This is a genomic window from Pseudomonas sp. CFBP2511 (assembly GCF_030209255.1).
Taxonomy (GTDB): domain Bacteria; phylum Pseudomonadota; class Gammaproteobacteria; order Pseudomonadales; family Pseudomonadaceae; genus Aquipseudomonas; species Aquipseudomonas avellanae.
In genome coordinates this window covers 1-57,671 of the sequence record NZ_JARVSI010000004.1, presented here as the reverse complement: position 1 = coordinate 57,671, position 57,671 = coordinate 1, and the positions used below count along the sequence as shown (strand labels likewise).

Sequence of the window (57,671 nt, the reverse complement as noted above, 5' to 3'; positions counted from 1 at the left end):
GCAAGGTGTCGTTAAGCTGTTGAATATCGAGGCTCAAGCCTTCGCCATAGGTAAAGGCGAAGTCATGAATCCAGAATTCGCGACCATTGGCGTGGTGCAGGCGATACGGGAACTCGCCCAGTACGCGCAGGCCAAGGTTTTCCAGAATCGGCAGCACGTCGGACAGCGCCAGCGGCGTGTCGGCGTGATACAGCTTGCAATGCAATTGCTGACGATCACCGGCCAGCGGCTGATAGAAGCTCATCACCAGTGGATTGGTTTCGCTCAGGCTCAGCATGTGCTGCATGTCGACCACGGCCGAGTGCGCCGCAAAGCGCTCGCGATAACCCGCCGGGAAGCCTTTCGGGAAGTCGGCCAGCACGTTGGTGCCTTGCGCTTCGCCGAAGCTTTCCACGACCAGACTGGCGTAGTCGTCCTTCCACGAGCGGCAGGCCTGAATGACTTCGTTTTCCAGCTGGGCAACGTCGATGTCCAGGTTGATCTTCGGGTCTACCCGCAGGATCAGCTGCACACGCGCCAGGACCGATTCGGAGAAGAATGTCCAGAACTCGCAGTCACTGGCTTTCAGGCGATCCATCAGCACCTGCTGGATCTTCTGCCGCACTTCGGTGGAATACACGTCACGCGGCACGTAGGCCAGGCAGTAGCAGAAACGGCCGTACGGGTCCTTGCGCAGGAACACGCGAATCTTGTTGCGCTCCTGAATCTGCACGATGGACATGACCGTGGCGAACAACTCGTCCACCGGGGTCTGAAACAGGTCGTCGCGGGGCAGCACTTCGACGACCTGCGCCAGTTCCTTGCCCAGATGCGCCTTGGCATCGAAGCCGGAACGACGCTCGACTTCTGCAACCTTGCGGCGAATGTACGGGATCTGCCGCACGCTCTCGCCATACACCGACGAGGTGTACAGGCCCATGAAGCGGCATTCCTTGATGACCTTGCCGGAGGCGTCGATCTGCCGGATCGACACGTAGTCCGGGTAGGCCGGACGGTGTACGCGGCTCGGGTGCGCGGCCTTGGCGAACGACAGCAGCACCGGCTCTTGCAGGTATTTCACCGCATAGTCTTCGATGTGCAGGTCTTCGTGGCTCAGCCCCGGACGCAGCAGGCGGGTCAGGCCCAGGAACGAAGATTCGTCGTACACCAGTTGACCGCCATTGGCGTCCGTGCGCACCTCGAACTCTTCGTACCCCAGAAAGGTAAAGTGGTTATCCACCAGCCATTGCAGGAAGACCTTGATTTCGGCCTTTTCTTCGGCATCGGTATTGGATTGGTTGGCATCGATGCTCGCGAGCAGATCATGCAGACGCGCTTTCATCGGCGCAAAATCTTCGACCGCAACCCGCACCTCGCCGAGCACCTGCTCCAGCTCGCGAGCCAGCACGTTCAACTCGCTGGCGCTGGCGCAGCGGTCGATCTCCAGGTACATCAGCGATTCCTGCAGCACGTCTTCGCCGGTGGCGCCCTTGGGCAGCAGCTCCAGCAACTCGCCGTTCGCGCCGCGGCGCACGCTCAACACGGTGGTTTGCAAGGTGTGGATGCTGTAACCGCGACGGTTCAGCTCGGTGCGTACGGAGTCGACCAGAAACGGCAGGTCGTGATGCAGCACTTCGACGGCAGTGTGAGTCGACTGCCAGCCGTGGCGCTCGTAATCAGGGTTGTAGACGCGCACCTGCGGGTGAGCGTGTTCGAAACGCTCCAGCAGACGCCACGCGGACAAGGTGCAGCCTGCCAGGTCGGACAGACGCCGCTGGGTGAGTTCGTCGAGGGAAATGATGCCGAAGAATTGCTCGGCAAACAGCGCCACTTGTGGCAGTGCCTGTTCGCTGATGTGCTGAGCCAGTGCCGCTTGCAGTTGATGCTGGAAGTCGGACTTGCTGGCTGCGGTGAAGAACGCCATCTGTGGTACTCCGCTTTGGCTTTTATTGGGGAGGCTTGAAGAAGGTGTTGCGACCGGGGTGCCCTCACGTTCAACTGTGTGGGCACGACCCCGTCGAGTGTAAAGCTAAAGTACTAACGCCCGCTGTGTCAGGGTAGTCACATTTGAATGCCGGGATGAAAAAACCGGTACGCAGGGCAGACACCCTACACCACTCGTCTGCCATGCAGCTTAACGAGAGCTGACCGCGCACTGCTTACGAAGCTGCGACATATTCGGTCATCAGGTCACGCTAAAATCCGCACGATTGTGCCAATACCGACCGACAATTTATGCCCGGTGCTGGCAAAATCCATCCCACGCTTCCCAACCGCACTGGAAACCCTATGCAAATCAAGACCGCCGCCCTGATCGTCAATGCCTGCGACGACGAATACGACAACATGGCGCTGCTGTGCTGCCACGGAGAAGGCGGCGACCTGTTTTCCCTGACCCGTTTCCCGGATGAAAACGAAGTGGAAATCACCGTTGGCGATGACACGTCGCACACCGTCTCCAGCCTTGAAGTCACCCTGGATGGCCAGCGCCTGCTGGTGCAAATCGGCCCGGCAGATGCCGCGCAACTCAAGGGGCATGAGCAATTTGAAATCATCCACGGCACAGACGCGGACGAGCTGGCGGAGGTTAACCGGACGTTGCGCATCATCACGGCCAACGTGGGTGAGTACGTCAGCAGCGTCGATTGAAGGGCAAAACCCGTTAGAGTGATGGCTTCGCCACCTGGGAGCCCATCATGAACCGTATTTTCGACGCCCACTGCCATATCATCGACCCGCACTTCCCGCTGATCGCCAATAACGGCTACCTGCCGGAGCCGTTCGGCGTCAGCGACTATCTGGCAAGCGTCGGGCCGCTGGGCGTTCAAGGTGGCGCGATTGTGTCCGGTTCTTTCCAGGGTTTTGATCAGGGCTACCTGTTGGAGGCCCTGCGTCTGCTGGGGCCGGGGTTCGTTGGCGTGACTCAGTTGCCCGCCAGCGTTACCGATGCCGAACTGGACACCCTGAATGCGGCGGGCGTTCGTGCCCTGCGCTTCAACCTCAAACGTGGCGGCTCGGAGCAACTTGACCAACTGGAAGCCCTGGCGCTGCGCGTGCATGAGCGTGTGGGCTGGCATTCGGAGCTGTACATCGACTCACGAGAGCTGGCTGAAATTGAAACACGCCTGCACAAATTGCCGGCGATCAGCATCGATCATCTGGGATTGAGCGCAGAGGGCCTGCCGGTGTTGCTGCGCCTCGCGGAACGTGGTGTGCGCATCAAGGCCTGCGGCTTTGGCCGTGTGGACTTTCCGGTACGCGAAGCACTCAGGGACATCAATGCCGCCAACCCGAATGTGCTGATGTTCGGCACCGACCTGCCTTCGACCCGAGCACCGCGCCCTTTCCAGGCAGACGATATCGAGTTGCTGATCGACGCCCTGGGTGAGAAAGACGCACAGCGTGCAATGTGGGACAACGCCGCGAGTTTCTATCGCCTGCCGTGAGCGGTGCTCAGGGCCTGCGCCTCAAGCCCTACATAATTGCCGACGGAACGTGTAGGACAATTCTCGGATAAGTGAGGTATCCGTCTCTAAATGCAATAAAAAACCCTCCAGTCGTTAGTGGATAACGACCCGGATGGATTAAAGTAACGCCCCCAGTTCAGCGGTCACCCGACACAGCTGATAACCCTGCCAGGAATCGTCACCGATGGAACATCGTGAAGCGCTGATTGCGCTGCGAACATTTCTTTCAACGCAGATCCTTGGCCAGGAAAAGCTGATCGAACGCCTGCTCATCGCCCTGCTCGCCGACGGCCACATGCTGGTCGAGGGCGCACCGGGTCTGGCCAAGACCAAGGCCATCAAGGAACTGGCAGAAGGCATCGAAGCGCAGTTCCACCGTATTCAGTTCACCCCCGACCTGCTGCCTGCCGACATTACCGGCACGGAAATCTATCGCCCGGAAACCGGCAGCTTCGTGTTCCAGCAAGGGCCAATCTTCCACAACCTGGTGCTGGCTGACGAAATCAACCGGGCTCCGGCCAAGGTCCAGTCGGCGCTGCTTGAGGCCATGGCTGAACGCCAGGTCAGTGTCGGTCGCAGCACCTACGACCTGTCGCCGCTGTTTCTGGTCATGGCGACCCAGAACCCCATCGAGCAGGAAGGCACCTACCCGCTGCCCGAAGCCCAGCTCGACCGTTTTCTGATGCACGTCAAAATCGGCTTCCCGGATGCCGCCGTCGAACGCAAGATCTTGCAGCAGGCGCGTGGCGAAGCCCTCAACGGCGAGACCAAGCCCGAGCGGCGGGTCAGCCAGCAGGCGATCTTCGCTGCACGCAAGGAAATCCTTGGCCTGTACATGGCCGATGCGGTCGAGGAATACCTCGTGCAACTGGTCATGGCCACCCGCACCCCGGCCAAGTTCGACCCTGAGCTGGCCGAATGGATTGCCTACGGCGCCAGCCCGCGTGGCTCCATCTCGCTGGACCGCTGCGCCCGCGCCCATGCCTGGCTGGCCGGACGCGACTTCGTCAGCCCCGAGGACATTCAGGCGGTGCTGTTCGACGTGCTGCGCCACCGCATCATCCTGTCGTTCGAGGCAGAAGCCGCCGGCATCGATCAGGATCGCGTAATTCAGCGCATCCTCGACGTCGTGGCCGTCGCCTGACCCCATGCAACCCTACCTGATCCCCCAGCCGGGCATTCGTGTCAGCCTCAGCGAGCTGATCGAGATGCGTCATCGGGTACGGGAAGTGCAGCTGTTTTCCACGCCGAGCCGACGCAGCCCGTTGATCGGCCTGCACCATTCCAAGCTGCGCGGGCGGGGTGTGGACTTTGATCAGGTGCGCGTCTATCAGGCGGGCGATGACGTGCGCAGCATCGACTGGCGCGTCACCGCCCGTACCCAGGAACCGCACACCAAGCTATTCCATGAAGAGCGCGAGCGGCCGATTTTCATTCTGGTGGAACAAAGCCGCCGGTTGTTTTTCGGCTCCGGCCTGATGTTCAAGTCGGTGCTGGCCGCTCAGGCTGCCGCGCTGATCGGCTGGGCCGCGCTGGAGCACAACGACCGGGTCGGCGGGCTGGTGTTCGGCGATAACGAGCACTATGAAATCAAACCGCGACGCAGCAAGCAGAGCCTGTTGCAACTGCTCAACCGCCTGGTGCGGGTCAACCAGTCGTTGCACACGGAAATCCCCGCCGACCGCGATGCCTTTGGTACTGCATTGCGGCGCGCCCGCGAAGTGCTGCGCCCCGGCAGCCTGGTGATCGTGCTGTGTGATGAGCGCGCGCTGTCCGATGTTGCCGAACAACAGTTGAGCCTGCTCTCACGCCACAGCGACCTGCTGTTGCTGCCGTTGTCCGACCCGCTGGACCGCGCCCTGCCTGCCGCAGGCCTGTTGCGCTTTGCCGAGCGCGGCGCGCAACTGGAACTCGACACCCTCAACCCCGAGTTGCGCCGCGCCTATCGGCAACAGGGCGAAGACCGCTCTGCCCGCTGGGAATTGCTCGCGCAAAAGCTGCGTGTATTGCTCATGCCCCTGAGCACGCAAAGCGAACTGGTCGAGCAACTGCGTGAATACCTCAACGCCCAGCGTCCGGTAAAACGCAAATGAACCCGCTGGATCAACTGCAACCGCTGATCGCCCCCGACGCTGTCGGCTTCTGGCCGCTCGCGCCGGGGTGGTGGGCGCTGCTGTTGCTGATCCCAGCTGCGGGCTGGGGCCTGTGGCGCTTACGCCGACTGCTGCCGGTCAAGGCTGGCAAGGTACGCAGCGAGCAACCACTGGACCCGGTTCGCGTCGCAGCCCTCGCGGAGCTGGCCAGCCTGCCCAAACCCTATGACGGCGCGCCCGCCGGTGCCTGGCTGCAACAGATCAACGGGCTGCTCAAACGCCTGTGTCGCAATCATTACCCGCACAGCCAGAGCCACACCCTCAATGGCCGCAAATGGCTGGCGTTCCTCGACAATCGCTGCCCGGCCGCGGGCCTGACGCGCTGGATGATTCTGGTCGAAGGCGCTTACAAACCCGAGTGCAAGCTGGATGACAAGGCCATCACCGGGCTGACCCAGGCGGTCGATACGTGGATTCGCAAACATGTTTGAATTCGTCTGGCCCTGGGTTTTCGTCCTGCTGCCACTGCCGTGGCTGATGCGCGCCTTGCTGCCGATGGCTGACAGTGGCGAACCGGCACTCAAGGTCAGTTTTCTCGGCGAACTCGAAGGGCTGAGCGGACGCCGTGCCAAGGCCAATCTGCCGGTCTGGCGCCAACGTGCGCCGTTTCTGCTGATCTGGCTGTTGCTGCTGATTGCAACTGCGCGCCCGCAATGGCTGGGCGAACCCTTGCCGGTGGCGGCCAGCGGTCGCGACCTGCTGGTGGCGGTCGATGTGTCCGGGTCGATGGACTACCCCGACATGCAGTGGAAAAGCGATGAAGTCAGCCGACTGGTGCTGGTCCAGCAACTGCTTGGCGACTTTCTGGAAGGCCGCAAGGGTGATCGGGTCGGCCTGATCCTGTTCGGCACGCAGGCATTTGTTCAAGCACCGCTGACCTATGACCGACGCACCGTGCGGGTCTGGCTCGACGAAGCGAAAATAGGCATTGCAGGCAAGAATACCGCCGTTGGCGATGCTATCGGCCTGGCCCTGAAACGCCTGCGCCTGCGCCCGGCCAACAGCCGTGTGCTGGTGCTGGTCACCGATGGCGCCAACAACGCGGGGCAGATCGATCCGATTACTGCCGCACGGCTGGCCGCCGAAGAAGGCGTGAAAATCTACCCCATCGGCATCGGCTCGGACCCCGATAAAGACGCCCTGCAAAGCGCGCTGGGCCTGAGCCCGAGCCTTGACCTGGACGAACCGACGCTCAAGGAAATCGCCAGTATCAGTGGCGGCCAGTATTTCCGCGCGCGCGACGGCGACCAGTTGGAAAAGATCCGTGCCACCCTCGATGCGCTGGAGCCGGTTGCCCAGCAGCCCACCCAGGCGCGCCCGGCACAGACGCTTTATCAATGGCCGCTGGGGAGCGCCCTGCTGCTGAGTGTGCTGCTGGTATTGCGCGAACTGTGGCCCAACAATGCCCTGCAACGCCTGCTTGCACTTGCCCGTTCCATTCAATGGCGCGAGCGCCTCAATCGTCTGCGGAGGTCGCGATGATCGCCGCGCTCTGGCCGCACTGGTTCCGCCCCCAATGGTTGTTGATTCTGCCATTGCTGGCACTGCTGATCTGGCGGCTCTGGCATCGGCAGAAACGTGCCGGGCGCTGGCAAATGCTGCTGCCCACGCACTTTCATGCCGTTTTGCTCAATGGCGGGCGAGGCAGCAACAGCAAATTGCCGTGGCTCGCGCTGGGGCTGGCCTGGTTGCTGGCACTGTTCGCCCTGCTAGGGCCGAGCTGGCAGCGCGTCGAGCAAATCAGCCAGAAGCCGGTCGATCCGCTGGTGGTGATACTCGAGCTGACCCCGCAGATGCTCGCCACCGACACGCCACCGACGCGCCTTGAACAGGCCCGGCGCAAACTGCTGGACCTGTTGCAGAAACGCAGCGACGCGCAAACCGCCATTGTCGTCTACGCAGGCAGCGCGCACACGCTGGTGCCGCTGTCCGACGATCTGGTCACCAGCCATAACCTGCTTGATGCCACCAGGCCGTCAATCATGCCCATGACCGGCCAGCGCGCCGACCTGGCGGTACACAAGGCGCTGACCCTGCTCAAGCAAGGCGCGCTGGGTCAGGGGAGAATTCTGCTGCTCACCTCGTCGCTGAGTGAGCAGGAGCGCCAAGGCATTCGCGAAGCCCTGCGCGGCCAGTCGCCGCCGTTGCTGATCCTCGGCATCGGCACGGCCGAAGGCGCGCCGGTGACCCAGGAAAACGGCAGCCTGTTCAAGGACGATCAGGGCGCGATTCTGGTGCCACGCCTGGACAGCGCCAGCCTCAATGACTTCGCCGATCAGGTCGGCGGCAGCTACCGTCAGGCGCGCGGCGACGAAGAAGACCTGCGCAGCCTCGGGCTGTTGGCCAGCCCTCAGCACGTGCGCAGCGACGGGCAACTGGTGCAACTCGATACCTGGGCCGATCAGGGTCACTGGTTGCTGTTGCCGCTGTTGCTGATCGCCGCGCTGGCGGGCCGACGCGGCTGGTTGTTCTGTCTGCCGCTGGTGTTCGTGTTTCCGCAGAACAGCCAGGCGTTCGAGTTTCAGGACCTGTGGCTGCGCCCCGATCAACAGGGCCAGCGGCTGCTGGAACAGCATCGGCCAGCCGAGGCTGCGCAGCGCTTTGACGATGTGCGCTGGAAAGGCGTAGCGCTGTACGAAGCGCAGGATTACGCCAGCGCCGCCCGGCAGTTTGCCCAAGGCAACAGCGCGACAGACCACTACAATCGTGGCAATGCGCTGGCGCGCAGTGGTGAGCTGGAAGCTGCACTGGATGCCTACGAACAGGCGCTGGACCGCCAGCCGGAGTTTCCTGCCGCGCAAGCCAATCGGGCGCTGGTGCAGGGTGTGCTGGATCAGGCCAAGGTGCAAAAGCCTGCGCAGGACGAGCAAAACAAGGCCGATCAGGGCGAGGAAGGCCAGCAAGCCTCACAGGACCCGAACAGCAGCGCGTCGCCAGCCGATGAAAACCCGTCCCGAACGGACCAGCCCGGCACCAGTGAAAGCCTGCCGCCGGATACCAGCGGCCAGGCGGCCTCAGGCTCGGCGATGGACGACGAACACACCACTCGCCCGCCGACTCCGGGCGCCGACAGCCCGATCACCGGCGAGCGGCGTCAGGAGCTGGAGCAGTGGCTGAGGCAGATTCCGGATGATCCGGGCGAACTGCTGAGGCGCAAATTCCGCTACGAACAGCAACATCAGGAAAAGACCCGATGAGTCGCGTGTACACCTTATTGACCGGCCTGCTGCTCAGCCTGATCGCCTTGTCGTTGCAGGCTGCGCAACTGACGGCCAGCGTTGACCGCACGCGCCTGAATGCGGGTGAAACGGTCGAGCTGACGCTGGAAACCGACGACGTCACGCAGTTCGGCAAACCCGATATGAGCTCACTGGAGGCCAGTTTCGAGGTACGTGATACCCGCCAGCTCAACAGCCTGAAGACACTCGACGGCAGCAGCCAGGCCACCACGCGCTGGATCGTCACGCTGCTGCCACGCGAGACCGGCAGCGTGATCATCCCCTCGTTGCAGCTGGGTGAACTGAAAAGCCAGCCCCTGACCTTGCAGGTCATGCAGAGCGAAACCAAGGAACCAGCCAGCCACCTGGCGTCGATCTTCATCGAAGCGAGTCTTGATCAGGACAGCGTCTATGTTCAGGCTCAGGCCGTGCTGACCCTGCGCGTCTATCATTCGGTGTCGCTTTTCGACGACAGCAGCCTGAGCCCCTTGCAAGTGCCGGATGCGCGGGTCGAAAAACTCGGCGACGCGCGCACCTACGAAAAGCTCATCAATGGCGTGCGCCACGGCGTGATAGAGACACGCTACGCGATTTACCCGCAGCAAAGCGGCGTGCTTACCATCCCGTCGCAGGTTTTCAGTGCCACGCTGGTGCAACCCCCTGCCGAAGCGCAGGGCCAGGAGGCCAATCCGTTCGGCCCGCAACCGGGCAAATCAGTGCGGGTCAAGTCCGCCGAAGTCCCGCTGACCGTCAAACCCAAGCCTGCCAACTACCCGGCCGACATCGCCTGGTTGCCAGCGCGCAGCATCAGCCTCGAAGAAAACTGGAGCCCGGAGCCGGGTACCACTCAGGTCGGCGACTCATTGACCCGAACCATCACCCTCAAGGCAGAGGGGCTGGCCGGTGCGCAATTGCCGCCGCTTGCGCCGACCGAAGTGCCGAGCCTGCGGCGTTATCCTGATCAGCCACAATTGCGCAACCTGCCCAGCGAACGGGGCCTGATCGGCACGCGTGAAGAGCGCGAGGCACTGGTACCCGGTCGTGCAGGAGCAATCGAACTGCCTGCCGTCGAAGTGACCTGGTGGAACACCCGTGAAGACTACCTGGAACACACCAGCCTGCCGGCGCGAACCCTGCAGATCAGCAACAACCCCGGGCTTGCGGTGGACACACCGGTGAGCAATGAGCAAGGCGGTATGACCGTGATCGGCCCGCCGGTCTGGCCTTGGCAATTGAGCACGTTGCTGTTTGTCTGCACCACCCTGCTGGGCCTTGCGCTGTGGTGGCGGGCGCGTGGGCAACCGGCAATCGCCCGGACCGTGCAGGCCGGGCCGAGCCCGCGTACCGTGCTGGATGATCTCAAGCGCGCCTGCCTGGCCAACGACCCACAAGGGACCCGTCAGGCACTCGACGCCTGGGCCCGCCAACAGCCGGAAACCCTTGCCGAAATGGCAGCGCGCTTCGTGCCGCTGTCTGATGCGCTGGACGGCCTGAACGGTGCGCTTTATAGCGAAACCGGCAAGCTGTGGCTGGGCGAAGACCTCTGGCGCGCCGTGCGCAAACTGCCGGCCGCCGAACATATTCAGGACCCGGCAGGCGATGCCGGGTTGCCGCCGCTGTATCCCAAGTGAGGATGCAGCGCAGGCATTACCCTTACACGACAAGGTAAACCAATGCGTCTGTTTCACACCTCCGACTGGCATTTGGGTCAGAACCTGCATGGCCAGGAACGGGACTTCGAACATGCCTGCTTTCTGACCTGGCTGCTGGCCCGTCTGGCCGAACGACAACCTGATGTGCTGCTGATAGCAGGCGACATCTTCGACACCGTCAACCCGCCGGTCAAAGCCCAGGAACGGCTGTACGACTTCATCGTCAACGCCCACGAGCAACAGCCGCTGCTGACCATCGTGATGATTGCTGGCAACCATGACTCCGGGTCGCGCATCGAACTGCCCGCGCCGCTGATGCGCCGTCTGCGCACCCATGCGCTGGGCAGGGTGATGTGGCTGAACGACGGCGTACTGGATGCCGAACGTCTGCTGCTGCCGTTGCCCGATGCCAATGGCGACATCAAGGCCTGGTGCCTGGCGCTGCCCTTCCTGCGCCCCGCTGAAGTCACCGGCCCGACCCTGGGTGATGACTACCTGCGCGGCATTGGCCGGGTGCATGAACTGCTGATCGATGCGGCCAATCTCAAGCGCCAGCCAGGCCAGGCATTGATCGCCATCAGCCACGCACACATGGCGGGCGGCTCGGTCTCGGAAGACTCCGAACGCAGCCTGATCATCGGCAACGCCGAAGCCTTGCCCGCCAGCCTGTTCGGGCCGAGCATCACCTACGTCGCCCTCGGCCATCTGCACAAGCCGCAGCGGGTCAATGGTGAAGAGCGTATTCGCTACAGCGGCTCGCCGATCCCGCTGTCCTTTTCGGAAATCGGCTACCAGCATCAGATTCTCGAGATCAATTGCGACGGCGACACGCTGACCAGCGTCGAGCCCTGCCTGATCCCGCGCGCCGTCAACCTGCAACGTCTCGGGCCTGCGCCATTGGCTGATCTGCTGGTGCAGCTCAAGTCGCTGCCGGACATCGACCTGCTCGCCGACCCGGACCGCCAGCCGTGGCTGGAAGTGCGCGTGCGTCTGGATGAGCCGCAACCGGACCTGCGCAACCAGATCGAAACCGCGCTGCAAGGCAAGGCCGTACGGCTGGTGCGCATCGGTGCCGAATACGCCGGTAAAGGCAGCGCCGATGGCAGCGACGGCGAGGCGGGCCTGATCGAACTGGACCAGCTCACCCCACAGGAATTGTTCAGCCGTGCCTGGCAAGACAACTTTGGTAGCGAGGTGGACGAACAGACCCTGACCGATTTCGCCACGCTGCTGCGTGAAGTTCAGCAGGAGAGCGAACAGCCATGAAGATTCTTGCCATTCGCCTGAAAAACCTGGCCTCGCTGGCCGGGCCGTTTGAAATTGATTTCACCGCCGAGCCGCTGGTCAGCGCCGGCTTGTTCGCGATTACCGGGCCTACCGGCGCGGGCAAAAGCACCTTGCTCGATGCCCTGTGCCTGGCGCTGTTCGGGGCGATTCCGCGGCTGAGCAATATCGGTCAGTCCAAGGTCCCGGACATCGACGGCGACATCACCACCAGTGACCCGCGCACCCTGCTGCGTCGTGGCACCGGAAGCGGTTACGCCGAGGTGGATTTCATCGGTATCGATCAGCGTCGCTATCGGGCCCGCTGGGAAACCAATCGCGCACGGGACAACGCCACCAAGAAGCTACAGGCCAGCCGTCAGACGCTCACCGATCTGGACAGCGAGCAAATCCTCAGCAACCAGAGCAAGCGAGAATTCGAGCAACTGATCGAAAGCCGTCTGGGCTTGAATTTCGAGCAGTTCACCCGCGCCGTGATGCTCGCCCAGAGCGAGTTCAGTGCCTTTCTAAAAGCTGATGACAAGGAACGCAGCGAACTGCTGGAAAAGCTGACCAACACTGCGATCTACAGCCAGTTGGGTCGGCGCGCCTACAGCAAGAGCAAGGAAGCCGAAGAAGCGCTGAAAGCCCTCACCACCCAAGCCAGCAACATCGTCCCGCTGGGCCCGGAGCAACTGGTCGAGCTGGAACAGCGCTTCAGCGACGCACAGCAACACCTCAAAGCCCATCAAGCACAACAGCGGCAGCTGGAACTCAAGCAGCAATGGCTGATCGAGCTGCATCGTCTGCGTGACGAACAGCTCGCCGCGCAGGAAGCGCTGAACAGTGCGCAACAGACCTGGGACCAGCAAAGCGGCGAGCGGCAAACTCTCGGCCAACTGGAGCGTCTGGGCCCGCAACGCCATCGCTTTGCCCGCCGGACCACCTTGAACGCCCAGCTCGACCCGCTGGCCGAGCAGATTCGTCAGCATCAGGCTCAACACACCTCGCTGCAGGGCCAGCAACAACAGCTGGAAACCCACCGCGCTCAGGCGCACACCAGCCTGCTGGACGCGCAGCAGCAACACGGCAGCGCCAAACCGCTGTTGCAACAGGCGTTTGATGCCCAGAACACCCTCAATCACCTGGCCCAGGAACTGACCAAGGCCTGCGACCTGCATCAGCACACCGGGCAGCTTTGCGCTGAAGGTCAGGCCAGCCTGCAAACCCTGCTCGACCAGCAGCAACAGGTTGCGCAGCGCCTTGAACGGATTGCCGAACAACTGCAACGCAGCAGCGAGCTGGCCCCGCTGGCTCAGGCCTGGAACGCCTGGCGCGACCGCCTGAAATCCCTGACGCTGATCGCCAACCGCCTCAAGCACGGGCACAGTGAGCTGCCAGCGCTGCAACAACGCGCTGGCGTCGCCGACCAGCAGTTGGACGAGCAGCGCAGCGCGCTGGAATTGCTCTATCGCGAAGCCGACTGCGAAGTCGAGGCTGTGACCGAGCAGGTGCAGATTCTTGGCAGCCTGTTGCAGGACAACCGTAAACAGCAACGCGCGTTTGAAGAACTGACTCGCCTGTGGGCCAGCCAGCAAGACGTCGACCGTCAGCTTGCTGATCTGACCCGGCAACAGCAAAGTGCTCAGCAGCAACGCGAACAGCTCAACAGTGAAGGCCTGCGGGTTCGTGACGAACTGGCAGTCGCCGAGCAGACCCTGACCGTCACCCGGCAACTGCTGGAGCGTCAACGCCTGGCCCGCAGCGCCAGTGTCGAAGAACTGCGCGTGCAGTTGCAGGACGACCAGCCCTGCCCGGTCTGCGGCAGCGTCGAGCATCCGTGGCATCAGCCCGAAGCGTTGCTTGAAAGCCTCACCCGGCATGACGACGACGAGCAGGCCAGCGCGCAGAAAGCGGTAGACCTGCTGACCGAACAGCGCAATCAGTTGCGTGAACAGGTGGGTGGCGTGATCGCTCGCCAGAAAGAACTGCTGCGCCAGCACGAGCAGCTTCTTGAGCGTCATCAGGCATTGGCGCCCGACATTGAAGCCCATCCCCTCGCCGCTCAATTGCTGGACCGCGACGCCGATAAACGCGACGGCTGGCTGAGCCAGCAACTGAGCCAGTTGAACGAAGTCATCGCCCGTGACGAGCAGCGTCAGCAGGCTTTGCTGACCTTGCAGAAAGACGCAGCCCGTTTGCAGCAGCAGCTCCAGGCCGCAACCGACGCCAGCCAGACCGCTGCGCGCCATGTTGCCGAGCAACTCAAGCAACTGGACGCCGATCAACAGCGCCTGGAAGAAGAACTGACGGCGTTCACACCGCTGGTCTCGCCGCAGGTGCTTGAAGGCCTGCGCAGCGACGCATCGGCTACGGTGATGCAGCTTGAGCAGCAAATCACCCAGCGTCTGGACCAGCTTGAGCAACAGGCTGAAGAACAGCAGGAACAGCGCGAACGCCAGCAGAAGCTCGAAAAGCAGCAAATCGAGCAGCAGGCGCGCCTGCAACGTCAGAGCGAACTGGCGCTTGAAGTCACCCGGCTCGACGCGCAGCAACAGGCCAGCCAGCAGGCACTGACCGGTCTGCTGGGCGAGCATGACACGGCCGAGCAATGGCAGCAGGCGCTGGAGAACGCCATCGAGCAGGCCAGGCAAACCGAAAGCTCGGCCGCCGAGGCCTTGCAGCAGATTCACAGCCAGTTGATCCAGCTGGCTGGCGAACTCAAATCCGGCCAGCAACAGCAGCACGCCATACAGCAAGAGTTGGCCGAACTCGACGTGCAGATCAGTGAATGGCGCAGTCAGCACCCGGAACTGGACGATGCCGCGCTCGACACGCTGCTGACCTACGATGACGCACACGTCGATCAACTGCGCCAGCAATTGCAGGCGACCGAGAAGAACCTGGAGCAGGCGAAAGTCTTGCTGCAGGAACGTGATCAGCGCCTGCAACAGCATCAGGCGCAGCACAGCGACCTGAACGACGACCAGCAACTGACCGCCGACCTGCAAACGGCTCAGGAGCAACTGGCGCAGAGTGAGCAGCAGTGCGCCGACCTGCGCGCCGAACTCAGTGAAGATCAGCGTCGCCGCAATGCCAACAGCGAACTGCAGACGCGTATCGCCGACGCCAACAGCGAATACCTGCGCTGGGCTCGTCTGGCGTCACTGATCGGTTCGGCTGAAGGTGATAAATTCCGCAAGATCGCTCAGGCCTACAACCTCGATCTGCTGGTGCATCACGCCAATGCGCAACTCAAGCAACTGGTGCGCCGCTACCGCCTGAAACGCGGCGGAAGCATGCTCGGCCTGCTGGTGATGGACACCGAAATGGGCGATGAACTGCGCTCGGTGCATTCGCTGTCAGGCGGGGAAACCTTTCTGGTCTCGCTGGCGTTGGCGCTGGGCCTGGCGTCGATGGCCTCCAGCACGCTGCGTATCGAATCGCTGTTCATCGACGAAGGCTTCGGCAGCCTCGACCCTGAGTCGCTGCAACTGGCCATGGACGCACTGGACGGGTTGCAGGCACAGGGCCGCAAAGTCGGCGTTATCTCTCACGTACAGGAAATGCATGAGCGAATTCCGGTGCAGATCAGAGTGCGTCGTCAGGGCAATGGGTTGAGTACGGTCGAGGTGGGTAACTGAGAAACCTGTGACCCAGAGCGTCACGAACGGCATGCTCACGCTGGAGCGTAGGGAACGATAATCTCAATTATGACTATCGTGCGACGCTCCACATCGGCATGCCGCTCTGGACGCTCTGCGTCCGATCTTGAATGCACCACCGCCATAAGCGCTTTCGCGAACAGGCTCACCTGACATTCCGTGCATGGCCTGCCGCGCAGTGGGCAGTAAGTCGCAGGGACCTGTGTGGGCGAACATGCTCGCGAAAGCGTGACGGCTGACGATTTACTGGGGAGTTTTGTGGTCCAGCGCGGCGTAGAAATTGGCGCTTTGTTGCAGATATTTCGTGGTGTAGGTCTGGCTGGCGTAAGCTTTTTTATCAGTGACGTCGACACTGGCGCTGGCCGGAAGCACGACGCTTGCCGAAATAGCCGATGCAGCGATGATGGAGAAAATATTGAAGTTCATATCGGTCACCCCTCGTTGTCTGTCTGTACGTTTGCTTGACGTGTTGGCCGTCTTGGCCGTGACTCAAACTTACGCCCGAGGGTGGTTCAGCAGAAATCTTTTGTAGCACTAACCCATATCATCAAGAATGATAACGGCTCCAGCCCTTATATCTTGCGGGCTGGAGCCGAACTGACCTACTTGTCGGTCAGAAAACGCAAGTAAGACGGTGAATCTGCATCAAATTTCTGCACCGTGTCACCGATCATTCCGCTTTGCGGATCACGGCGCACGGTCACGATCTGATTGCTCTTCTGATTGGCGAACAGCATGAACTTGCCGGTCGGATCAAAAGCGAACTCGTGAGGCTCCTTGCCTTCAAGGGAACGACGCTGAATTTCTTCAAGCTTGCCGCTGGCCTGATCGATCCGGAACACCACGACCTGGTTCGCGTCACCCCGATTGGTCACGTACAGAAACTTGCCATCCGGTGAAGTGTGCAAGGCACCACCACCGTTTTTCTCCTCCACACCTTTGTTCTTCATGTCGACCAGCTGGGTCTGCTTGAAGCCGCCGTCGTGGTAATCAAACACAGCAACCTGCGCCGTCATTTCCAGCACCAGCCAGGCATGCTTGCCATCAGCACTGAACAGGGTATGACGTGGCCCCGAGCCGCCTGGCAACTGCACGGTCGGCACTTTGGCAGGCTGCAGTGGCTTGGCCTGGTTCGCGTCGTAGCGATACACAAACAGCTTGTCGGCGCCCAGATCGGCACTCACCACGTACTTGTTATCCGGGGTCGGCACGGCCAGATGCACATGTGACGACAGTTGCCGCTCACTGTTGACCTTGCTTCCGGGCCCCAGTGGCAAGACCTGAACGGCCTCACTCAACGTGCCGTCCTTGCCTACCGGGACCACTGTCAGCGCGCCGCCAGGGTCAGGGTTCACGGCGTAGTTGGCAACGAACAGATAGCGACCGTCGTAGCTGAGGCTGGAGTGTGTCGGTTCTTCACCACGGCTTTGAACCTGATTGATCGGCGTGATCTGACGGGTTTTCGGGTCGATCGCAAAGCTGCTGACCTTGCCGACCACGTCTTTTTGCCCCGGGCCGTTTTCATTGACCGCGAACAGGTGACGCTGGTCTTTGGACAAGGTCAGCCAGGAGGGGTTGTCGGACTTGATGACCTGTAACGGTTTGGCATCGATCAAGCCGGTCTGGCTGTTGAAGCCGAAGCGGTAGATCCCTTCACTTTTGCCTTGCGTGTAGGAACCCATCAGCAATTCAGTATCGGGCATGGGTTGGGCCTGCAGGGTGAACGCGCTCATGGCACTGGCAATCGCCAGCCAGGGCAGGAGTTTATGGGGCATGGGGGCATCCCTTTTTGTTGAGGTTATTGATGCCTGTTACGGCACTGTCGGGTTTATGACAGCGCCCACCCGAATTTAATCAATCCTCCCCGGAATCATCTTCATCAGAGGGGGTAAAAGCGTCCAGGCAGATGATGCGGTGATCGGCATTGCCATCGTTGACGACCCAGCTTTGCAGGGACTCATCGAAGGTTGCAGCTTCGACCTGGGCTTTGCTGAAACGCCATACCTTGCGCTCGCGACCGTCCATGCATTCGATGTTCAGGTCATCGGCAAGCGAAAAGTCCCAGGCGTGCAGCCCGTCGATTTCCAGCATGGTGGTCGCTTCAAGGGCGGCGAGCAGTGTGGTGGGTGTGGTGGTCATGATATTTATCCGGCCTGCAAAAGCGCGAATGATAGGGCAAAAGGCAGGAGGAGATACACCGGTGATCGCCGTCACACGGTGAATAGCGGACGCAGAGCACTCATCGTTGTACAAGTCCGCTCTTGATTCTGGCCGTAGGCCGTGGGAGCGAACTTGTTCGCGAAAGGGCGGGTGTAGTCGCCGAAAATGTAGCGCCTAAAACACCGTTAAAGCTTGCCAATCCCGCCCGGCTGAAACACCACTTCGCTCGGCGCCAGGCCGTTGATCAGCGGCTGGCCGAACTCGGCCTGGCTGACCTCGAAGCGATCACCGGGCTGGGTGCGTACGCCATCGGCAAACGACAGGGTTGCGGTGCCGAAAAAATGCACATGCACGTCACCCGGCCTTAGGAACTGGGCGTATTTAAAGTGGTGGTACTCAAGGTTTTCCAGGCTGTGGCACATGTTGGCCTCGCCGCTGAGGAATTCTTTCTCCCACAACACTTTGCCATCACGCCAGATGCGGCTGGTGCCGGTCAGGCTTTGTGGCAGCTCGCCTACGCGCAGCTCCGGCCCGAAAGAGCAGGCGCGCAGTTTCGAGTGGGCCAGGTACAGGTAATTGCGGCGTTCCATGATGTGATCGGAGTACTCGTTGCCAAGAGCGAAGCCCAGGCGATACGGCTTGCGATCATGGCCGATCACATAGAGGCCGCTCAGCTCAGGCTCTTCCCCACCATCTTCGGCAAAGGGCGGCAATGAAAACGCATGCCCAGGGCGTACGACGATGCTGCCGTCACCTTTATAGAACCACTCCGGCTGAACACCCGCCTGCCCCGCCGCTGGCTTGCCGCCCTCCACGCCCCATTTGAAAATGCGCATGGTGTCGGTCATCGACGCTTCGTCGCCAGACTGCTGGTGCATCTTGTCACGCGCAGACGCACTGCCCAGATGCGTCAACCCGGTGCCACTGACCAGCAAGTGCGCCGGATCAGGATGGTCGAGCGGCGGCAGAATCCGCAAGTCCTTGAGCAATTGCGGGTAGTCATGCGTCTCGCCAACGCCACGCTGCTCGACCTGACGAGCCAGACCTGAACCCGCCTCGATAGCCGCCAGCGCCAGCTCGCGAACGCTCTCGACACCCTGCACTTCACGCACCTGATCACCGTCAATCAGCCCGACCCGACGCTGACCGTTGCTCAATTCAAATTGCACTAACCGCATAAAATTCTCCCTGCATCACCATTAAAAACGCCAAGGCCTGCTTCTTCTTGCCGCTTGAAGCTTGAAGCTCGCAACTGCTTCACCTGGCACTCGCCGCAAAATCAGAAGCCGGCAACACATGCTTACGTTCCAGCACGTGATAAACGATCCCGGTCAACACCAGGCCGAATACCATCACCCCGGACAGGAAATACAGGCCCGAGGCCAGGCTGCCGGTCATTTCCTTCAGCGCACCGATCACGAACGGACCAATGTAGCCGCCCAGATTGCCGACCGAATTGATCAGCGCAATACCGGCTGCCGCGCTGGCACCGGCAAAGAAGCGACCCGGCAAGGTCCAGAACACCGCCGTGCAGGAAAACAACGCGAAGGCCACGACACACAGCGCAGCCAGTTGCGCGACCGGCAAGGTCAGCCAGGCGCTGCAGAACAGGCCGATGGCGCCCAGCACATAAAGCACTGCCAGATGCCCGTAACGGTCATTGAGGCGGTCAGAACTGCGGGGCACGATCAGCAGGCCGATGATGCCGAAGATGTACGGCACCGAAGACACAAAACCGGTGGTCAAATCGCTGCCGCCAAACTGCTTGATCAGCGTCGGCAACCACAGGCCCAGGCCGTAAATGCTCAATGTCACCGGCAGATAGAACAGCGCCAGAAGCAACACACGCTTGTCTTTCAGCGCATGCAACGGGTTGCCGTGCCGAGTCTGGCCGTAGTGTTCGAGGTCTTTTTTCAGTTCACCGGCCAGCCAGTCTTTCTCGGCCTGGTCCATCCACTTGACCTGTTGCGGACCGTCCGGCAACCAGCGCAACACCGGCCAGGTGAGCAGAATCGCCGGGGTGCCGATGACGATGAACAGCCACTGCCAGCCATGCAGGCCGAGCACGCCGTCCATGCCCAGCAGACCGCCCGAGACGGGCCCGGTGATCATCATGGCGATGGGTTGCGACAGAATGAACAGACCGAGGATCTTGCCGCGATGGCGCACCGGAAACCACTGAGTGATGTAATAAAGCACGCCGGGAAAGAAGCCCGCCTCGGCCGCGCCCAGCAGAAAGCGCATCACATAGAAACTGTGCGGCCCCTGCACAAACGCCATGCCGATGGTGATCGCGCCCCAGGTGATCATGATCCGCGCGAACCAGCGGCGTGCGCCAAAGCGCTCGAGCATCAGATTGCTGGGGATTTCAAACAGGAAGTAGCCGATGAAGAACAGCCCGGCACCCAGACCATAGGCGGCGTCGCCGATCCCGATGTCCGCGCCCATGTGCAGTTTGGCAAAACCCACGGCGGAACGATCTACATAAGCGATGAGGTAAAGCAGAATAAGGAAAGGAATCAGTTTGAACGTGATGCGGCGTATAAGCCGCAGTTCCTGGCTCATGTAGGCGGTCTCCCATTGTTTTTGTTATGGAACCTGCGGGGATCACCTCTGTGCCTGGGTGCTGATGAAGCTGCCTAGGCGCCAGGATGAACCCTCGTCTACGATCGACTATATAGTAATACTATTTGAACTGACAACTCTTCCAATACGGGTTTTTTAGGCTTACCTTAGCCAGCAGCGTCGTCATTAAGTCTTACAATAAGAGAGCCGATCATGTCTGACTCCGATAAAAAACCGACCCTCCGTTCTGCCCAGTGGTTTGGCACCGCCGACAAGAATGGCTTCATGTACCGTAGCTGGATGAAGAATCAGGGTATTGCCGACCATCAGTTTCAGGGCAAGCCGATCATCGGCATCTGCAATACCTGGTCGGAGCTGACCCCTTGCAACGCGCATTTCCGGCAGATTGCCGAGCATGTCAAACGTGGCGTGATCGAAGCAGGTGGCTGGCCGGTCGAGTTTCCGGTGTTCTCCAACGGCGAATCCAACCTGCGCCCCACTGCAATGTTTACCCGCAACCTGGCGAGTATGGACGTCGAGGAAGCGATTCGCGGCAACCCGATTGACGGTGTCGTGTTGCTGACCGGCTGTGACAAGACCACGCCTGCACTGTTGATGGGTGCCGCCAGTTGCGACATCCCGGCCATCGTCGTGACCGGCGGGCCGATGCTCAACGGCAAGCATGAAGGCAAGGACATCGGTGCCGGCACCATCGTCTGGCAGATGCACGAGTCTTACAAAGCCGGGACTATCAGCCTGGATGAATTCCTCTCCGCCGAAGCCGGCATGTCCCGCTCGGCAGGCACCTGCAACACGATGGGCACGGCCTCGACCATGGCCTGCATGGCTGAAGCACTGGGCACCTCGTTGCCGCACAACGCCGCCATTCCTGCGGTGGACTCGCGCCGTTACGTGCTGGCGCACATGTCCGGCATGCGCGCAGTGGACATGGTCCGCGAAGACTTGCGCCTGTCGAAGATTCTCACCAAGGCCGCCTTTGAAAATGCCATCCGGGTCAACGCGGCCATCGGCGGTTCGACCAATGCAGTTATCCACCTCAAGGCCATCGCCGGACGCATTGGCGTCGATCTGGACCTGGACGACTGGACCCGCATGGGCCGCGGCATGCCGACCATCGTCGACCTGCAACCGTCCGGGCGTTTCCTGATGGAAGAGTTCTATTACGCCGGTGGCCTGCCCGCCGTGCTGCGCCGCATGAACGAAGCCAGACTGCTGCCCAACCCGGATGCGTTGACGGTCAACGGCAAGAGCATCGGTGAGAACACCTGCAATTCCCCCATCTATGGTGAAGATCAGGTAATCCGTGCCTTGGACAACCCGATTCGGGCCGACGGTGGCATCTGTGTGCTCCGCGGCAACCTCGCCCCGCTGGGTGCCGTGCTCAAGCCTTCAGCCGCCACACCGGCACTGATGCAGCATCGTGGCCGTGCGGTGGTGTTCGAGAATTTCGAAATGTACAAGTCGCGGATCAACGACCCGGATCTGGACATCGACGCCAGCTCGGTAATGGTCCTCAAGAACTGTGGCCCCAAGGGTTATCCGGGCATGGCCGAGGTCGGCAACATGGGTCTGCCGGCCAAGCTGCTCGCTCAGGGTGTGACTGACATGGTACGTATTTCCGATGCACGCATGAGCGGCACAGCGTACGGCACGGTGGTTCTGCATGTCGCTCCGGAAGCGGCCGCCGGTGGCCCGCTTGCGGTGGTCAAGGAAGGCGACTGGATCGAGCTTGACTGCGCCAGCGGCCGTCTGCATCTGGACATCCCGGAAGCCGAACTGGCCGCACGCCTGGCGCAATGGCAAGCCCCGCCACAATTGTTGCTTGGCGGCTATCGCCAACTGTATATCGATAAAGTGATGCAGGCCGATCAAGGCTGTGATTTCGACTTTCTGGTCGGTTGCCGGGGTTCCGAAGTGCCTCGTCACTCGCACTAGTCACTTGCACTACTTGCATTAAAAGAAGCGGCGGTCCCTGTTCTGGCGACCGCCGCAACCGTTGTGCGATGGTATGATGCCCAGCAATCACCGCCAGGACCGACTTGCGTTCCCATGGACTACCGAAAGCCTTCCGACCGAAAAAGCATGCACGCCCGTATCGTCCAGGAACTGGGCATGCAGATCGTATCCGGCCGTTTCAAACCTGACGAAAAGCTGCCCGCCGAAGCGTTGCTCTGCGAAGAATACGCGGTCAGCCGTCCGGTACTGCGCGAAGCCACCCGAGTGCTGGTGGCCAAGGGGCTGGTTTACTCACGCCCACGCGTCGGCACGGTGGTCAAGGCCCGCCGCGAATGGCACTTGCTGGACCCGGACGTGCTGCATTGGGTGATGCAAAGCTCGCCGCAGAACGAATTCTTCAACTTGCTGACCAGCGTGCGCGCCGTCATCGAGCCGGCTGTTGCTGCGCTGGCTGCGCAACATGCCACGGACGCAGAAATCGAGTCGATCCACGAAGCCTACCTGCGCATGGAAGCCGCACCGACGCCGGAAGACCTGCTGCAACCGGACCTCGACTTCCACAGCCGGATCGCCGACGCCACCCACAACGACCTGTTGGCGCACTTGTGCAACATGCTGTCACTGGCCTTGCGCGAAGCACTCAAATACTCCAACAAACGCCCCAACCTGCACGAGCTGGCCATGCCCCGCCACAAAGCCATCCTTACCGCCATCCAGAACCGCGACGCCCTCGGCGCACGCCATGCCTCGCTGGTGCAACTGGACGATGCGCGCAATGCGCTGAGCGTAGTGTTAGGCGGCGGTTGATCAGTCGGTTCAACTGAATCGATAACGTCTTGGGTCTGTCTGTTCGCCGTATTTATCAATCAAGCAGGGCGAACCCTATCGATTACCGATACCCACCTCTGAATGTTCTATTTCTGTGGGAAATATCCAGCCCATAGGTAAGAGTTTTATCAGCCCAGCGTAAGCTCAGTCCTTAAATACCGTAAATAGCGATCTGCCATTTCCGAAAACATAAAGTAATGATATCTATCCCTGCACATTAATTAAGACACCGCGCCTGTTCATACACGTCGATTAAAAAAATCAGATGTCAGGGATTCGTGCGGCCGGTAGAAAACACGACTCAGGGAGAGTTGCATGAAACTTCCGGCCATCGTCCAGGGCGATACCACAGACCACGGAGGGTCTGTTATCAATGGCGATCAAACAAAGCAAATCAATGGTTTCCCCGTAGCGCACAGGGGCTGTGACGTCATCTGTCCACTGCATGGCGCCAGCAAAATCATCGGCGAAGAAAACAACTTTCATATCGAAGGAAACATCATCGCCCTGGAGGGCGATCTGACCAGTTGCGGGGCTCGGTTGATATCCAGGCAACAGAGTTTCTTTCGGGTTGAGAGGCGGTCGAGTGTTGTGCAGTCTGCGCCTGATACTTCCGTGGATAATGATCAGAGTGTGGCCAGCAAGTGCTTGGTGGATGGGGGTGTGCAATCGGTTAATTCGTTGGTGGGCGAACGGGGGCCAATTGTATGCGATGAACGTTTTCGTCTGTTCAATCAAAAGCGTTCCAGTCTTGGCCATCTGGTCTATGTGGTCATGCAAGACCAACGGTGCACCGCCATTGGCGCGCTTGACCTGCAAGGCTACAGCCGCCGCCATACAAGCCCTGCGGTCATCGCATTACAACTCGCAACCACCGCCCCTTGGCCGATCATGGAGTAACCCCGATGTCCCTGAACGATTTCCAGCGCATCAACGCCTTGGGCCCCGATACCTACTACGCCTTGCCCCAATTTACTCAGACATTTTATGGAAAAAATCTGATCAGATCATAAAATTGGGAGTCCGTAAATGAAACCACTTTCACAACGGCTCAAATTTTGTATAGCCTACATTACTATCGCCGGTAGTCTCTGGACCGCATCGGAATGGTGGGAAAAAGGGTTAGCGGAACGCTCTGGCGAGCCTGACATAAGCCCTGGAGGCTGTTACCGAGTGGAGCTGTTCAAACCACTCTGGGTTCTCCCGATGATGTTTCATTCGATGCCACACCCGGATAGTGAGGTGCCAAGAAGGTGGCTATCCTTGTGGGAGTACCCTGCGTTTTTTCGGCTCTATGATCATCGCACTGGCGAGTTGATTTCAGAGACAGAGGTTTACGATCTGGCGTCAGCGAGTGGGCCACTGGATTGGGGAGACGGATCGAGTGAGGTATCGGCCGGAATGATCTCGATTGGCCCCAATCTCCCTGATTGCATGGGTGATCGCACTACTCGCGTGCCCCCTCAATAACGAGAGCATCATGATGCTGGACGTTTTTAGATAATCGTTCCAACGCTCCGCGTGGGAATGCCGTTCTGGACGCTCTGCGTCTTGTCTCAAGTAAGCGGCGCGGCGCAAATTTGTGACGCGGAGCGTCACGAACTGCATGCCAACGCGGAGCATTGGCACGATAGTCATCTTGAGGCGTAAGTCATCGTTCCAACGCTCCGCGTGGGAATGCCGTTCTGGACGCTCTGCGTCCTGTACCAAGTAAGCGGCGCGACACCAATTTGTGACGCAGAGCGTCACGAACTGCATGCCAACGCAGAGCATTGGCACGATAGTTAAAAGAACGCAGAGTGACAGGCCGCCACGGGCTCAATGCGAAAACAGCGAGTTGCCCACCTTCCCCGCCATCTTCTCCGGTTTGATCAGGAACCGCGCCAGCGCTGGCAGCAGCCACAGTGCGCCGAACATGTTCCACAGCAGCATAAAGGTCAGCATCAGGCCCATGTCGGCCTGGAACTTGATCGCCGAAAAAATCCAGGTGCACACACCAATAGCCAGGCATAGGCCGGTGAACAGCACGGCCTTGCCGGTGGATTTCAGGGTTTGATAATAGGCCTCCTGCAAGGGCAAACCGGCGCGCAGGAAGCTTTCCAGGCGGCTGTAGATGTAGATACCGTAATCGACGCCGATGCCCACGCCCAACGCCACCACCGGCAGGGTCGCGACCTTGACGCCGATGCCCATGAACGCCATCAGTGCGTTACCCAATACCGACGTCAGCACCAACGGCAGGACGATGCACAAAGTCGCCGCCCAGGAGCGGAAGGTGATCATGCACATGGCGGCCACGCAGATGTACACCAGCACCAGAATCACCAGCTCGGACTGTTTAATGACTTCGTTGGTCGCCGCTTCGATCCCGGCGTTGCCGGCAGCCAGCAGAAATTGCATGTCTGGTTTGTCATTGTGCCTGACGAAATCCTGCACCGCGTGCACGGCGCGGTCGAGGGTTTCGGCCTTGTGATCGTTGAGGAAGACCAGCAACGGGGCCAGCGAGCAATCAGTGTTGTAGAGGCCATCAGCGCGGGCGATGGAGTTATTCAGCACGTCTTTGTTGCGCGACAGGCTTTCCCATTTCAGGTTGCCCTCGTTCATGCCTTTGATGACCTGCTTGGAAACGGTCACCAGCGAAATGGCCGACTGCACGCCTTGGGTGTTCTCCATCTTCCAGGCCAGTTCGTTGATCGCCGACAGGGTCGAATACGCCGAGCAGCCCTCTGGCGGCGTCTTGACCATGACCACCAGCACGTCGGAACTGGTGGAGTAGTGCTTGATGATGAACGCGTTGTCGTTGTTGTAGCGCGAGTCAGGGCGCAGCTCCGGTGCACCCTGGTCCAGGTCGCCGATTTTCAGGTTCTGGCTGTACCAAAGGCCGCCACCAAAGGCCAGCACTGCCAGCGCGATCGAGACCGGCGCGACTTTGGCGCTGGCAAAGTTCGACAGCAGGCGCCAGAAAGGATGCTCGGACACCGCGTCCTGCTTGCTGCGACTGACAGCCCTTTTGCTGATGCCCACGTAGGAAATGGCCACCGGCAGCAGGATCAGGTTGGTGAAGACGATCACCGCCACGCCAATGGACGCGCCAATCGCCAGTTCGCGGATCACGCCGATGTCGATAATCAGCAGAGTAATGAACCCGACCGCATCCGCCAGAATCGCGATCATGCCCGGCAGGAACAACTGGCGAAACGTGCGACGCGCAGCGGTCAGGGCGTTTTCGGCTTCACTGGATTGCAAGGCAATCCCGTTGATCTTCTGCACGCCGTGCGAGATACCGATGGCGAAAATCAGAAACGGCACCAGCATGGAATAGGGGTCGATACCGAAACCCACCACATGCATCAGGCCAAGCTGCCAGATCACTGCAATCAGCGTGGTGCTGAGCACTGCAACGGTGCTGCGGATGCAGCGGGTGAACCAGATCAGCAGCACCAGCGTGATCAGAAAAGCGATGCCGAAGAACATGACCACCATGAACAAACCGTCGATCAGGTCGCCGACTTTTTTGGCGAAACCGACAATGTGAATCTTGATGTTCGGGTTCTGCGCCTGGTACTTGTCGCGGATCTTTTCTTCAAGCTGATGAGAGAACTGCTGGTAGTCCAGCGCCAGCAACTTGCCCTGATCGGCCGGGTCCGGGTACGACTCCTGGAGCGGCACGTCGACGATGCTCGACTTGAAGTCGTTGGCGACCAGCCGCCCTACCTGCCCGGACTTGAGCACGTTGTTGCGCAACTGATCAAGACTGGCGTCCGAGCCGTTGTAGCTCTGTGGAATGACTTCGCCCCCAGCAAAGCCCTCCTCGGTAACTTCGGTCCAGCGCACGCTGGGGCTCCAGAGCGATTTAAGACCAGAACGGTCCACGCCGGGAATGTAAAATACTTCGTCACTGATCTGGCGCAGGGTCTCCATATATTCTTTGGAGAAAATGTCGCCATCCACCGCTTCTACGGAAATGCGCACCGTATTGCCCAGGTTCGCCAGATCGTTGCGGTGCTTCATCATGTTCTGAATGAACGGATGAGACAGCGGGATCATCTTTTCGAAACTGGTGGAAGGCCGAACCTGCGTGGCCTGCCAGAACAGAAAAATACTCGCCAGCAGGCAGAGGATAATCACGGCCGGACGATGATTGAAAATCAGGCGCTCAAGAAAGGTTGCCTTGTCATCTGAATGTGCTGGGTGTTGAAGATTGCTCATGCCTGAAGGTCCCCGCCCTGAAAGGTCTTATTGTTGGGTCGTCTCGGCGCCCGTCGGCGAGGTGACGCGTACGCCGCCCTGTCCTACCAGAATCAGATTGCCTTGAAGATTAGCGGTGACTCCCGCCAGCGAAATGCGATCGGGGCGGTTGAAGACCTCGAATGTCTCACCGTCATCAGTGCTGCGCATGACACTGCCGCCGTTGCCGACCAGCACCAATGTGCCATCGGTCAGCAACGTGGCGCTGGCCAGACCGAACTCGACCGGCCCGCGTGCGCCGTTCAGTTCGATGGGTTGCCAGGTGTCACCAAAATCACTGGAGCGAAACAGGTTGCCGCGCAGACCGTAAGCCAGCAACGTGGCAGGCTGCGCGGTGCCGACGACGCCAAACAACGAGCCCTGATAAGGACCTTCGAGCTTTTCCCAGGTTTGCCCCTCGTCGCGAGAACGAAACATGCTGCCCGCTTCACCGACGATAAACAGCCCTGCGTCTTTTATCTGAGCGATACCGTTCAGGTGGTACTGATCTTCGTTGTCCAGCCGGTCGCTGACGTCCTGCCAATGCCGGCCGCCGTCGCCGGTGTTGAGCAACGCGCCATACGCGCCAATGGCGAAACCGTTGTTGAGGTCCTTGAACCAGACATCCAGCAACGGTGCTTCGCGCTTCAAGTCCTCGAACTGTTTGTTCCAGCTTTTGCCGCCATCGCTGCTGGCGAGGATTTGCGCATCGTGGCCGACCGCCCAACCGTGCTGCTCATCGACGAAGAACACCGCCGTCAGTAGCTGGCGGGTCGGCACTCGGGCCTGGCTCCAGGTCTTGCCCTGGTCATCGGAATACAGAATATGCCCGTGATCACCCACTGCGACCAGGCGTGCACCGGCATGGGCGACATCCAGCAACAGGCCGCGTGAGGCTTTGGCTGATTCGACGGCATACGCGGCGGTGTCCGCAGCGGCTGCGGCAACGGGAGCCGAATCGGCAAACGAGCAGCACGTAAAGATCGCCAGGGACATGCCCGTGCATAACCGAGTGCGCCAGTGGAAAGGCTCACGCATGGACTTCTCCCCTTTCTTATTATCAGGTGGCTGTTACCAATCAGCGCGTCTTGAACCGGACGTCCGCAAGCGTCTGGCCCCGCCTTTCTGGAAGCTCGGCCATCCTAGGCAGTTTTGCAAATGCCTGACAATCGGCATGTCGTTATCTTTTGTTAAGCGCGCAGGATGTGATTGATCAATCATCACGATTGCTGATCGACCAAGTCCGCCAGACCGTCATTGCACAGGTCGTCAGCGAAAGCCTGTCCGGCGCAGCGCAGCCGGTTTAAAGGCGTTTGCACCGGGCACAGGCTGGGAGAAGTCGCTGGTGCCGGGCGCCTGATTTTCCAGGTTCTGGACGTGATAACGCCGCGCTTGCAGGTCATGAAACACATCCAGTGCAGACCATGTGGTAGGCAGCTCGTAATAGTTTTTCAGGTAGGCCATGGAGACCCGCCACAACTGACCGCGACCGTCGTACTGATCGACGATTGCGGCCTGCCAGCTGTCTTCGTCCAGATACAGGGTGCGCCGCGAATAGACATGCCGCGCCGTGGGTTTGAGCCTGCCCTCCACCACCCACACCCGGTGCAGTTCATGGCGCGTATACGCCGGGTTGATATGCCCGACCTGCAACAGCTGCCGGTAGGCGATATCGGGACTGGAAATCCGATAATTGTTGTAAGGGATATACACTTCGCGCTTGCCCATCAGCGTCCATTCATAACGGTCCGGTGAGCCGTTGAACATGTCGGTATCATCTGCCGTGCGCAGGCCATCCGAGGCCGGGATCGGCAGGTCGTAAGCCAGGCTCGGTGCACGTCGCACCCGCCCTTGCCCGGCATTGTAGGCCCACGCCTGCCGGGGTTCCTGCACTTGATCCAGCGTTTCATGGACCAGCACCGCCGAGTCGGTCATGCGCGCCGGGCACTGGGTGAACGACAGGTAGTAGAACAGCACATTGTCCAGACTGGCGAAGCTGCCGCGCGGGTCATAGAAACGGAACAGGATTTCCTGCCGCGTGATGACCGGTTTGAAACTACCGTCACGCTGTATCGCGACTTCTGAAGCTTTGCGCACCACGTAATGACCGCGGTAGCGGGCGATATGATTCCATATGGCCTGAATGCCTTTTTCCGGAACAGGAAATGGTATTCCGCCGTAGGCATCGACAAAGCCGTTGCCATCAGCGATCAACCTGGCTTTTTCGGCATTGCGGCGCGTGTTGTCGTATACCCATTGTGGCGCCGACCCGGAGCGCCGGGTCGGGTAAATGGGCATTTGATAAGTGTCGGGATAGGTCTCGAACATCGCCACTTGCCCAGGCGTCAGCCGCGCGCGGTAGTGTTCCAGATTGGCGTGGGTGATGGTAAACAGAGGCTTGTCAGCGGCGTACGGATCGACATGCCGTGTACCGGAGCCTTTATAACCAGGCGGCGGGCGGGTAATTCCGCCACTCCAGGCCGGTATGCTTCCGGCGTCGTTACCGGCCATCTCGCCGCCGAGAGGCGTCAGCCGGCTGCCCAGCAGCGTGACATCGCCGGCCAGGCTGGTGTTGATCGCGATCAGCAGCACCAGCGCGACCCCCATCAGGTGTTTCATGAACATGTTGGTTCTCCTTACATGACCGGCTTGCCTGACCAGCCCCGGACAATGGGCTGACACACAGACCGGTGCTGTTTCCGTTGTAAACGGTATTATTGTTAGTGCGACGAACGTAACGACTGCCCCGCGCCATTATCGTCAAGAGACAAGCAAGGCATTCAGCCAGCGTGTGATCCTGCAAAAATCTGTATGCCTTACGTCAAGTTGTAGGAAACTTCCAGAACTTAAAACACGCACTAAACACGTCGACGGGACAGGCATCCAGGAGTGCCCACAACAATGCAACCCGAATGCCAACACGAGAAAAAACAACAGATCTTATTTTGTATAAAGTACAGATCAGACGAAAAGCGAACGACTTATATTTCAGAACGCAACACCGTGGTTGCGGCCTGTTTAATTGTCAGACATCCATGAAAAAACCTGGCGTGTTTACCGGTTATCGAGCGCAGAAAAAACCGACGGTAACAGCGAAGGTGTTACTTATCTTTCATAAGTAACACCTTTTTCAATAAACAAGGGTTTAATCGATAACTACGTGGGGCAGGAACCGGCTGGTATCCTTGGTGATCAGGCTGTCATCTTCACGAATGCCGATTCCTGATGCCAGGTCGCCAATAACCCACGAGCCGATCAGTGTGTAGCTGTCGCCAAACTTCGGAAGTGGCGAGTACGCCTGAAGAATGTAAGGCGCATCGGTGTAAGGACCATCGACCGCAATGACCTGGTCGCTCGGCGTGCGCATTTCGATGTTGGCGCCTTCGCGGGAAAAGTACGGCTTGCGCACCCACCCTTTGGGCACCGGTTTCGTGACGTCCTGATCAACTCGCGAAGGCAGCAGGTTCGGATGGCCTTGATTGAATTGCCACAACAACGGCAAGATCCCCTTGTTGCTGAGGATCGCCTTCCAGGCAGGCTCGACAAACTGAGTGCCGCTGGCCGTAACGTTCTTGCCGAATGCCTCGTGAAAGATATGTTCCCACGCATGCAGTTTGAACAAGCGCTCGATCCAGCGCCCGTCCAGGTCTACAAAACGCCCTTGGTCATCGGGCCCGATGTCCTCGATGTCGATGTGCCTGGCATCGATACCGACGTGCGCGGCCATGCGCCGCAGGAAATCGGTGGTGCCACGGTCTTCGACAGAGCCGGACATCGCCGCAAAGTAGAACGGGCTTGCCCCCGGAAACTCGGCGAAGGCGCGAACAAGGTCCTCGGCAATCGAGTTGAACTGGCTGGCATGCGCCGGCAATACCCCACGCGCCATCTGCTCTTCGAGCCAGAGCAGTTGAAACGCGCCAGCCTCCATCAGGCTGGTCGGGGTATCGGCATTGATCTCGTACATCTTTGCCGGGCCCGTACCGTCGTAGGCGAAGTCAAAGCGTGCGTAAAGATGTGGGTGCCCTTGCTTCCATGATGTCTGAATTACATCGAAAAACGCTGCTGGAATGGCCAACTGGTGCAGCAGCTCCTCACTGTCCACCACCCGCGCCACCGCATCCATGCACATCTGGTGAAGCGCCTGGGTCGGCGCTTCCAGATCGCGGGTAATCTGCTGTTCGGTGAACAGGTAATAACCGCGCTCATCCCAGTAGCGCTCGCCGTCGATGGTGTGAAAGTTGAAGCCTTCACGTTCGGCGGTGGCACGCCAGTCAGGGCGTTCTTCGATGCTGATCTTTTTCATGGCGCGCTCCGTCAGCCTCCGAAACTGCTGCTGCCGCTGCTGCTCTTGCCGCCCCAGCCGCTGCGTGCCGAAGCCTGACTGCCGAAACCGCCACGCGAAATGGTCGATGACACCGACGACGAGCCAGAACCTGAACTGCCCAGGTTGCGCCCCAGCGTGCTTTTGCCATAGCTGCGGTCCGGGCTGGACTGCGCCTGACTCGAACGGCCGAAGGTCTTGCCGCGATCAATCTGGCTGGGCAAGGATGAGCTGTAATAACCGCCACGGTCATCACGTGTCTGGTAGATAGGCTGCGAGTAATAACGGCTGCCACCACCGAAACCGTTACTGAGCAAATTGCCGATCAGCAAACCGGCCATCAGCCCGGTAGTGCCGCTCATGCCTGCGGGCGCGGACTGGGCGACTTCCTGATTGGCCCGGTCCAGCGCCTCTTTGGGCACATGCCCGGAAAAACCCAGTTCGAAGCCGCCGAGCTTCGGCACGTACTTGCCGTCCGAAGTGACCTGGCAATAATCCGGTATGAAGTCAGCGTCACAAGACGCCTTGTCATCGTAGGTCGGCGCGATGCGACGATGGTCGGACAGCGCCTGCATGTAGGCATCCGAACAGACATTGACCGGCACCTTGGCATCGACGCATTCCTGCACCGAACTGAAGTTGGCCTTTGCGTTGAAAGTGTCCTTGTCTTCCGACGGGCCACAGGCGGCGAGAGCCAGGGGAAGCGTGCTGGCGAGCACCAGCTTTACTGAACTACGTCTCATCGTGAGTCTCCTTGTCCAAGGCTGCCGTCAGACCGAAGGGGTCATGCAGGCGGCGTTGAGAAGACCGACGCTGATTGCGACGCTGGCCGAATAGATAGCGGCGGCCATTTCGCCTTTGGCGATGCGCGTCGACAGGCCCTTGAGCACCAGGCTGGTGACGCCGAACGCCAACAACTGCACCACGGCGGCAATCACCACCCAGACGATGACGTCCAGAATGCTGATGCTGTAGGTGATGATGTTACTGGCCGGCAACGCGAAACCGATCAGTGAACCGCCCAGCGCAAGCGCGGCGGCACTGTTGTTTTCGCGGATCAGCGCGAACTCCTTGTGCGGCGTAATCCTGCTGTAGATGAACTGGAACAGGGCGAACAGAATCGCCGCCACCAGAATGTACATAACGAAGCCGAATACAGCGGTGGCATTGAGCGACATACGCAGCGCGTCGATCATGAGAATTTCCTTGTCAGAGAACGTTGATATCAGTGGATTGCAGCGTTATGCCAACCGCCGTGGTGAGCGTGATGCTGCCCTCTTCGTCTTCCTCCACGGAAAACAGCAGAAACTCACGGCGGTTTATCAGTCCCGTTTCGCGGGCGTACAGCATGCTCAGGTGTTTCACGCGATAGGCAGCATCAGGGCTGACGATATCTTCGTCCAGGGGCGTCAGTTCGGTCTGGCCCGGTGAAGTGCCCCATTGCCGCTCGAATTCCTCGCCATCGTGCTCGTAGGTGGGCAGGCCGATCTTCGACGACGGGCCGGTCAGGCGCAGCAGCTCATCCTTGTTGGTGATCGGCTCGGCGCTGTAATAACCGAACAGGATGATGTCCTGAACGTCTTCCGGGTTGGGGCCGTTGCTGACCACTTGCAGAAAGTAATCCTCGTTATCGAGGTAGAAACGATGCAGGGCCATTGCCTGGCCCAGATCGACACGCCCTACGGCCCAGACCTTTTCATCACCAGGCACGACCACTTCCGAATGCCCGTCGAGCAACAGCTTCAATGAGCTGTCCAGGCATAACATCCGCCCGGAGGCCAGCCCCAGCGGGTTGGCCGACGCGTCACCCTCACGACCCGACGCCTTGGGTGCTTCCAGACCCATGGCACGTTTGAACCAGCTCATAGTGCGTTTCCTTGAAGTCGACTGGAGGCAATGTAGAAAATTTCCCCGCCCAGGATAGACATATCGTTGGCCGGATTGATCTCGAACTGCTGCATGGTTGAGGAGCGATAACCAATCAGCGTGGCATTGAATTCCTGGCGCATGCGTATGTACAGCTCGCCGCAGGAGCAGGCGAAGTCGGCAGGCAACACATGACGGTACTGCGTGGCACCCACGCCAACACACAGCAGCTCGGTGATCACCGAACTCGAGCCTGGGTCCTGCGCGGAGCGAACCAGCATTTCAATGGCCATGTTCGAGGTGCATTCCAGCTCGGGTGCGTAGGTTCTGGCCAGCGCGGCCCGTTCGGAATTATTGAAGTGCGCGACCACATGACCGGTCGGCCCGAGGCTTTTGAGCGTCAGTACGATGGCGAGTGTCAGGCTGTCGGATTGGGTGTGGACCAGAATTCTCTGCGCGCCCACAACCCCCGCGCGGCTCAGCACCGCCGGCGAATCCAGAGAATCGCCCTTGATGAACGACGCCCTGCCCGGCAGCGGGTTTTCCGTGATGATCGAGTCGCAGATAACAAGCCCGGCCCGGCTGGTAGAGGTGTCTTGACCGAGCAGCTCGACGATGCGCTCGCTGGCTTCTCCGTCCCAGCCAACCAACACTGTATGACCTGTCAGCGCCGAGCAATCGCCTTGTCCTTTCATGTTCCTTCTCCAGATATCACCGACCGACGTCGACGCCTTGCCGATGACCGTGGTCAGCAAGGCAATGCCACCCAGCATGATCCAGGTGGTGGTGACCAGCTTGCCCCACCCTGACTTGGGCGACAGATCGCCATAGCCGACGGTGGTCGCAGTGGTGAGGTAGAAATAAGTGAAGTCAGCCCCCTGCAACAGGTGCTCTTCACCGGCCAGCGTCAGCAACAGCCAGGAAACGCCATAGTGCACCAGTAACAGCATGCCGATGCCAGCCCAGCCGAAACGCTCGAAAAACGACGAGGTGTGACGCCGAAGTAACAGGAGCAGAGTCATCCTTTCAAATCCTTGAGCCAGGTTCCACTTCCCTACGGGTCAACAGGGTCTTCCCGGTCAACCGTCATCGATAACAGCCGCAGTGCATCAGGCCTTTTCTGCCAGCAATGCCCTGGAATGCATCAGCCACGCCACACAAACCCCGGCAAACGCCCCGGCGATATGTGATTCAAACGAAACACCGGCCACCGGCACGAAGCCGAAAACCAGCCCGCTGTAACCGGCCAGCACAATCAGCGCCAACAGCACGCTGGCGAGGCTGCGCTGATACCACGCACGCGCCAGCAGATAAGCCCACAAACCGAAAATCAGACCGCTTGCGCCAACATGGATATTGTTGCGACCAAAACTCCAGACCAGCAGCCCGCCCAGCAGGCAAACCAGCCCGGCGACCCAGGCATAACGCCTGACACCCTCGGTAGCCACCAGCCAGCTCAGCACAATGAACGGCAACAGGTTGCTGAGCAAGTGTTGAATCGAGCCATGCAGAAAGGGAGCAAAAACAATTCCGCGCAACCCGTCAAGGCTGCGCGGAATGATACCGAAATGAACCAGACTATTGCCCGTGATCGAGTTGATTGCCTGCACCGCAATCAACACGGCCGACAGGGCGAGGATGACCTTGAGTCGTTTGGAAAACGCCATTCTCCACCCTCGCCTGCCTGGCTGCGTCGATTACTGCGCCGGCGTCTGGTTTTTGGCTTTCAGGCGTGCCAGCACATCTTGCGCGCCGCCGCTTTTGGCACCAATACCGGCGTCCTGCAAACGACGCTCAAGGTCACTGCCGCTGGACTGGCTGGCCAGTTCTTCGGCCGCTTCCAGCTTGGCATCCTGTTCGTCCTGGCGCTGCTTGAGGCGCGCCAGCGAACCCACTGCAGTCTCGACCGAACCACTCGCGCCACCGGTTGCAGTGGCCGTCGCAACGCGGGCGCGCTGGACAGTTTCACGGGCCTTGGCCATCTCGACCTGTTGCTTGAGGCTCTTGATTCGCGACTCGGCCTTGATCACCTGCTCCTGCAACAGGCTGACCTGCTTGCCGAACTGATCGGCCAGCTCCTGCTCCTGGTCACGCAGGGCTTCGATCTCGGCAATCTTGCTGGCACATTCAACGGCCAGCGCTTCTTCGCCCTTGTTCAGGGCCTGCATGGCGCGGCCTTCCCAGTTGGCAATGCTGGTGGCGTGTTCTTCAAGACGCTGCGCCGAGAGCTTGTGCTTGGCCTTGATGGTGATCAGCCCGTCGCGGGCCTTGACCAGCGCGTTGTCGGCGTCACGGATTTCCTGATCCAGAATGCGAATGGCATTGGCATCGGCAATCGACTCGCCCACTTCGGAAGCGCCACCACGAACGGCGGTCACCAGTTTTTTCCAGATACTTGTAGTCATGAATGTTCTCCGCCTGACAGCGCTGTTCAGTAGATGAAATGATCTTCAAAAGCGTCGGCCGCACGGATCACGTTGTCCGCGAGGGTGAGAATTTCCTGCACAACCACCGTGAGCGACGAAGCAGCGCTCAGCGCGCCAAACAGGCAGTAAACTTCCTGGCCGTCGCCCAGTTTTTCGATACCGACCGATGACAGCGGAAACAGATCGCGACTGCGCAGCACGACATCGTTGAACGCCTGCACATTCTTGATCTTGTTCACTTCGATCAAGGTCGCGTCGGCCAGAATCTGTTCGCCTTCCACTGCGATATAGATCGGCAGGTCGCCGTGGCCGGTCATGGTCAGCCTGATGCCCGAGGCATCACCTTCGGTGACGTCCAGTTCGATCTGGCCCTGAGTCACCAGATCCAGTTCACAAAGAGCCTTCTGCAAAGAGCTGATGGTCCAGTGGGTATTCTCGGTCATGAAATCCTCCAATTTGATCCTCTCGCCCAAAAAGGGCTGTCTTAAGGCTTTTTCAATGCCACGCAGGGCATCGACATTCTCGGGCCGGATCCAGAACTCCCGCTTGACCAGCCCCGCATCCTTGAGTCGCAGACGCATTTCACGCATGTAATCGGTGGAGCTTTTGGAAACCCTGGCCGGGACTGTTGCGTTGTCGCCTTGGGTTTTACGAGGCATTGGCGCTTCCCCTTGCTGCTGGCCGTGGATCAGGTGAGCAACGTATCAGATGTCTCCGAGGATGGATATACCTCACATGTGAGATTTTTTCAGGACAACCTGTGCGTATGAGCCCTTGTGGGAGTGGACTTGTCCACGAAGACGGATCATCAGGCACCGAATAAATCGGGGCGAAAGACACAAAAAAGGCGCTACCCACATCAGCAGATAGCGCCTTTCCCGAGCGTGCCATTTACGCACTCAGCACCGCATCAACCCTCATTCAGCCAGGCTTTTGCTCACCACTTCATACACATCCGCCGACAGTTTGCCGGAGGCGAGGATGCGCTCCAGCTCTGCTTTCATCAGCGCCTGACGGGCGCTGTCGTATTTGCGCCAGCGGGTCAGAGGGGCCAGTTGGCGGGAGGCGATTTGTGGGTTCAGGGCGTTCAGTTCAATGACCAGGTCCGCCAGGAAGCGGTAGCCAGAGCCGTCCGCAGCGTGGAAGTTGATCAGGTTCTGCCCGGCAAACGCGCCGATAAGGGCGCGGACCTTGTTCGGGTTCTTGATGCTGAAGGCAGGATGTTTCATCAATTCCTGTACGCGTTGCAGGCCACCCGGCTGGGTGCTGGCCGCCTGGACGCTGAACCATTGATCCATGACCAGCGCGTTGTTCTTGAAGTTCTCAGCGAACACGGCCAGCGCTTTGTCGCGCTCTTCAGTGAACGGCGAATTGACCAGCACGGCCAGTGCCGTCAGGCGCTCGGTCATGTTGTCGCTGGTATCGAACTGGTCGATGGTCGCCGCCAGCACTTCAGGTTTGCCGCTGAGCATCAGGTACGACAGCGCGATGTTCTGAAGCGCGCGACGGGCGAAATGCGCAGATTCGGCAACGTATGGCATGGCCTTGGAAAGCTCGCGGTTGGCCTTGTAGCGCGCCAGCAGGCTGTCAAACAGGCCATCGGCCAGTTGTTGGCGAGCAAATTCGCGAGCAGCGTGAATGGCATCGACATCAGCCACTTCGCTGATCTCGGCCAGGTAAGCCTCGCCCGGCAGCGAAAGCATTTCCGCGACCATGGCCTGATCCAGTTGCTCATCCGCCAGTACGGTGCCCAGTGCGGTAATCAGGCGCTGATCCATGACCAGTGGCTGACCTTGCTGGTGCTGAGCGATCAGTTCCTGCAACACCTGAACCGACAGTTGCTGGCCCGCATCCCAGCGGTTGAAGCCGTCGCTGTCGTGCTGCATCAGGAACATCAACTGGTCGCGGTCGTACGGGAAGCTCAGCCTGACCGGTGCCGAGAAGCCACGCAGCAAGGACGGCAGTGGCTTTTCAGCGACATCGACAAAGGTGAACGTCTGCTCGGCCTCAGTCACCGAAAGCACCCGCGTGCTGCCGGTTGCGGCGGTTTCGTTGGCCAGGCGCAGGGCGATCTCGCCACCTTTGCTGTCCAGCAGGCCCAGCTCGACCGGAATCACGAAAGGCTGTTTCTTATCACCAGGCTGGCCCGGTGTGCTCGGGCAGCTCTGGCGGAAGGTCAGGCTGTAGGTGTTCGCAGCAGCGTCATACGACTCGCTGACCGCCAGACGCGGCGTGCCCGCCTGGCTGTACCAGCGCTTGAACTGGGTCAGGTCAACGCCATTGGCGTCTTCCATGGCCTTGATGAAGTCGTCGCAGGTCACTGCCTGGCCGTCGTGGCGCTCGAAGTACAGGTCGCTGCCCTTGCGAAAGCCTTGAGCCCCCAGCAGGGTGTGAAGCATGCCGACCACTTCCGAACCTTTTTCGTACACGGTCAGGGTGTAGAAGTTGGAGATTTCGATGAAGCTGTCCGGGCGCACGGCATGGGCCATCGGGCCGGCATCTTCGGCAAACTGGTGGGTGCGCAGGTAAGCAACGTCCTGAATACGCTTGACCGTGGCCGAGTTCATGTCGGCCGAGAAACCGGCGTCGCGATACACCGTGAAGCCTTCCTTGAGTGACAGCTGGAACCAGTCACGGCAGGTCACGCGGTTGCCCGACCAGTTGTGGAAATATTCATGGGCGACGATGGCTTCGACACGCTGGTGCGCGGCGTCGGTGGCGGTTTCGGCACGGGCCAGCACGGCGCTGGAATTGAAAATGTTGAGGCCCTTGTTCTCCATCGCGCCCATGTTGAAATCGTTGACCGCCACGATCATGAAGATATCCAGGTCATACTCGCGACCGTAGGCCTCTTCATCCCAACGCATGGATTTTTTCAGGCTGGTCATGGCGTGCTGGCATTTATCGACGTTTTCTGGCTCGACATAGATGCGCAGGGTCACTTCCCGCTGGCTCATGGTGGTAAAGGTGTCTTCGATGCACCACAGATCACCGGCCACCAGCGCGAACAGGTAGGCTGGCTTCATGAACGGGTCTTCCCAGGTCGCCCAGTGCCGTCCGCCCTCTTCTTCACCGCTGGCAATCGGGTTGCCGTTGGACAGCAGGATCGGAAAGTTCTGCTTGTCGGCGCTCAGCGTGGTGGTGAATGTGCTCATCACGTCAGGGCGGTCGAGGTAGTAGGTAATCTTGCGAAAGCCCTCGGCCTCACACTGGGTGCAGAACATGCCGCTGGACTTGTACAGGCCTTCCAGCGCGGTATTGGTTTCAGGATGGATGCGCACGGTGCTGTCGACCGTGAAGCTTTCGGCCTGTGGATGCAGCGTCAGGTGATCGTCTGTCAGTTGATAATCAGCAGCGCCCAGCTCGATGTCGCTCAGTTTCACCGAAACCAGTTCCAGATGCTGGCCGTCCAGCACCAGCGGCGGCAGGCCTGCGCCACGCTCCGGGTTGCGGCGCATGACCAGTTGGGCGTGGACCAGCGAGTGGTCGTCGAACAGCTCGAAGGTCAGGTTCGTCTCATCAATGAGGTACTCGGGAGCCTGGTAGTCCTTCAGGTAAATCATTTTCGGTTGTTCGGTGCGCATACTGGAATCCTTCTACTGATGCACGGCCAGTTGATAGGCCGTGTATTTGCGAATGTTGATCACGCCAGTGTCGAAAATCAGGTATTGGCCCTTGATCCCCAGCAGCGTGCCCTCGGCAATCGGGTTCTTGTCCAGGTTGAAGCTGACAATCTTGGTCGGATACGCCTCGACCGGGTAACGAAACTCGACAGGCTCAGCGTCATGTAGCAATTGGATGGCTTGCAGACCGAATCGTTCTTGCAATCCAAGCAGCCCGGCGCCGCAGCTGTCGAACAGTTCCTGGCGAATGGCCTTGAGATCGACAGGCTGAGCGTCGCCTTTGAGCAGCGCACGCCAGTTGGTGCGATCGGCTACCTGGCTGCGCAGCAGGTCTTCGACGAAGCCCGACTGTTGCCGGGTGGCCACGCGCAGGATCGGCAGCGCCTGGCTTGCGCCCTGATCCAGCCAGCGGGTCGGCAGTTGAGTGGACCGGGTGATGCCCACCTTCACGCCTGACGAGTTGGCCAGATAAACAATGTGATCAGTCATGCAAAATTGCTCGCCCCACGACGGATCACGGCACGTGCCCTGATCGTGGTGGCATTTTTCCGGGCTCATGATGCATATGTCGCACTGCGCCAGCTTGAGCATGCACGGATAGCAATAACCCTGGCTGTAACTGGATTTGGTCTTGCGCCCGCAATGACTGCAGTGAATGGCGCCGAGAAACTCCAGCCGCAGCGTCTTGCCGATCAGCGGGTTGACCGCGATCTCGGTGTCGCCCAGGCGAAAAGCGTATTGCACAAACGACGCGTCATCCTGACGCGCCGACATTTTGTTGACAGCTCCGCGACCAATTTCGATCAATGAATGGCATCCGATTTGAACAGGATATTAGGCACAGGCGCCGATTTTGAAGCGCATTCCTGCGGCCCCATGTAGCCCGTGCGCTGGTCTTCCGGCAGGTTCTGCGCTTCCCAGGCGATCAACGCCTGCAACGACAGTTCACGCTGTTCCTGAGTCAGCTTGCGGCCATCGGACCATTTGCCGATTTCCACGGCCAGCTTCAGGCTCTCGTAGACATCCGGGGTGATGTTTTCAATCATTTCTATAAAAGACGACATAGGGCACTCCAGAAAGTAGCCAGTGATTCTAGGCCTTGCGGCGTGCAATCGCACCACCGAAAAGGCCGGTGATACAGCCGATGATCAGCCCGCCGACATGCGCACCGTTGGCGATCTCGCCGAAGCCGAGCATGCTCACCAGACCGGACAGGCACAGCGCCAGCCAGACCAGCATCATGATCAACACGCCACGTGGCAGTCGGTAAACCGGGTTGGGTGCCAGCATTTGATAGATCCAGCAATGACCCAGCAACCCGTACAGCACCCCAGACAGGCCGCCGAACAGGCTTGGACCGCTGAACAGGTATTGAACGTAGTTGGAAACCGCAGAAAACAGCAGCGTCAGCAACAACAGGGACACGCTGCCCTGACGAATTTCGATGCGCCGGCCCAGCTCCCAGAACCACATGCCGTTCATGGCCAGATGCAGAATGCCGAAGTGGATCAGCATCGGCGAGACGATGCGCCACCATTGCCCGGAAGCCAGCGTTTCAGGCAACGGCAGAAACGTCGCGTATTCGCCATTGATACGAAAATCCTGAAAAGTCAGCCAGCGGATGGCGTCCAGGTTGTCGCCCAACAGCGTCAGGCCCGCCACCAGCAAAGTGACCATCAGCACCAGCGCTGTCACCGGGCTGTTGCGCAATTGCTCGATCAGGCCCGGAGCCTTGTACGTGGGCGCCTGGGAAGCGTCGGCCAGTTGAACGTGTTCGTCCCCCTCGGGAAAGCGCGTATACAAGTCCCGCACGTCATCGGCCAGCCGCTCGGCGTCCGGAACCCAGAGCACCTGCTCACCAGCCTCTTCGCTGACCCGGTGAGGGATCTGCAAGCGCTGCAACAAACGAACAAAACCGCTCAGATCGGTAGTCAGCGGCAAACGCAAGACGGCAACGGGACTCATGGTGAAACCTCGGGACGCTGAACATCGACCCAGACGAATTTGTCCGGATCGACGTGTGTTTCCTGATCCAGCCGATAGGCGACCAGCTTGCCGTAGAGCACCGCGCTGTAATCCAGGCATGCCAGGTTCGGCCGGATGGGTGCGGGGATACCGCTGCGCCAGTAATGACCGACAAACAGCAGCGGTTCGTTGCTGCCGTAGCGCAGCAATGCGTTTTTTTCGGACGTGGACAATGGCGTCTTGGCCACGCCTTCGGGCAGAGCGTCGGGCTGGAAGACCACGTCGCCGTAGGTCTGCGGGTTATCTTCCCAGAACTTGGTGCGGAAGAACTCACGCGTCAGCCCGTCGCCACCGGTCAGGGTCAGGCCATGCGGCAGGCGCATGTCGGTGCCTCGCAACAGGCGGTTGAACACGTTGCTGGCGAAACTGCCGGGCACTGCCGACGCTTGCACAAAATGCCTGTCGATGCAGCCGGTCCCGTGCAGGCCGCGCAACGGGTCGATCAGGGTCGCGTCCCAGCAGGCGTGCACCACTCGGAAACGTCCGGCATCAATATACAGGGGCAGCTCGTAGAACCAGTTGACGAACTCGTTCCATTCATCCGGATACGCTTCGAATTGCGCCAGCGTTTCGCCGATCAAACGGGCATGGCGCGGGGTGTGCTCGCGCACAAACAGGTGACCGCTCTCGGGCAGCGCCGGTGTCATCCAGCCCAGCGCATTGAACTCATGGTTGCCCATGATGCAGTACGCTTGCCCGGCCTGAACCATGTCGCGCACGATATGCAGCGATTCGCGAATACGCGGCCCTCGGTCGATGATGTCGCCGAGGAAAATCGCGATGCGCTCAGGGTGGCGCCACACGCCAGCCTGCAGACGGTAGCCCAGCAGTTCCAGCAAGTGCTCCAGGGTATGGGCGCACCCGTGCACGTCACCGATCAGATCATAGCCACGCGCCGGATCGAGCATTAATCGCCCCCGCCGCCGAGCCTGCTGCCCCAGCCGAGCTTGGTGCGGCAGACTTCGTAATAGTTGTGATCCAACGGGTGAATCAGGCGCAGCTTCTGCGGCTTCTTGCTGACCGTAATGGTGTCACCCGGTGCGCAGGTGAAGTGGTTCTGCCCGTCGCAGGACACTTGCGGATAAATGGTCATGTCCTTGGACACGACGATTTTCAGCTCGCTGTTGCCGTCAACCACGATGGGCCGCCCGGACAGCGTGTGCGGGTACATCGGCACGATCACGATGGCGTCCAGCTTGGGGTGCATGATCGGCCCGCCCGCCGACAGCGCGTAGGCGGTCGAACCGGTCGGTGTCGCGACGATCAGGCCGTCGGCCTTCTGGCTACAGACAAACTGGCCGTCTATGTAGATTTCGAACTCGATCATGCGCGTGGACTTGCCGGGGTGCAGTACCACGTCGTTGAGCGCATCGCCCTGGCCGATGGCTTCACCGTGGCGGCGCACTTCGGCCTGCAGCAGGAAGCGGTTTTCGACCAGATAATGCCCATCGAGCACTTCGGCGCACTTGACCTCCAGCTCGTCGGGGCGGATGTCGGTCAGAAAGCCCAGGCTGCCGCGATTGATGCCCAGCACCGGCACATTGTGCCGGGCCAGGGCACGCGCAGCGCCCAACAGGCTGCCATCGCCACCGACCACGATGACCATGTCGCAGACCTCGCCAAGCATCTTGCGCGACGAAGTCTGCAGGCCATGACCGGGCAGGACTTCGGCAATGGTCTCTTCGAGGATGACATGCAGATGCCGGTCCAGCAGGAATCTCTTGAGTCGGCGTACGGTATCGAGCACCTGAACACTGCCGAGGCGACCGATGATGCCGATATTTCGAAATTGCTCCATGAGGCTCCTGCTGCGGTTCGAGACGACTTAAAGCAGCGATTATGGGCGAAACGGCAAGGCAGCGGCAAACCGGCACGCAAAGATCCATCGAAAAGACGTTGATTCGCTCAAATCTCTCGGAATCGCCTTACATACCCGGCAGAGAATATTCTCTAGTTTCGTCCGTTTTCAATGCACCAAGGCTTTGTACGAAAAGTCGGCGAGCGAAGGTCAGGCAAGGCAAAAACAGGCGAGGACGCGGAGTGTTCTCGCCCGTCACTCCCGATACGACCACAGAGCCGGTCTGCAATCACCCGGATCAGATGGCAGAACTGACCCGTTACATCGCTGACGAGATGAACCGAAACCTTCTACATCCCACCGTCCAGAAGTTGAAGAAACTGCTCAACTACGACGCTGCGCAAGAAACCCGACAATGGATGATGTCCCTGCCGATCAATGGGGAGACGCGCTGAGATTGCACACATGCTTTGACGAGTCTATGAAAAAGAGCAAGATATGAATCGAAAAATCATATTCAATACACTGATTCGCTCCCCAAGGTTAACCGCCATTTTTTTCATCCTGGCGCTACGGGATTTTGCGACCCCTGAAGTAAGGGTTTATTATTCAGATAAAGCGGCCAGAGGGGTTCGTTATACATGGATCACCGATCACCGTATAAGCAGAGGGGGTATATCGCCTGGCGGGGCAATCTCGGATGCCGGCCACATATTTCAAAAAAAGATTTCTTCATGCATTTCCAATGGTGGGACAACGCAGGAATCAGCGGCTGCGTGAACATTGATCCAAAATGGCCAACTACCACGATCCACATTGATGCCAACGGCCGTATCGACTTGAATGCCAAAGGGGCAACCGATGTGAATCGGTTCTCACCCTGTCCCGGTGAAGAGGATGATTTTCTCGGAGTGCCCAAGCCTGCCGTTTTGTAATTCATGTTCACAGCCTGCCAGGACGACCGATGATTATTTCAAATCTACCCAACGGGGCTTCGGCCCTGTTTCGCCGCGTCTGAACAAAAACACTACGGCGCCAACGCCCGAACCTCTTCGCCCTCACCCATCGGGCCTTGCGCTGGCAAGTCAGTCATCGGCGCCCCCCTCCAGAACGCCCGGTCCTTACCCTCCCGCTTGGCCTGATACATATTGATGTCAGCCGTCTTGAGCACTTGCGAACTGGTCGAGTTCGCATCGATGTCGGCAAGCCCTGCACTGCAGGTCAGAGAACTGACCGCCGGCGATCTTCTGATGGTGTCCAGCAGGCGCAGTACATAGTCACAGGCCACAGGCTCACTGGAAACAGGAAGAATGACGCCAAACTCCTCTCCCCCCATGCGACCGAACGCAAGACTTCCCGGCGTTTGTTGCAGGCATGACGCCATGAGACGCAAAACTTCATCGCCTGCGTCATGCCCGAACTGATCGTTGATGGTTTTGAAATTATCGATGTCGAGCATCAGAAAATAACCGCCACTGTTATTCGCCAGCTGTTCATCGAGTGCCAACATCAATGCCCGGCGATTCAATATATCGGTCAGGTCATCGGTCAGCGACAGTTCGCGAAACCGGCTTTCCAGCGTCAATACCTTGCGCAGGGTTCGGGTGTAGGTGTGATTCAGTACGACACCCAGAGCAATCGACGAAACAAAGAACAGCATCATGAATACATAGGCGGCACTGTCCGTGTCGATACCCTGCGCGGGAGAAAGAATGATCCAGGAGAGCACCGACACAAACAGATAGTCGCGGGTATATACCACCAACAATGTCGAGCACAGGATGATCATGAGCGCGATCGGCAATGCCCAGTTGATACCCAGTTCGCTGTTCAACTGACTGGCCCGCGAAAAGCTCAGGGCCACGATGATTACCGAAGCCATGCCCACACCACGCCAGACGCTGAAATGCGTGGCGCGATATTGCCACCAGCAGGTCAGCACCAGCCCCGTGGTCAAGGCGATCTCGCGAGCGCCGCAATTAACATTCGGCGTGACGATCAGGACAGCCAGCCAACAGACAATCGCAATACATTGCACAAGCGCAATGGCGGGCGAGAGCAGATGCTTTATCCGTGTCTGCATTTCACCATTCATAGACAACTCCAGGCATCCAGTTTCCCGAGAGGAACATCTGCCGCAAAAATACCGCTTAACCCACGCGGCAAAAGAGTCGACCGAATTTTCATAATCACCCGGCTTGATCACACTTGAAACAGACGGAATGAATAAACATGATTTACAAATATCGCTGATATTTCAAGCAGGAAAAATACAGCACCTATTTGACAGACCGTACGCACGGCCTTATCAAAAGACTTTTCAACCGACGCTTGCCCTGCCCCATGATTAATCTGCGCTGTAATTAATCGGTCTCTTGATTAAAGAATCACGAATGATACCGACAAACGGTTACAGGCCTGCGTATGAAAGCTTCGCCGCCTGTGCGCAAACAGACTGCCTGCGAGCACTGACTCACGCTATCCTCGGTGCATGACTCTATTTCCCAGCCTGATCGACCTGCCCCGCCAATTGCGCCACCCCGAGGTGCGCGACCTTGCCTGGGTGATCCTCGCGCCACCCATGCTTGAAACCGCGCCCTGGGCGCAGCGCCATCCGCTGGCCGGCAGCGAGTGGGTAAATGCCCCGGAACAACTCGCAGACTTCCTCTGGCGCCTCGACCGTGACAGCGGCCCGCTGGAAGACTGGCTGGCGCTGGCGGCAACCCGGCGACTGGGCCGCTATTACGAACGGCTCTGGCAGTTCGCAGTACAACACGCGCCGGGGGTGGAGATCATTGCCGCCAACCTGCCGATCCGGCTCGGCGGCCAGACGCTTGGCGAACTGGACATGCTGCTGCGTGATCGTGACGGCGTGCATCACATCGAGCTGGCAATCAAGCTTTACCTGGGGCCGCAGGACGGTGACGGCCGCGATCCGGCCTGCTGGCTAGGGCCTGGCTGCAATGACCGGCTGGACCGAAAGCTTGCGCACCTGAGTCAGCACCAGTTGCCGATGTCCGCTCGCCCGGAAAGCCGTGAGGCACTGGCGGCGCTGGGCGTCGAGGCTTTCAGCGCGAAATTGTGGCTGGGTGGCTACCTGCTGTATCCGTGGCCCGGTTCGTGCTCCTCTCCTGAAGGCGTTCATCCCCGGCACCTCAAAGGGCGCTGGCTGCACCAGCGTGACTGGAAAGCGTTTCTGGCACAAAGCACAGCGGGCCGCTGGCAACCGCTGCCGCGCCACGCCTGGCTGGCTCCAGCGCGTTACGCCGAGGCCTGGAGCGGCGGGCAGTTGCAAGACTGGCTGAGCGACCTCAATCCGCTGGCCCCGGCGCAATTGCTGGTGCGCCTGAGCGAGAACAACGAGGGCCACTGGGAAGAAGCCGAGCGTCTGTTTCTGGTGTCGGACATGTGGCCGAACCTGGCCGATACCAGCCATGCTTTCAGCTCAATCGCAGCGCCAGCGCCGCCAGCGTGATCAACAAGACCGGCAAGGTCAGTACGATGCCGACCTTGAAGTAATAACCCCAACTGATGGTGATGCCCTTGCGCTCAAGCACGTGCAGCCAGAGCAGCGTAGCCAGACTGCCGATCGGGGTGATTTTCGGCCCCAGGTCGCTGCCGATCACGTTGGCGTAGATCATCGCTTCCTGAATCGCCCCGCTGGCGTGGCTTGCGTCGATGGACAGCAGCCCGATCAGTACCGTCGGCATGTTGTTCATGATCGATGACAGGAACGCCGTCATCAGCCCGGTGCCCATCGCCGCGCCCCAGATGCCGTAGCCGGCAAACCAGTCCAGCAGATCAGCCAGATAATTCGTCAGCCCGGCGTTACGCAGGCCATATACCACCAGGTACATGCCCAGGGAAAAGATCACGATGTGCCACGGCGCTTCTTTCATCACCTTGCGCGTCTTGATCGTGTGCCCTTTGGCGGCGATGGCCAGCAACAGCAACGCACACACGGAAGAAATCGCGCTGATCGGAATGCCCAGTGGCTCAAGGGCAAAACAGCCGACCAGCAAAATCAGCAATACCGCCCAGCCGGCCAGAAACGTCGCCCGGTCATGAATGGCCGTCTCGGGTTTGTCCAGATGCTCGGGTTCGAATTCACGGGGGATATCGCGGCGGAAATACCACATCAACACGGCCAGGGTGGCGGCAACACTGGCCAGATTCACCGGCACCATGACGGCGGCGTAGCGGTTGAAACCAATCTTGAAGTAGTCCGCCGAAACGATGTTGACCAGGTTCGACACCACCAGCGGCAGGCTCGCCGTGTCGGCGATGAAGCCGGCTGCCATTACGAAGGCCAGGGTAGAAGCAGCGGAAAAGCGCAACGCCAGCATCATGGCGATGACGATAGGCGTGAGGATCAGCACGGCACCGTCGTTGGCGAACAACGCCGACACGAGCGCGCCGAACAGCACGAACAAGGCAAACAGACGACGACCTTTACCCTTGCCCCAGCGCGCGACGTGCAGCGCCGCCCAAGCGAAGAAACCGGCCTCATCCAGCAACAGCGTAATGATGATCAGCGAAATGAAAGTCGCCGTGGCATTCCAGATGATGCCCCACACCACGGCAATGTCGCCCAGGTGCACCACGCCGGTCAGCAACGCCAGCCCTGCCCCGAGCACAGCACTCCAGCCGACGCCAAGCCCCTGGGGCTGCCAGATGACCAGCGTGATGGTAAACAGGAAGATCAGCGTGGCTATGAGCATTACTTGGTCCGGGGTAGAAGAATCGCGAGAATGCCGAGCAGCGGCAGGTATGAACACAGTGTGTAGACGAACAGAATGCCATGACTGTCAGCCAGGTAGCCGAGCAAGGCAGCACCGATGCCGCCGAAGCCGAACATCAGGCCGAAGAAGATCCCGGCGATCATGCCAACGTTGCCAGGCACCAGTTCCTGGGCATACACCACGATGGCAGAGAACGCCGAGGCCAGCACAAAACCGATGATCACGCTGAGCACACTGGTCCAGAACAGGTCCGCATACGGCAGCGCCAGGGTGAACGGCGCGGCGCCGAGGATCGAAAACCAGATCACCGCCTTACGGCCGATGCGGTCGCCAATCGGGCCACCGAAGAATGTCCCGGCTGCCACTGCGCCCAAAAACAGAAACAAGTGCAACTGCGAGCTGGCGACCGACAGGTCGAACTTCTCGATCAGGTAGAACGTGAAGTAGCTGGTCAGGCTGGTCATGTAGAAGAACTTGGAGAACACCAGAAACGCCAGCACCGCCAGCGAGGCGATCACGCGTTTTCTCGACAGGCCATGAGTCGCCACCTGGCCGGCCTTGAGCTTGAACAGGTTGAGGTGCGCGCGATACCAGCGGCTGATCGCGTACAGCAAGCCCAGGGAAAACAGCGCGAACAGGCCGATCCAGGCCACATTACCCTGACCGAACGGGATGATGATCGCCGCTGCCAGCAATGGCCCGAACGCGGAGCCGGTATTGCCGCCCACTTGAAAAGTCGATTGCGCAAGCCCGAAGCGCCCGCCGGACGCCAGTCGTGCGATGCGCGAGGCCTCCGGGTGAAACGTCGATGAGCCAATACCGATCAGGGCTGCCGCCAGCAGAATCAATGGAAAGCTGCCTACCACCGACATCATCACGATACCGATCAGCGTGCAGATCGACCCGACGGGCAGTACCAGTGGATTGGGGTGGCGGTCGGTGTAATAACCGACCCACGGTTGCAGCAACGATGCGGTGATCTGAAACGTCAGGGTAATCAGGCCAATCTGGGTGAAGCTCAGGTCGTAGCTGGCCTTGAGCATCGGGTAGATCGACGGAAGGATGGCCTGGATCAGGTCATTGATCAGGTGTGCGAGGGCAACTGCCCCGATGATGCGCATGACCAGCGGGCTGGTTTGGGGGGTGGTCGAGGCCGTCGCCGTTGCGGGCTGAGCGCTGGTCGCCATGATATTCATCCATAAAAAGGTTTTCAGGTCTCCCGGACGGATGATTACAAAATGTGTCACACGCGCCTGGGCGCGCCAATGTGCCATTTTTCGGGGCGACTGTGCCACGTTTTGTTGCGTTTTTGCTGATGGATCGAGAGGTGATCTGGCGGATACCTCTGGGTTCTTTACGTCGCACTTTGCGTCGTCGGTGCCACCGCGATAAAAAAGCACTTTCTTTCAACTATCGTGCGACGCTCCGCGTCGCATGCCGTTCTGGACGCTCTGCGTCCTTTTTGTAGCGCTCCGCGTCACACTGCGGCTCTGCAAGGTCAGTGATGTTTGTTTACGGCTCAAGGTACCTTTTCGCCTCTCGGCGCCCTACTTTGAGGGACCAAAGTAAGCAATCACCGCTCCGTTTCCGGCCCGCCTTCGTCGGGTTCCTTTGCCCTGACACTGACGTCGCACTCTGCGTCGTCAGTGCCACCGTGATGAAAAAGCTTTCGTTTATGTGCAGTGGCTACGGGCAAGGTATGGCGTTGTGCTGCAGCACATATTTGACGCAAAGCGTGACCCCGAGACCCTCACGCCATCGAACCCGCCACTGCCCCTTTGCCCGCAACCGGCACGTCATGCAGCGAGATCTTCGAGGTCTCGGGCAATGCCAGGCCGCCTGCCATTGCTAGCACGGCTACGGCAATCAGGTAGAACGCTGGCGACAGGTTGCTGCCGGTGACGCTGATCAGCCAGGTTGCCATCAGCGGTGCGGTGCCGCCGAACAGGGTGTAGGCCATGTTGTAGGTGATCGCCGAGGCGGTGTAGCGGGTGCGGGTCGGGAAGGTTTCCGACAGCAGCGCAGCCGTGACCACGCCGCACAGCACGGCACCCACGGCCAGCAGCATGACGCCGATGATCGAGGCGATGAACGAGCCGGAGCTGGCCATTAAAAATGACGGGAACACCACAACCATCAGCAGGATGCAGGCCGTTGCCATTGTGATCCGCCGTCCTACCCGGTCTGAATAGGCACCGGCCAGCGGACAGAGCGCGGCGGCGAATGCCAGTGCGATCAACGACACCAGCAGCGCGGTCGCCCTGCTCAGGCCTCCGGCCACTTGCAGGTACGTCGCAAAATAGGTGGTGAACATGTAGAACGACAGCGCCGTCAATGATACGAACACCCCCAGGCAGCACATGGCGGCTGCGTGATGGCGCAAAGTGTCCTTGAGTGGCGAGTGCGCTACTGCGTGCCCTTCAGCCACCGCCTGAAACGCCGGGGTCTCGTCGAGTTTCCAGCGCAGGTACAAGCCGACCAGCCCCAGCGGGGCGGCGATCAGAAACGGCAGGCGCCAGCCCCAACTGCCCATCGCCTCGGTCGACAGGGACGACTCCAGCGCATAAGCCACCACGGCAGCGGCGGCGAAGGCCGAAAACGTCGAGACCGGGACGAAGCTGCCGTACCAGGCCCGCTGAGTACGCGGCGCATGCTCCATAAGGTAAGCGCAGGCCCCGGCATATTCCCCACCGGCCGAGAAACCCTGCGCACAACGAATGATGGTCAGCAGAATCGGCGCCATCACGCCAATCGCTGCATACGTCGGCAGCAAACCGATCAGCGTGGTGGCGCCGGCCATCAGCAGAATGGTCATGGCCAGGGTCTTCTTGCGCCCGATGCGATCACCCAGCATGCCAAAAAACACCCCGCCCAGCGGTCGAAATGCGAAGGCGACGGCAAACACGGCGAAGGTTTTCAACAGCGCTGCGCTGCTGTCACCGCTGGGGAAAAATTGCAGGGCGATGGTGGTGGCCAGAAAGCCATACACGGCGAAATCGAACCACTCGACGAAATTGCCGATGGCCGCAGCGACAATGACTTTTTTCAGCGTGGCAGGATCGACGTGCTCTGCGGCGGTGGTTGTCATGCTGACCTCGGCGTCTTGATCTGGAGGGGATCGATTATCAAGACAGCGACCTGCAGGCTTCACTCCAGAAGTGTCCTCCACGTAGTCAGGGCCGACGTCTTGCCATCGAACCGCGCAGAATTCATGCCAGAGGCTCTGCCATGAGGCCTACAGCCCCATCGCGCGTCGCCCTTGCAGGCCGCCGGTATGAACGAAGACCAGCCGGGTGCCAGGCTCGAAACGGCCGGCCAGCACCTCATCATGCAGGGCCAGCAGCGCCTTGCCAGTGTACAGCGGCTCAAGAAGTACGCCGCCCTGCACTTCGCTGCTGGCGATGAAATCGAGCAAGGCAGGGTCGGTTCTGGCGAAACCGCCACGGCTGGCGTCGAGCAGAACACAGGCAGCGGGCAGTTCCGATGCGGCTTTTTCCTGCGACCCGACGGCCTCGCCCAGCACAGCCATAATGTTTTCAGCGATCCCATGATCATCCGGCACCGCCATCGCGCCATACACCGGATGCGCGCCCGCCTCGGCCAGCAGCAGACCGGCCACAGTGGTGCCCGTTCCGGCAGCAAGCCACCAGCCGTGGTAGTCATCCCAATCCATCTGGCCGAGCTGGCTATCGACCATCTCTCGCAACCGTGCGCAGCCCAGAGCACCGGCAAGCCTGCCGCCCCCTTCGGCAATTGGATACAGCTCGGGATAGCGCGCCCGCCAGGGCTGCCAGAAATCTGTAGCATGTCGCGCTCGATAACCGGCGTAACCCAGCCAGTGCAGTTGCATGCCAAAGGCTTGCAGGTCCAGCACCGTCGGCGTCTGCTGAGCATGACCGCGCAGCAGGCCAACCGTCGGGAAGCCGAAGCGTTTGCCCGCTGCGGCCAGGGCATGCAAGTGGTTGGAATGTGCGCCGCCGAGGCTGATCACACCTTGCGCACCGACTGTGACGGCCTGTTTGAGGTGATCGCTGAGCTTGAACCATTTGTTGCCGCTGATCAGCGTATCGATCCGGTCCAGGCGCAGCATCGCAACCTCGACCCCGGCGTGTTGCAGCCAGGGCAGGCTCAAACGTTGCAGCGCAGCAGTGGGTTGCCAGCCAAGAGCGTCAGAAATCATCCGCGCAGTTTACAGGCAAGCAGAATCAGAGCGCAGCGGCCAGTCGCGAGCCTTGATCGATGGCACGCTTGGCATCCAGTTCGGCAGCAATATCCGCCCCGCCGATCAGGTGCACGCTTTGTCCGGCCGTGACCAGATCGTCATACAGTTCGCGCAACGGGTCCTGCCCGGCACAAATCACAATGTTGTCCACCGCCAGCAGCGTTTCTTCACCGTCTTCGCCAATGCGAATGTGCAACCCGGCGTCATCGATTTTCAGGTACTGCACGCCGTTGAGCATCTGCACCTGCTTGTTTTTCAGCCCTGTGCGGTGAATCCAGCCGGTGGTCTTGCCCAGACCATCGCCGACCTTGGAGTGCTTGCGTTGCAACAGAAACACCTGGCGCGCCGGGGCATGCACATCAGGCTTGATCCCGGCCACACCACCACGCGCCTCAAGCGTCGTGTCGATGCCCCACTCTTTCCAGAATGCGTCACGGTCAAGGCTGGTGGCCACGCCCTGATGCACGAGAAACTCCGACACATCAAAACCGATACCGCCCGCACCGATCACCGCCACACTGCGCCCGACCGGTTTGCGTTGCAGAATCACGTCCAGATAGCTCAGTACCTTGGGGTTGTCGATGCCGGGGATCGCGGGGGTGCGCGGCGCGATGCCGGTGGCCAGAATCACTTCGTCGAAGCCTGCGCCGAGCAGATCCTGAGCCTTCACCCGGGTGCCGAGGCGCAACTGCACGCCGGTTTCCTGCACCTTGTTGCGGAAATAACGCAGGGTTTCGGAAAACTCTTCCTTGCCCGGCACACGCTTGGCGATATTGAACTGGCCGCCGATTTCACTGGCCGAATCAAACAGCGTCACCTCATGCCCGCGCTGTGCGGCCACCGTTGCCGCAGCCAGACCGGCGGGACCTGCGCCCACCACGGCAATCTTCTTGATTTGCAGAACAGGCAGGTAATTGAGCTCGGTCTCGTGGCAGGCGCGCGGGTTGACCAGGCAACTGGTCAGTTTGCCGCCGAAGGTGTGATCCAGACAGGCCTGATTGCAGCCAATGCAAGTGTTGATCCGCTCGGCATGGCCTGCAGCAGCCTTGTTGACGAACTCAGGGTCGGCCAGAAACGGCCGCGCCATCGAGACCATGTCGGCGTCGCCTTCGCTGAGAATGCGCTCGGCAACCTCCGCAGTGTTGATGCGGTTGGTGGTAATCAGCGGAACGTTTACCGAGCCACGCAGCTTGGCGGTGACCTTGCTGAATGCCGCGCGCGGCACCTTGGTGGCGATCGTCGGAATTCGCGCTTCATGCCAGCCGATGCCGGTGTTGATCAGCGTCGCACCCGCCTGCTCGACCGCCTTGGCCAACTGGACGATTTCTTGCCAGGAACTGCCGCCCGCCACCAGGTCCAGCATCGACAGGCGAAAGATGATGATGAAATCCGCACCGACCGCTTCACGCACCCGGGTCACGATCTCGACCGCCAGACGCATGCGGTTTTCATAGCTGCCACCCCAGCGATCAGTGCGGTGGTTGGTGTGGGCGGCGAGGAACTGATTGATGAAATAACCTTCCGACCCCATGATTTCGACGCCGTCATACCCGGCACTTCGGGCCAGGGTCGAACAGTTGACGAAATCGGCGATCTGCTTTTCGATGCCCTCTTCATCCAGTTCGCGAGGCGTGAACGGGTTGATCGGGGCCTGAATGGCGCTCGGCGCAACCTGCTTGCGGCTGTAGGCGTAGCGACCGGCATGCAGTATCTGCAGACAGATCTTGCCGCCGGCCTCGTGAACCGCCTGAGTGACGATGCGATGCTGCTCTGCTTCTTGGGCATTGGTGAGTTTGGCCGCGCCGTCGTAAACACCGCCCTCCTCGTTGGGCGCAATGCCACCGGTCACCATCAAACCAACGCCGCCACGTGCCCGCTCGGCAAAATAGGCCGCCATGCGCTCGAAGCCACCCGGCCGCTCTTCAAGCCCGGTGTGCATCGAGCCCATCAGGGTGCGGTTGCGCAAGGTCGTGAAACCCAGGTCCAGCGGGGCCAGCAGGTGCGGATAGTGAGCAGCGGTCATGGCAAAGCTCCATCGAGTCAATCACGGGAAACAAGGACCTCTGTGTGTCCTTTGCTTTATTGCGCCACAGTAAACAGCCACCTTGTCACACTCAATGACCCAAAGTGACAAGTTATTGATCCAAACGCGCAGCGGCACTTGGCAAGCGCCCAGCGTAGTCCTACCCTAGTCGACAATTTCCCGATGGCAGCCTTTCAGCCTCTTTATGCGCAAATTCTTCGCCACCTGCCTGATCCTGCTGAGCGTCGTCAGCCTCGTCAGCTATGCAATCTGGACCGAACAACGTCCGGCGGGTCACTACCTGTCCGACCTGCGCATTCGTCTGGCTATCAATGAAGGCGAACCCAGCGAGCGCGGAAACCTGCTGGGCATCGAGCCGGTGCTGTTCCCTACCGATTATCAAAACCTTGACAGACTGCACCGCAAGTTGGCGGCCTACCTGCAACAGGCGCGTGATTACGGGCTGATCAACCCCAAAACGGTGGTGGTGCTGCCGGAACACATCGGCACCTGGCTGTTCGCCAGTGGCGAGAAGGATCAGCTTTATCAGGCCGCGACCGTAGACGAAGCAATGGAGTGGCTGTCCTGGAGCAATCCGTTGCAATTCGTTGCGGCGATGCTCGGCGCCGAAGGCCGCAACCGCATGGATGACACGCACCTGCGCATCAAGGCCCTTACCATGGCGCGGGACTATCAAGCACTGTTCGGTGGTCTGGCGAAAGAGTTCGGGGTGACTCTGGTGGCCGGCTCCATCGTGCTGCCAGACCCCAGCGTCGAAGGCGGCCAACTGAAAGCTGGCAATGGCGCGCTGTACAATTGCAGCCTGACCTTCGGCAGCGATGGCCGGCCGATCGGGCAGCCTCAACGCCAGTTGTACCCGGACCGTTTTCAGAAACGCTACGTACACCCGGCGAGCGACGCGCCGTTGAATGTGATCGATACGCCGGCCGGACGCCTGGCGGTGCTGATCGGCAGCGACAGTTGGTACCCGGACAACTACGCACGCCTGAGTCAGAGCGGCGCCGAATTGATCGCCGTACCCGCGCTGGTCATCGGCAAGACCGGCTGGTCCGAGCCCTGGCAAAAGCCTCGGCATTCAAGCATCGACATGGCAACCGAGCACTCCAGCGAAGGCGACGCCTGGCACCGTCTGACCCTCACCAGTCGTGCCCCGCAAAGCACTGCGCAGGCAGGGGTCAGCGTCTTCACGCGCGGCCAGTTCTGGAACCACAGCGTGGCCGGGCAAAGCTTTGCCAGCCACGGCGGTCAGACCCTCGCCGAACCGCCGCAGGGCGATGGCACGGCTGAGGTCGCCCGCCTGATCAACCTCTGGCTTTGAGCATGCCGACATTGACCCTGCGCCTCGGTGATCTGTCGGTGGGTTTCATCCAGAGCCTGACTGATGCAGTCATAAGTTTCGACAAAAACCCTGGCCCGCTGCTGGAGCAATACGCGCTAGACCCGACGCGCTTGAGTCAGGCGGGTGCGCGCCTGTCGATCCCGCGCTACATGCGCCTTGGGCACGCTGCCATCCAGCTCACCGGCCAGCCCGGACTGGGCCTGCGCATGGGCCAGCTCAGCCGTTTCGCCCAGGCAGGCCTTGCGGGCGTGACGGCCGCTCAGGCACCGACCGTGCGCGAGGCGGCGCGCACGTTGATACGCTTCGAGCCGCTGTATGGCTCCAACTATCGCGGGCAGTCGAGCTTTCACGAAGATGCCGAAGGCGCGTGGATGCGCTTTTACTCCATCAGCCCGTACAACGCTTACAACCGCTTTGTCGTCGACTCGATTCTGAGCGGCTGGATCGCGCAACTGGCGACCCTGGCGGGCACCGAGCTGCGTGCACAGCGCATCGAAATCGAATTCGACGCACCTGCCTATGCAGCGCAATACGCAAGCCTCAGCGACAGCCCGGTGATGTTTGCGGCGGCCACCAATCAGCTACGCCTCGATCAGACCAGTCTGGCCTTACGCAACCCGGACCATTGTCCGAGTACCTGGCGGCATTTGCTGCAATTGTGCGAAAGGGAGCTGGAGCAACAGACCCGCACCCGCAGCCTTCGTGAACGCATCATTCAATTGCTCGGGCCGCTATTGAACGGCGGGCGGGAACCGGATCTGGAGGAAGTGGCGGCGCGACTCAAGCTGCCAACCTGGACACTGCGCCGCAAGCTGGCCGAGGAAGGCACACGCTTTCGCGCGGTGCTCAATGACACACGACGCGATCTGGCAATGACGTATATACGGGACACAGAACTGGCGTTCGGGGAGATCGCCTACCTGCTGGGGTTTGCCTCTGCCGAGGCCTTTCAACGCGCCTTTAAACGCTGGAACGGACAGACTCCGGGAGAGTTCCGCCGCAGCCAGCGCCAAAGCGCCTGAAGCCTGTCATAACTCGGTAGCGTCGTCGGCAGGCTCTACCGGGTCCAGTTCCGATGCACGGTATTCGAGTAGTTCTTCCTGGTATTCGTCCATTTCTTTGCCCTCTTGGCGGGTTGAGTATGCTGAATAATTAAAGCTGAAATAACTGACCGCAAGATCAACATTAAAGTGCCAATGTGAAATAAAAATGTTGATCCCTATCAAACAGACGAAAAAGATCGTGGCCGATTAAGCGCTGATCTCGACCTGCCTGACCGACACGCCTATTGACTTGCGTGCCTGTGTCGACCTAACCTCAGGCCCATGAACCTCATCAAGCAAAACCTCGGCCAGATTATTACCGTCATTCCAGTCATGGCGGGTTAGCCGACGTTTGCAAAAAACCCGCCCTGGAGGCGGGTTTTTTCTGTCTCCTGGGCAACATTACTCAACCAGGAGTCAGACATGATCATTTCCCTTCGCGCTATCGCCCTTCTCGCCTCCTTGAACCCGATCATCGGCGTGCCGCACTTCGCAGCGTTGTGCGTCAGCACGTCGCCTGAAGGAACGACGCGATGACCGATCTGCTCAATCACTACGCCCGCAAAATCCTCACCTCGCGCGTCTACGACGTAGCGGTCGAAACCCCGCTGCATGGCGCCCGCCAGCTGTCCGAGCGGCTGGGCAATCAGGTGCTGCTCAAGCGCGAAGATTTGCAGCCGGTGTTCTCCTTCAAGATTCGCGGCGCGTACAACAAGCTCGCCCAATTGACCGCAGAAGAGGCCGCACGTGGCGTGGTCACGGCCTCGGCGGGCAATCACGCCCAGGGCCTGGCGCTGGCGGCGAAAGAGCTGGGCATTCTGGCCACCATCGTCATGCCGCGCACCACCCCGGAAATCAAGGTCGAAGGGGTGCGTTCCCGCGGTGCCACGGTGGTGTTGCACGGCGATTCCTTCCCTGAAGCGCTGGCCTATTCGCTGAAACTGGTCGAGCAACAAGGCTTCGTCTACATCCATCCGTATGACGACCCCGACACCATTGCCGGGCAAGGCACTGTGGCGATGGAAATCCTCCGTCAGCAGCCGGGGAAGCTGGACGCGATCTTTGTAC

Annotated in this window: 49 protein-coding genes (1 of these 49 running past the window's edge); 20 read left to right on the top strand and 29 right to left on the bottom strand. The window is 59.9% G+C overall.

Annotated elements, in window-relative coordinates:
* Window positions 1–1,903, bottom strand: the start of a protein-coding gene (locus QRN38_RS03145; RefSeq protein WP_024668233.1) for an NAD-glutamate dehydrogenase. The gene continues 2,954 nt to the left of window position 1, outside the view; 1,903 of the gene's 4,857 nt are visible here — the first part of the coding sequence; its start codon is at window positions 1,901–1,903; its stop codon lies beyond the left edge, outside the window.
* Between the two features lie 365 nt (window positions 1,904–2,268).
* Between QRN38_RS03145 and QRN38_RS03140 the strand changes: the two genes are divergently transcribed.
* The 10 genes from QRN38_RS03140 to QRN38_RS03095 all read left to right on the top strand — a co-directional run bounded on the left by QRN38_RS03140 (window position 2,269) and on the right by QRN38_RS03095 (window position 15,376).
* A complete protein-coding gene (locus QRN38_RS03140) occupies window positions 2,269–2,628 on the top strand; it encodes a hypothetical protein (protein ID WP_044392753.1) in 360 nt (119 codons plus the stop codon).
* A 47-nt stretch (window positions 2,629–2,675) separates the two neighbouring features.
* Window positions 2,676–3,425: an amidohydrolase family protein gene (locus QRN38_RS03135; protein WP_057417757.1), complete on the top strand. Its 750-nt coding sequence runs from the start codon at window positions 2,676–2,678 to the stop codon at window positions 3,423–3,425.
* A gap of 205 nt (window positions 3,426–3,630) precedes the next feature.
* On the top strand, window positions 3,631–4,590 hold the full coding sequence (locus QRN38_RS03130; RefSeq protein WP_002554476.1) for an AAA family ATPase: 960 nt from the start codon (window positions 3,631–3,633) through the stop codon (window positions 4,588–4,590).
* A gap of 4 nt (window positions 4,591–4,594) precedes the next feature.
* Entirely contained in the window at window positions 4,595–5,539 is a 945-nt protein-coding gene (locus tag QRN38_RS03125) for a DUF58 domain-containing protein (protein WP_003376303.1), read from the top strand.
* A complete protein-coding gene (locus QRN38_RS03120) occupies window positions 5,536–6,030 on the top strand; it encodes a DUF4381 domain-containing protein (protein WP_005740107.1) in 495 nt (164 codons plus the stop codon). The genes QRN38_RS03125 and QRN38_RS03120 overlap by 4 nt, the downstream gene beginning before the upstream one ends.
* The gene (locus QRN38_RS03115) at window positions 6,023–7,081 is read left to right on the top strand and encodes a vWA domain-containing protein (protein ID WP_024668237.1); all 1,059 of its coding nucleotides are present in this window, start codon (window positions 6,023–6,025) and stop codon (window positions 7,079–7,081) included. Before QRN38_RS03120 ends, QRN38_RS03115 begins: the two co-directional genes overlap by 8 nt.
* Window positions 7,078–8,796: a VWA domain-containing protein gene (locus QRN38_RS03110; protein WP_057417758.1), complete on the top strand. Its 1,719-nt coding sequence runs from the start codon at window positions 7,078–7,080 to the stop codon at window positions 8,794–8,796. The genes QRN38_RS03115 and QRN38_RS03110 overlap by 4 nt, the downstream gene beginning before the upstream one ends.
* The gene (locus tag QRN38_RS03105) at window positions 8,793–10,448 is read left to right on the top strand and encodes a BatD family protein (protein WP_057417759.1); all 1,656 of its coding nucleotides are present in this window, start codon (window positions 8,793–8,795) and stop codon (window positions 10,446–10,448) included. The genes QRN38_RS03110 and QRN38_RS03105 overlap by 4 nt, the downstream gene beginning before the upstream one ends.
* Window positions 10,449–10,490: 42 nt before the next feature.
* Entirely contained in the window at window positions 10,491–11,735 is a 1,245-nt protein-coding gene (locus QRN38_RS03100; RefSeq protein WP_011104710.1) for an exonuclease SbcCD subunit D C-terminal domain-containing protein, read from the top strand.
* Complete coding sequence (locus QRN38_RS03095) at window positions 11,732–15,376, top strand: AAA family ATPase (protein WP_057417760.1); 3,645 nt, start codon at window positions 11,732–11,734, stop codon at window positions 15,374–15,376. The genes QRN38_RS03100 and QRN38_RS03095 overlap by 4 nt, the downstream gene beginning before the upstream one ends.
* Window positions 15,377–15,640: 264 nt before the next feature.
* Here the strand turns inward: QRN38_RS03095 and QRN38_RS03090 are convergent, their stop codons facing one another.
* The 5 genes from QRN38_RS03090 to QRN38_RS03070 form a co-directional block, all read right to left on the bottom strand.
* On the bottom strand, window positions 15,641–15,823 hold the full coding sequence (locus tag QRN38_RS03090) for a hypothetical protein (RefSeq protein WP_005769138.1): 183 nt from the start codon (window positions 15,821–15,823) through the stop codon (window positions 15,641–15,643).
* A gap of 176 nt (window positions 15,824–15,999) precedes the next feature.
* Entirely contained in the window at window positions 16,000–17,172 is a 1,173-nt protein-coding gene (locus QRN38_RS03085) for a lactonase family protein (RefSeq protein ID WP_057417761.1), read from the bottom strand.
* Between the two features lie 79 nt (window positions 17,173–17,251).
* Window positions 17,252–17,536 (bottom strand): DUF5629 family protein, encoded by a 285-nt coding sequence (locus tag QRN38_RS03080; RefSeq protein WP_005769132.1) that lies wholly within the window; start codon window positions 17,534–17,536, stop codon window positions 17,252–17,254.
* Between the two features lie 206 nt (window positions 17,537–17,742).
* Complete coding sequence (gene araD1, locus QRN38_RS03075) at window positions 17,743–18,735, bottom strand: AraD1 family protein (RefSeq protein ID WP_057417762.1); 993 nt, start codon at window positions 18,733–18,735, stop codon at window positions 17,743–17,745.
* A gap of 79 nt (window positions 18,736–18,814) precedes the next feature.
* Complete coding sequence (locus QRN38_RS03070) at window positions 18,815–20,122, bottom strand: MFS transporter (RefSeq protein WP_005769128.1); 1,308 nt, start codon at window positions 20,120–20,122, stop codon at window positions 18,815–18,817.
* Window positions 20,123–20,335: 213 nt separating this feature from the next.
* Here QRN38_RS03070 and QRN38_RS03065 point away from each other — a divergent pair, with 213 nt between their 5' ends.
* The 4 genes from QRN38_RS03065 to QRN38_RS03050 all read left to right on the top strand — a co-directional run bounded on the left by QRN38_RS03065 (window position 20,336) and on the right by QRN38_RS03050 (window position 24,397).
* Entirely contained in the window at window positions 20,336–22,078 is a 1,743-nt protein-coding gene (locus QRN38_RS03065) for an IlvD/Edd family dehydratase (protein ID WP_005769126.1), read from the top strand.
* Window positions 22,079–22,192: 114 nt separating this feature from the next.
* Window positions 22,193–22,906, top strand: a complete 714-nt coding sequence (locus QRN38_RS03060) for a FadR/GntR family transcriptional regulator (RefSeq protein ID WP_002554489.1) — start codon at window positions 22,193–22,195, stop codon at window positions 22,904–22,906.
* A gap of 336 nt (window positions 22,907–23,242) precedes the next feature.
* On the top strand, window positions 23,243–23,827 hold the full coding sequence (locus QRN38_RS03055; RefSeq protein ID WP_057429853.1) for a PAAR domain-containing protein: 585 nt from the start codon (window positions 23,243–23,245) through the stop codon (window positions 23,825–23,827).
* A gap of 129 nt (window positions 23,828–23,956) precedes the next feature.
* Entirely contained in the window at window positions 23,957–24,397 is a 441-nt protein-coding gene (locus tag QRN38_RS03050) for a hypothetical protein (protein WP_007245175.1), read from the top strand.
* A 348-nt stretch (window positions 24,398–24,745) separates the two neighbouring features.
* Here QRN38_RS03050 and QRN38_RS03045 read toward each other — a convergent pair whose 3' ends face one another.
* The 17 genes from QRN38_RS03045 to QRN38_RS02965 form a co-directional block, all read right to left on the bottom strand.
* Window positions 24,746–27,136, bottom strand: coding sequence for an efflux RND transporter permease subunit (locus tag QRN38_RS03045; RefSeq protein WP_057417764.1), 2,391 nt, complete (start codon window positions 27,134–27,136; stop codon window positions 24,746–24,748).
* 27 nt (window positions 27,137–27,163) lie between these two features.
* Entirely contained in the window at window positions 27,164–28,192 is a 1,029-nt protein-coding gene (locus QRN38_RS03040; protein WP_074846350.1) for a WD40/YVTN/BNR-like repeat-containing protein, read from the bottom strand.
* 231 nt (window positions 28,193–28,423) lie between these two features.
* Window positions 28,424–29,779, bottom strand: coding sequence for a DUF1329 domain-containing protein (locus QRN38_RS03035; protein WP_005769116.1), 1,356 nt, complete (start codon window positions 29,777–29,779; stop codon window positions 28,424–28,426).
* 520 nt (window positions 29,780–30,299) lie between these two features.
* Window positions 30,300–31,457, bottom strand: coding sequence for a glutathionylspermidine synthase family protein (locus QRN38_RS03030; protein ID WP_057417765.1), 1,158 nt, complete (start codon window positions 31,455–31,457; stop codon window positions 30,300–30,302).
* Between the two features lie 11 nt (window positions 31,458–31,468).
* A complete protein-coding gene (locus QRN38_RS03025; RefSeq protein WP_005769111.1) occupies window positions 31,469–32,218 on the bottom strand; it encodes a DUF1190 domain-containing protein in 750 nt (249 codons plus the stop codon).
* A gap of 27 nt (window positions 32,219–32,245) precedes the next feature.
* Entirely contained in the window at window positions 32,246–32,671 is a 426-nt protein-coding gene (locus QRN38_RS03020; protein ID WP_003382929.1) for a DUF350 domain-containing protein, read from the bottom strand.
* Between the two features lie 13 nt (window positions 32,672–32,684).
* Window positions 32,685–33,341 carry a DUF2491 family protein gene (locus tag QRN38_RS03015; protein ID WP_005769109.1) on the bottom strand — a complete coding sequence of 219 codons (657 nt, stop codon included), beginning with the start codon at window positions 33,339–33,341 and terminating at the stop codon, window positions 32,685–32,687.
* Window positions 33,338–34,363: an ion channel gene (locus tag QRN38_RS03010; RefSeq protein ID WP_005769107.1), complete on the bottom strand. Its 1,026-nt coding sequence runs from the start codon at window positions 34,361–34,363 to the stop codon at window positions 33,338–33,340. Before QRN38_RS03010 ends, QRN38_RS03015 begins: the two co-directional genes overlap by 4 nt.
* An 87-nt stretch (window positions 34,364–34,450) precedes the next feature.
* Window positions 34,451–35,008 (bottom strand): rhomboid family intramembrane serine protease, encoded by a 558-nt coding sequence (locus tag QRN38_RS03005; protein WP_057417766.1) that lies wholly within the window; start codon window positions 35,006–35,008, stop codon window positions 34,451–34,453.
* A 30-nt stretch (window positions 35,009–35,038) separates the two neighbouring features.
* A complete protein-coding gene (locus QRN38_RS03000) occupies window positions 35,039–35,746 on the bottom strand; it encodes a PspA/IM30 family protein (RefSeq protein WP_011104724.1) in 708 nt (235 codons plus the stop codon).
* A gap of 26 nt (window positions 35,747–35,772) precedes the next feature.
* Window positions 35,773–36,426, bottom strand: coding sequence for a YjfI family protein (locus QRN38_RS02995; protein ID WP_005769102.1), 654 nt, complete (start codon window positions 36,424–36,426; stop codon window positions 35,773–35,775).
* Window positions 36,427–36,684: 258 nt separating this feature from the next.
* Window positions 36,685–39,351, bottom strand: a complete 2,667-nt coding sequence (gene pepN, locus QRN38_RS02990) for an aminopeptidase N (RefSeq protein WP_057417767.1) — start codon at window positions 39,349–39,351, stop codon at window positions 36,685–36,687.
* Between the two features lie 12 nt (window positions 39,352–39,363).
* The gene (locus QRN38_RS02985; RefSeq protein WP_010208878.1) at window positions 39,364–40,197 is read right to left on the bottom strand and encodes a DUF2797 domain-containing protein; all 834 of its coding nucleotides are present in this window, start codon (window positions 40,195–40,197) and stop codon (window positions 39,364–39,366) included.
* On the bottom strand, window positions 40,194–40,454 hold the full coding sequence (locus QRN38_RS02980) for a YeaC family protein (protein ID WP_003382943.1): 261 nt from the start codon (window positions 40,452–40,454) through the stop codon (window positions 40,194–40,196). The genes QRN38_RS02985 and QRN38_RS02980 overlap by 4 nt, the downstream gene beginning before the upstream one ends.
* A 28-nt stretch (window positions 40,455–40,482) precedes the next feature.
* The gene (locus tag QRN38_RS02975; protein ID WP_046463338.1) at window positions 40,483–41,355 is read right to left on the bottom strand and encodes a rhomboid family intramembrane serine protease; all 873 of its coding nucleotides are present in this window, start codon (window positions 41,353–41,355) and stop codon (window positions 40,483–40,485) included.
* The gene (locus tag QRN38_RS02970; RefSeq protein ID WP_011104727.1) at window positions 41,352–42,323 is read right to left on the bottom strand and encodes a metallophosphoesterase; all 972 of its coding nucleotides are present in this window, start codon (window positions 42,321–42,323) and stop codon (window positions 41,352–41,354) included. The genes QRN38_RS02975 and QRN38_RS02970 overlap by 4 nt, the downstream gene beginning before the upstream one ends.
* Window positions 42,323–43,213, bottom strand: a complete 891-nt coding sequence (locus QRN38_RS02965; protein ID WP_003382947.1) for an NAD(+) kinase — start codon at window positions 43,211–43,213, stop codon at window positions 42,323–42,325. Before QRN38_RS02965 ends, QRN38_RS02970 begins: the two co-directional genes overlap by 1 nt.
* A 242-nt stretch (window positions 43,214–43,455) precedes the next feature.
* Between QRN38_RS02965 and QRN38_RS02960 the strand changes: the two genes are divergently transcribed.
* Together QRN38_RS02960 and QRN38_RS02955 are read left to right on the top strand one after the other, a co-directional pair.
* The gene (locus tag QRN38_RS02960; RefSeq protein ID WP_024667834.1) at window positions 43,456–43,668 is read left to right on the top strand and encodes a hypothetical protein; all 213 of its coding nucleotides are present in this window, start codon (window positions 43,456–43,458) and stop codon (window positions 43,666–43,668) included.
* Between the two features lie 279 nt (window positions 43,669–43,947).
* The gene (locus QRN38_RS02955) at window positions 43,948–44,148 is read left to right on the top strand and encodes a hypothetical protein (protein WP_010208875.1); all 201 of its coding nucleotides are present in this window, start codon (window positions 43,948–43,950) and stop codon (window positions 44,146–44,148) included.
* Window positions 44,149–44,240: 92 nt separating this feature from the next.
* On the opposite strand, the gene QRN38_RS02950 is transcribed toward QRN38_RS02955, so the two are convergent.
* Window positions 44,241–45,308 (bottom strand): GGDEF domain-containing protein, encoded by a 1,068-nt coding sequence (locus QRN38_RS02950; RefSeq protein WP_057417768.1) that lies wholly within the window; start codon window positions 45,306–45,308, stop codon window positions 44,241–44,243.
* 396 nt (window positions 45,309–45,704) lie between these two features.
* On the opposite strand from QRN38_RS02950, the gene QRN38_RS02945 reads away from it, so the two are divergent.
* Window positions 45,705–46,688, top strand: coding sequence for a DUF1853 family protein (locus QRN38_RS02945; protein ID WP_057417769.1), 984 nt, complete (start codon window positions 45,705–45,707; stop codon window positions 46,686–46,688).
* On the opposite strand, the gene QRN38_RS02940 is transcribed toward QRN38_RS02945, so the two are convergent.
* The 5 genes from QRN38_RS02940 to QRN38_RS02920 all read right to left on the bottom strand — a co-directional run bounded on the left by QRN38_RS02940 (window position 46,654) and on the right by QRN38_RS02920 (window position 54,200).
* Complete coding sequence (locus tag QRN38_RS02940) at window positions 46,654–47,934, bottom strand: arsenic transporter (RefSeq protein ID WP_007245157.1); 1,281 nt, start codon at window positions 47,932–47,934, stop codon at window positions 46,654–46,656. The genes QRN38_RS02945 and QRN38_RS02940 overlap by 35 nt on opposite strands.
* On the bottom strand, window positions 47,934–49,142 hold the full coding sequence (locus QRN38_RS02935; protein WP_005769084.1) for an MFS transporter: 1,209 nt from the start codon (window positions 49,140–49,142) through the stop codon (window positions 47,934–47,936). Before QRN38_RS02935 ends, QRN38_RS02940 begins: the two co-directional genes overlap by 1 nt.
* 563 nt (window positions 49,143–49,705) lie before the next feature.
* Window positions 49,706–51,043, bottom strand: coding sequence for an MFS transporter (locus QRN38_RS02930; RefSeq protein ID WP_007245156.1), 1,338 nt, complete (start codon window positions 51,041–51,043; stop codon window positions 49,706–49,708).
* 147 nt (window positions 51,044–51,190) lie between these two features.
* Window positions 51,191–52,135, bottom strand: coding sequence for a 1-aminocyclopropane-1-carboxylate deaminase/D-cysteine desulfhydrase (locus tag QRN38_RS02925; RefSeq protein WP_057417770.1), 945 nt, complete (start codon window positions 52,133–52,135; stop codon window positions 51,191–51,193).
* Between the two features lie 25 nt (window positions 52,136–52,160).
* On the bottom strand, window positions 52,161–54,200 hold the full coding sequence (locus QRN38_RS02920) for an NADPH-dependent 2,4-dienoyl-CoA reductase (protein ID WP_057417771.1): 2,040 nt from the start codon (window positions 54,198–54,200) through the stop codon (window positions 52,161–52,163).
* A gap of 205 nt (window positions 54,201–54,405) precedes the next feature.
* Here QRN38_RS02920 and QRN38_RS02915 point away from each other — a divergent pair, with 205 nt between their 5' ends.
* The 3 genes from QRN38_RS02915 to QRN38_RS02905 all read left to right on the top strand — a co-directional run.
* Window positions 54,406–55,539 (top strand): nitrilase-related carbon-nitrogen hydrolase, encoded by a 1,134-nt coding sequence (locus QRN38_RS02915; RefSeq protein WP_044394039.1) that lies wholly within the window; start codon window positions 54,406–54,408, stop codon window positions 55,537–55,539.
* 2 nt (window positions 55,540–55,541) lie between these two features.
* Window positions 55,542–56,582, top strand: coding sequence for an AraC family transcriptional regulator (locus tag QRN38_RS02910; RefSeq protein ID WP_007245152.1), 1,041 nt, complete (start codon window positions 55,542–55,544; stop codon window positions 56,580–56,582).
* A 554-nt stretch (window positions 56,583–57,136) separates the two neighbouring features.
* The coding region (locus QRN38_RS02905; protein WP_502945126.1) for a pyridoxal-phosphate dependent enzyme at window positions 57,137–57,671 on the top strand (535 nt) is incomplete at its 3' end.

Bases quoted from the DNA above. Each gene is read 5' to 3' on its own strand.
- QRN38_RS03140 (WP_044392753.1), top strand. From the start codon at position 2,269: ATGCAAATCAAGACCGCCGCCCTGATCGTCAATGCCTGCGACGACGAA.
- QRN38_RS03135 (WP_057417757.1), top strand. From the start codon at position 2,676: ATGAACCGTATTTTCGACGCCCACTGCCATATCATCGACCCGCACTTC.
- QRN38_RS03130 (WP_002554476.1), top strand. From the start codon at position 3,631: ATGGAACATCGTGAAGCGCTGATTGCGCTGCGAACATTTCTTTCAACG.
- QRN38_RS03125 (WP_003376303.1), top strand. From the start codon at position 4,595: ATGCAACCCTACCTGATCCCCCAGCCGGGCATTCGTGTCAGCCTCAGC.
- QRN38_RS03120 (WP_005740107.1), top strand. From the start codon at position 5,536: ATGAACCCGCTGGATCAACTGCAACCGCTGATCGCCCCCGACGCTGTC.
- QRN38_RS03115 (WP_024668237.1), top strand. From the start codon at position 6,023: ATGTTTGAATTCGTCTGGCCCTGGGTTTTCGTCCTGCTGCCACTGCCG.
- QRN38_RS03110 (WP_057417758.1), top strand. From the start codon at position 7,078: ATGATCGCCGCGCTCTGGCCGCACTGGTTCCGCCCCCAATGGTTGTTG.
- QRN38_RS03105 (WP_057417759.1), top strand. From the start codon at position 8,793: ATGAGTCGCGTGTACACCTTATTGACCGGCCTGCTGCTCAGCCTGATC.
- QRN38_RS03100 (WP_011104710.1), top strand. From the start codon at position 10,491: ATGCGTCTGTTTCACACCTCCGACTGGCATTTGGGTCAGAACCTGCAT.
- QRN38_RS03095 (WP_057417760.1), top strand. From the start codon at position 11,732: ATGAAGATTCTTGCCATTCGCCTGAAAAACCTGGCCTCGCTGGCCGGG.
- QRN38_RS03090 (WP_005769138.1), bottom strand. From the start codon at position 15,823: ATGAACTTCAATATTTTCTCCATCATCGCTGCATCGGCTATTTCGGCA.
- QRN38_RS03085 (WP_057417761.1), bottom strand. From the start codon at position 17,172: ATGCCCCATAAACTCCTGCCCTGGCTGGCGATTGCCAGTGCCATGAGC.
- QRN38_RS03080 (WP_005769132.1), bottom strand. From the start codon at position 17,536: ATGACCACCACACCCACCACACTGCTCGCCGCCCTTGAAGCGACCACC.
- araD1 (WP_057417762.1), bottom strand. From the start codon at position 18,735: ATGCGGTTAGTGCAATTTGAATTGAGCAACGGTCAGCGTCGGGTCGGG.
- QRN38_RS03070 (WP_005769128.1), bottom strand. From the start codon at position 20,122: ATGAGCCAGGAACTGCGGCTTATACGCCGCATCACGTTCAAACTGATT.
- QRN38_RS03065 (WP_005769126.1), top strand. From the start codon at position 20,336: ATGTCTGACTCCGATAAAAAACCGACCCTCCGTTCTGCCCAGTGGTTT.
- QRN38_RS03060 (WP_002554489.1), top strand. From the start codon at position 22,193: ATGGACTACCGAAAGCCTTCCGACCGAAAAAGCATGCACGCCCGTATC.
- QRN38_RS03055 (WP_057429853.1), top strand. From the start codon at position 23,243: ATGAAACTTCCGGCCATCGTCCAGGGCGATACCACAGACCACGGAGGG.
- QRN38_RS03050 (WP_007245175.1), top strand. From the start codon at position 23,957: ATGAAACCACTTTCACAACGGCTCAAATTTTGTATAGCCTACATTACT.
- QRN38_RS03045 (WP_057417764.1), bottom strand. From the start codon at position 27,136: ATGAGCAATCTTCAACACCCAGCACATTCAGATGACAAGGCAACCTTT.
- QRN38_RS03040 (WP_074846350.1), bottom strand. From the start codon at position 28,192: ATGCGTGAGCCTTTCCACTGGCGCACTCGGTTATGCACGGGCATGTCC.
- QRN38_RS03035 (WP_005769116.1), bottom strand. From the start codon at position 29,779: ATGTTCATGAAACACCTGATGGGGGTCGCGCTGGTGCTGCTGATCGCG.
- QRN38_RS03030 (WP_057417765.1), bottom strand. From the start codon at position 31,457: ATGAAAAAGATCAGCATCGAAGAACGCCCTGACTGGCGTGCCACCGCC.
- QRN38_RS03025 (WP_005769111.1), bottom strand. From the start codon at position 32,218: ATGAGACGTAGTTCAGTAAAGCTGGTGCTCGCCAGCACGCTTCCCCTG.
- QRN38_RS03020 (WP_003382929.1), bottom strand. From the start codon at position 32,671: ATGATCGACGCGCTGCGTATGTCGCTCAATGCCACCGCTGTATTCGGC.
- QRN38_RS03015 (WP_005769109.1), bottom strand. From the start codon at position 33,341: ATGAGCTGGTTCAAACGTGCCATGGGTCTGGAAGCACCCAAGGCGTCG.
- QRN38_RS03010 (WP_005769107.1), bottom strand. From the start codon at position 34,363: ATGACTCTGCTCCTGTTACTTCGGCGTCACACCTCGTCGTTTTTCGAG.
- QRN38_RS03005 (WP_057417766.1), bottom strand. From the start codon at position 35,008: ATGGCGTTTTCCAAACGACTCAAGGTCATCCTCGCCCTGTCGGCCGTG.
- QRN38_RS03000 (WP_011104724.1), bottom strand. From the start codon at position 35,746: ATGACTACAAGTATCTGGAAAAAACTGGTGACCGCCGTTCGTGGTGGC.
- QRN38_RS02995 (WP_005769102.1), bottom strand. From the start codon at position 36,426: ATGCCTCGTAAAACCCAAGGCGACAACGCAACAGTCCCGGCCAGGGTT.
- pepN (WP_057417767.1), bottom strand. From the start codon at position 39,351: ATGCGCACCGAACAACCGAAAATGATTTACCTGAAGGACTACCAGGCT.
- QRN38_RS02980 (WP_003382943.1), bottom strand. From the start codon at position 40,454: ATGTCGTCTTTTATAGAAATGATTGAAAACATCACCCCGGATGTCTAC.
- QRN38_RS02975 (WP_046463338.1), bottom strand. From the start codon at position 41,355: ATGAGTCCCGTTGCCGTCTTGCGTTTGCCGCTGACTACCGATCTGAGC.
- QRN38_RS02970 (WP_011104727.1), bottom strand. From the start codon at position 42,323: ATGCTCGATCCGGCGCGTGGCTATGATCTGATCGGTGACGTGCACGGG.
- QRN38_RS02965 (WP_003382947.1), bottom strand. From the start codon at position 43,213: ATGGAGCAATTTCGAAATATCGGCATCATCGGTCGCCTCGGCAGTGTT.
- QRN38_RS02955 (WP_010208875.1), top strand. From the start codon at position 43,948: ATGCATTTCCAATGGTGGGACAACGCAGGAATCAGCGGCTGCGTGAAC.
- QRN38_RS02950 (WP_057417768.1), bottom strand. From the start codon at position 45,308: ATGAATGGTGAAATGCAGACACGGATAAAGCATCTGCTCTCGCCCGCC.
- QRN38_RS02945 (WP_057417769.1), top strand. From the start codon at position 45,705: ATGACTCTATTTCCCAGCCTGATCGACCTGCCCCGCCAATTGCGCCAC.
- QRN38_RS02940 (WP_007245157.1), bottom strand. From the start codon at position 47,934: ATGCTCATAGCCACGCTGATCTTCCTGTTTACCATCACGCTGGTCATC.
- QRN38_RS02935 (WP_005769084.1), bottom strand. From the start codon at position 49,142: ATGGCGACCAGCGCTCAGCCCGCAACGGCGACGGCCTCGACCACCCCC.
- QRN38_RS02930 (WP_007245156.1), bottom strand. From the start codon at position 51,043: ATGACAACCACCGCCGCAGAGCACGTCGATCCTGCCACGCTGAAAAAA.
- QRN38_RS02925 (WP_057417770.1), bottom strand. From the start codon at position 52,135: ATGATTTCTGACGCTCTTGGCTGGCAACCCACTGCTGCGCTGCAACGT.
- QRN38_RS02920 (WP_057417771.1), bottom strand. From the start codon at position 54,200: ATGACCGCTGCTCACTATCCGCACCTGCTGGCCCCGCTGGACCTGGGT.
- QRN38_RS02915 (WP_044394039.1), top strand. From the start codon at position 54,406: ATGCGCAAATTCTTCGCCACCTGCCTGATCCTGCTGAGCGTCGTCAGC.
- QRN38_RS02910 (WP_007245152.1), top strand. From the start codon at position 55,542: ATGCCGACATTGACCCTGCGCCTCGGTGATCTGTCGGTGGGTTTCATC.